This window comes from Kocuria palustris, from assembly GCF_007666205.1.
In the GTDB taxonomy this organism is placed as follows: domain Bacteria; phylum Actinomycetota; class Actinomycetes; order Actinomycetales; family Micrococcaceae; genus Kocuria; species Kocuria palustris_A.
Window position 1 is genome coordinate 1 of the sequence record NZ_VDOR01000004.1, and the last position, 57,671, is coordinate 57,671.

A 57,671-nucleotide genomic window follows, 5' to 3' on the forward strand; every position below is an offset into this window, starting at 1 on the left:
TGGGCTATCTGACACCATCAGAGAAGCTCGCAGAGTTCCTTGCGCTCACCGCTTGAATCCGCCATCTCGTTGACCTGATCGAGCATCTCCCGGTGCTGGCCGGTGACGGTCACGACGCACTCGAAGTCGGGAGAGGCCTGCAGCGCCTTCACGATCGGGGCCATCTTGATGGCCTCCGGACGGGTGCCGTAGATGGGCATGACGGTCAGCGGCATCGCTCACCCTTTCACTCGCCTGCTGGGGAACTCACAGGAGAGTCTCACACAGCTGTCCCCCATTCGGGCCGCGAGCTCGCGGTGTCGTGCACATGTCGGGGGGCCTCGACCCTGCGCCGGCAGGCTCCGCCGCGGGTCAGGCCCCGGGCGGCGGCATGTGCAGGCGGCGCCCGGGTCGGCGACATCATCCGACGCACCGTGACTGTGAGCACACACGGGAACAGTGATGGGCAATACAGTCTGAATCAGTGCGGTCCGCTCCCGGAGGGCGGACCGCATCGGACAGCTGAACGAGGAGGCGCCGTCAGGGCGCCGCAGGCTCGAGGAGATGCCGGGATGATGACGGATCGCAGCACTGCACCCGTGACCGTGCTGATGCGGATGGATGACACCGCAGGCCGGCCGATCGAGATCGAGCGCGATGTCCTGCGGCGGGCGTACATCGCCCTCCAGGGCCTGGGGCGGCAGATCTTCGCCCAGTGCCGCCCGGCCGAGCGCGTCGCCGCCGAATCGCTGAGCATGAGCTTCGTCGAGCCGGGCCCCGGAGAGGTCGTCTTCGAGCTCGAGATCGCCCAGGACAGGCCGCGTCGCTCCCCGGAGCACCGGCCAGACCGTACGCGAGGGGCCATCGTTCCGGTCTCGAGCCAGAACCGGGCCCTGCAGCTCACGGCGCAGACCCTCGTGGAGATCGTGCGCACCGTCTCGTTCCTCCTGGCCGCCCGGCAGACGGCCCGGGAGGTCCACGAGGACCACATCGACCTCATCGATGCGGACACCGGGCGGCGGACGCGGGTCTCTCCGCACGTGGATCGGGGGCTGCGGCAGGACCTGTTCACGCACGAGGTGCGCGAGTTCCTCTCCGGGCTCACGCGCGACGGCGTCGGTGCGGTCTCGCTGGCCATCGGCGGGCGGCTGCAGCGCAGCCAGATCCAGCATCCGGTGATCGCCACCGACCGATCCCTGGCCTTCGCGAGCGGGACGCCCCTGCCGCTGCCCCTGGACGCTCCTGCCGACCCGGACGCACGGGCGTCGCCGCCCGGCGCGGCCTGAGGGACGGGTGCGGCGTCGACTCAGAGCCTGGGGCCGGGCGGCTCCATGGGGGGATCGCCACGTCGACCCGGGCCCCGGGGACCGACGTCTCCCTGGAGCCGCCGAGCGGAGTCGCCGCGCTCCTGCCGGGTCATCAGGCCGCTGAGCGGATCCGCTCCCGTGTCCACGGACTCGAACAGGGGCACGACGCCCCGGTCCGAGATCGCCTCCCACAGCCCGCTCGGCACCTCGATGATGGATTCGCTGCGGCGCCGCTCCGAGTCCATGCCCCGGATCAGGGTGATCGTCCCGCTGTCCTGGGCGAAGACGTGCTTGAGGTCCTCCGCACCGGCCCGGGCATCGGGGCTGGCGCCCATGATGCGGAAGATCGACCACGGCACGCGCATCACGTAGCAGCCGTCCACGACCATCGGCACGAGTCCGGTGCCGTCCGGCATGGTCCCCAGGGTGACGGAGGACGAGGCGACGATCACGGGCAGCATCTCCACGCCCGAGAGCACCGTCTCGGCCGCATTGTGCAGGTGCTGCGTCGCGTCCTCGAGTCCTCGGGCGCCGCGCGGGGCCATCAGGCGGCGGCGCAGCGGGCGGGCGTCGCGCATGTCGGCCACCAGCTCGTAGTCCCCGGGTCCCGTGCGGGTCATCCGCACATGCACGGGGTCCGCCCCGTAGACATCGAAGCCGTCGTCCTCGAGGCCGTGGCGCACGAGCTTCTCGAATCCCCGGCGCACGAGCTCGGCCTGGGCCGAGGGGAGGTCGACCGGCGTGCCGGCCCGGGACAGGTGCAGTCCGGTGCGCTCGGTGGCTATCAGCGGCGCAGACATGGGGCCCGGCATCGATGACCTCATCTCGGTGGTGCAGGCGGAGACGTATGGGGGGGCTCACGCCGCGCCGTCGGCCCGGGGCGCGCAGGGGGTCGCGACCGGGCAGCGGCAGGCGACCACGGGTCGCAGCGGATCCCGTCGAAGCGGAGCGGAGATGAGCGTATGCCATGCGTCGCGGCCGGTGCGCTCGGAACTGCTCAGCCGCCTGATTATTCGCGAAGATTTCATGGGCGGGGCGCCGCCGGGGGCGTCCCGGCCGATCAGCGGGTGCGGCGCCGCCGCTCCCGGAGCGTGGAGACGATCCTGCGCACCCTCGGCGTGGCCGATGAGGCCGCGAGGTAGGCCGAGAGCGCTCCGACCGTCCCGGTGCCGGTGACCATCAGCGGGACCTGGAGGGGACGGAAGCGCCCCGGGTCGGAGGCGACCACGTGCGAGATCCCGTTGATGCTGGCCGCGATCACGGCGCCGGCGATCACCTGGTGCCCGATGCGCTCGCCGCGGTTGAGCAGGGGCTCGAGCTCGTCGGCGCGCAGGTGGACGTCGAACCCGCCGTTCTCCAGCACGGTGAAGACCCGCCGCAGGACGTCCGGGGCCTCCTGACCCAGCTGCGCGGCGTCCTGCAGGATGTCGCGCACCCGGGCCATGAGGGCGTCGGGGGACAGGCGACGGGCGACGAAGCGCCGGGCGTAGGGCCTGATCACCGCGATCAGGTCGAAATCGGGATCCAGCCCCTTGCCGATGGACTCGGCGGTGATGACCATCCGCAGGAATAGCGCCGACTCGCGGGGCAGGCGCAGCCGGTGGCGGCGCAGGCAGGCCACCAGATCGGAGAGCAGCGCGGTCATCCGCACCTCGGCCAGCGGCCGGTCGGCGTAGCTGCGGATCATGGACTCGACGTCGCGGTCCAGCGCGATCCGGTCCAGGTCCTCGGGGGCCCGGTCGGTGAGCTTGAGCAGCCCGGAGGTCGCGCGGCGGGCATTGCCCTGGGAGACCCCCACCAGCATGGTCACGAGCGCATCGCGGAACTCCTCGGACAGCGACCCGACCATGCCGAAGTCGATCATCGCGATCGAGCCGTCGGCGTGGACGAAGAGGTTGCCGGGATGCGGGTCGGCGTGGAAGAAGCCGTGCTCGAAGATCATCTGGCACAGGATCTCGGTCGCGGTCACGGCCAGCTCGTGGCGATCGACTCCGGCGGCCTCGAGGGCCTCGTGGTCGGTGATCTTCATGCCCGACATGCGCTCGGTCGTCAGCACGCGCGACGACGTCGCCTGCCAGACCACCGCGGGGACGATCAGCGACGGGTGCCCGGCGAAGCACTCGCGCATCCGCTCCGTGCTGCGCGCCTCCGCCAGGTAGTCGAGCTCATCGCGCATCGAGGCCGCGAACTGGTCCACGAGTCCGGTGAGGTCCTGCGAGCCCACGCCGGGCCAGTACCGCGTGAGCAGCACCGCCAGCTCCCGCAGGATCTCCAGATCGCGGTTGACGGCGTCGACGATCCCGGGGCGGCGGATCTTGACGACCACGTCCATGCCCTCGTACACGGCGGTGTGGGCCTGGCCGATCGAGCCGGTGGCCAGGGGGACCGGGTCGATGTGGCGCAGGATCTCCTCGGCCGCGGTGTCCGGCTCCTCGGCCAGCAGCTCGCGGATGCGCTCCGGTGGGATCGGCGGCGACGAGTCCTGCAGGCGCGCGAGCTCGCGGGCGTACTCCTGGGGCAGCAGATCCGGCCGGGTGGAGGCCAGCTGCCCGAGCTTCACGAAGGTCGGTCCGAGCTCCTCCAGGGCCAGCCGCAGGTGGACGGTCTGGGGGCGGACCTTGTCCGGGTCGACCAGCTTGACCCGCTCGAGCGGGGCCCGCCATTCGGGCTTGAGACCGGCCAGCACGAAGCCGAAGCCGTGCTGGGAGAGGACTTCCAGGATCTGGAAGAGGCGTTCGCGGCGAGAGAGCATGCGGGGCGGCGTCAGGATTCTCTGGTCGTGGCGGTCGGGGCCTGGTCCTGCGGCGCGATGACGGGGATGTCATCGCGGGTGGCGGGGCGGCCGCCCTCCAGGGCCTCGCCGCGCCGCCCGTCCTCCGAGGGAGCGTCGCCCACCGGGGCGCGCAGGACCGAGCGCAGGTAGAGGGCCATGGCCCCGGCCGCCGCCGCGGCGATCACGCACAGGGCGGTGACGAGGGGCTCGCGTCCCAGGAAGATCAGTCCGAGCACCAGCAGAGCGGCAGTCACCAGGAGCAGCCCGATGAACGTGCCGTCGACCCCCTTCCCACCGGTGCCGCGCCGGGCGGCCTGGGAGCGGGCGGGGCGCTGCGCGTCCGCCGAGGCGGTGCGGCCGGTGCGCTCCGACCGGGCCGGGGCCCCGGTGCGGGCAGGGTCCTCTCGCACGGCCTCGTCCCCCGGGATCGCGGTCCGGGTCGAGCCGGCGCGCCCGGAGTGCTGCGTGCTGCCGCTGGTGCGGCGGCGCCTGCGCACCGGACGGGTGCGCTCGAGCTCCGAGGGCACGTAGGCGTCCGGGACGCGATAGGACGGCGCCTCGGGCTCCAGCGGCAGGAACTCCCGCGGCAGCGTCTCGTACCACTCGTCGGGGATCATGTCGGGGCGGTCCGCCTGCACGGTCAGGGAGACCTCGAAGGCGGTGCCGCGGATGGTGCCCCAGGCGGCCGTGAGCAGATCGTGCTCGAAGGCGTGGCGGATCACCGGGATGAACTGCTCCGAGAGCTGGGTCGACAGCCGCCCGACGAGCTGCCGCTGGTGCAGCACCTCCACGATGTCCAGGTGCTCGCCGGCGGGGGTGCGGATCTGATTGACCTCGAGGGTCAGCATCAGCCGCCCCTCGCCGGTGCTCGGCAGGATCGAGTGGAGGTAGTCCGCGTGGTCCTGCTCGTCGAGGACCTTGATGGACGAGCCCTGGGGGAGCACGGTCGCGCGCTGCGGTGCCGAGTTCAGCGGGAAGAGCAGGTCCGGGGCCGAGAGGTCCAGGCGCAGATCGGCGTCGACCTCGGAGGCGTCGTCGGTCTCCACCGAGCGGGCCCGCAGGTGGGCCGTGGCCACGGCGTCGTACCCGGAGGCCACCACGCGGGTGATGGCCGGCCAGTAGCGCTCGGCGTCCTGCGGGCTGAGGTGGCCCACGCGCTGCCCGTCGATGCGCACCGTGATGGCGGTGGGATCCTGCGGGTTGTCCGGCTCCGGGACGAGCCGAGCGGGGCCGTCGTAGCTGCGCAGGACGCCGTGGGGGAGGTCGCCGAAGACGCGGGTGATCTCCGCGTCGTAGAAGTTCTCGGTCACGACCTGCAGAGATCCCCGATCGTTCAGGGCGTAGTCGGCCATGGTCTTCCTCTGCCTCCGGGGCTCGCTCTGGGCGCCGCCGTCCACTGCGGCCGGGGACGGTCGGTCGCCCGGTGAGCTCAGTCTGTCATGCGGGTGTCCCCGAACCGGGGATTGTCCGCCGGAGCCCGGGTCCGGCCCGCGCGCCCGGGGTCACATCGGAGCAGGCTGCCCCGGTCGGCTCAGGGCCGCGCGGCCGCCTGGGCGCGCAGCCGGCGATGGAGCTGGTCCCGGCATTCCAGGACGATGCGGCGCAGCGCCGGATCCGCGTCCGGGTGCTGCGCCAGCCAGTGGTCGGTGCGGCGCAGGGTCTCGTCGTCCTCGGGAGCGGCCCCGGGGCGCAGATCCGCATCGCCGGGGAACAGCCCGCGGACCAGGCGGGTGGCCATGCCGATCGAGCGCGTGGACCACTCGGCCTCGAGCAGCTCGAAGTATCGCTCCCGGTACGGGGCGAGCAGACCGGGGTCCCCGAGCTGGAAGCCCTCGATCGTGGCGCTGAGCAGGTCGTTGGTCAGCTCGTGGCCCAGGATCTCGTTCCAGGCCGCGTCCTTGGCCCACCGGGTCGGGCGCGCCGCATTCGTGCGGGCCCGGCCGATCTGCGAGATGCGCGACGCATCCCGGTCGGCCTCGCCCAGGATCGAGGACTCGACGGCGTGGTTCGTGGCCACGACCGCGGTCAGCAGGCCCCAGCGCAGCTCCGGGCCCAGCACCAGCCCGGGCAGCGCGACCTCGCCGCTGAGCAGGTCCTGCGCCAGCCCGTGCGCCGAGCCGTCCCGGCATCCGAGCCGGGCGTACACCGCGGCCAGGGTGCGCTGCCGGTCCGAGCCGGGGGCAGCCGCCTGCAGCTCCTCGACCACACGGGCCAGCAGACGGGTGCGGGCCTCGGGGCGGCGGCGCGCCGGGAGATAGGCCTCGATGCCGTCGGCTGCCTGGCGCAGGACGGTCTCGAACACGGTCTCGTCGGTCTCCCGGAACAGGTGCGCCAGGGCGGCCCGGGAGAAGTCCTCGGCGTCCAGGCGGGCCTGGCGCACGTCGGTCCACAGCGTGGACCACAGCACCGCGCGGGCCATCGGATCGGGGACCGACGACAGCCGGGCCAGGGCGTCGGCGCGGGAGGCGTCGTCGAGCACGATCTCCGCGTAGTCGAGGTCCCGGTCGTTGACGACCACGACCCCGTCCGCGCCGGCCAGCCCCGACAGCTCCTGCGGCGAGCGCCCCGTGAGCGTGATCTCGACGCTGCGCTGCGGCTGCTCGGAGGGCTCCTCGTCCTCGCCGGGCGCGCCCCACACGCTCACCGCGAGCTGATGATCGCGCTCGGAGGCCTCGTCATGGGCGGTGCCGGCCGGCGTGAGCACGGCGGACGTCAGGGCGCCTGTCCGCGGGTCGCGCTCCGTCTCCAGCTGCAGGACGGTCGCTCCCGTGGTCGTGAGCCAGTCCCGGGCCCAGGCGGCGGTGTCGCGCTCGGAGGCCTCGTCGAGCACGGCGAGGAAGTCCTCCAGGCGCGCCGAGCCGAAGGCGTGTCGGCGGAAGTGGATGCGGCACGCCTGCGTGAAGGCCTCGAGGCCGACGAAAGCCACGAGCTGCTTGAGCGCCGCGGCGCCCTTGGCGTAGGTGATGCCGTCGAAGTTCTGCTTGGCGGCTGCCACGTCCGGGACGTCTGCCACGATCGGATGCGTGGTGATCATGGCGTCCTGCTGGTAGGCCCAGGCCTTGCGGCGCACGGCGAACCCGGCCCAGGCCTCGGTGAACTCCGTGGCGCCGACCGAGGCGTGGGCGCCCATGAACTCGGCGAAGGACTCCTTGAGCCACAGGTCCTCCCACCAGCGGATCGCCACCAGGTCGCCGAACCACATGTGCGCCATCTCGTGCAGCAGCGTGTTGGCCCGGCCCGCGAGCTGCTGTCGGCTGGCGCCGTCCGGGAACAGGTAGTCCTCCGTGAAGGTCACCAGCCCGGGGTTCTCCATGGCCCCCAGGTTGTACTCCGGGACGAAGGCCTGCTCGTAGGTGTCGAACGGGTACGGCAGGTCGAAGAGATCGGTGTAGAAGTCCAGACCGCGGCGGGTGAGCGCGAAGATCTCCTCCGCATCCAGGTGCTGGGCCAGCGAGGCGCGGCACCACAGATGCAGCGGAAGGCACTGCGCTCGCCGCGGATCCGACGAGCTCCACGTCGATTCGGCCCCGACGTACGGACCCGCCAGCACCGAGGTCAGATAGGCCGGGATCGGCAGGGTGGGGGAGAACTCGTGGCGCGCCGCGTCCTCGGCGCCGCCGAGGCGGGGATCCTGCGCGGTCTCCGTCGTCGGGTCGCTGAGCGGACCGGCCAGCGAGGCGGCCGGCGCGGAGATCGGGGTGCCGTTCGAGCGCACGGCCCACTCCTGCGGGGCGCTGACCCGGAAGACCCATTCGGCGCGCAGATCGGGCTGATCGAAGCAGGGCATGACCCGGTGCGCGTCGGCCGGCTCGTACTGCGTGTAGAGGTAGACCTGCCCGTCCTGCGGATCGGTGTAGCGGTGCATGCCCTCCCCGGAGCGGGAGTAGAGGGCCTCGCCGCGCACGCGCACCCGGTTCAGCGGCTGCAGGTCCTCGAGCCGGAGGCGGTCGTCCGCGAAGGCCCGGTCGATCTGCTCGCGGGTCAGCGACCGGCCGTTGACCTCGACCTCGTGGACCTCGCCCGTGAAGTCCAGGAACGTCGCCGCCGGGTCGGCGGTCCCCGCGCCGGTCTGCGCAGCGTCCCCGGCGCCCCCGTCGTCGAGGGCGAAGCTCCAGCGCACCTCGACGGGGAAGGTGCGGCGGCCGGGATCAGGCGCCCCGGTCAGGTCCAGGTCGACCTCGCAGCGGTGCGGGCGCACGCGCCGGGTCCGGTCGACGGCTTCTTCACGGGTCAGGCTGGGAGTCGGCACGGACCCATCCTAGGGAGGTCCGCGCGCCGGGCGCCTCCCGGACGCGATCGCCCTGTCCGGGCCGCGTCATGGTGCCGTCCGGGGCGCGCCCGGCCGGGGCGGCGCGAGCGCGGGGGTCCCCGCGTATGTGACACTCGTCGCGGACCGCGGCCAGAGCCCGCTGTCCGATGGGCTCTTGATGGACAAGGAAGCGGTTCCCACGACTATGGCCAGACTCTTCTCCGCCTATCCCGACGATCTGTCGGGCCAGGCCGCCTTCGACGAGATGTTCTCCTCGTCGGAGACCGTGCGACCGCGGTACGAGCGGGTGCACGAGGTCCTGGACGGGCTCGATCTCGGCGAGGTGGTCAGCCGCGACGAGCTCATGGCGCGGTCGTTCCTGGACCGCGGCGTCACGTTCGACTACGCGGGGGAGGAGCGGCCCTTCCCGCTCGACATCGTGCCGCGGATCATCCCGCAGGAGGAGTGGGAGGTCGTCGAGCGCGGCGTGAAGCAGCGGGTCCGGGCCCTCGAGCACTTCCTCGAGGACGTCTACGGCGAGCAGAAGGTCATCGCCGACGGCATCGTGCCCCGGTCGCTGATCACCTCCTCATCGCACTTCCATCGCTGCGTCTGGGGCTTCAGCCCGGCGGGCGGGGTGCGCATCCACGTCGCGGGCATCGACCTGGTCCGCGACGACGCCGGCACCTTCCGCGTGCTCGAGGACAACGTGCGGGTGCCCTCCGGGGTCTCCTACGTCATCGAGAACCGCCGCGCCATGATGAAGGGCCTGCCGGAGGCCTTCGCCTCGACCCCGATCCTGGGGGTCGACTCGTACCCGCGCCAGCTGCTGCACGCGCTGCGCAACACGGCCCCGGAGCCCGGCGAGGACGCCGTCGTCGTCGTGCTGACCCCGGGCGTGTTCAACTCCGCGTACTTCGAGCACACCCTGCTGGCCGGGCTGATGGGCGTCGAGCTCGTCGAGGGCCGCGACCTGGTGGTGCGCGGCGACCGCGTCTACATGCGCACGACCGAGGGCGAGCAGCGAGTGGACGTGATCTACAAGCGCATCGACGACGCCTTCACCGACCCGCTGCAGCTGCGGCCCGACTCCGTGCTCGGCTGCCCCGGGCTGGTCAATGACGCGCGGCAGGGCAATGTCACGATCGCCAATGCGATCGGCAACGGGGTGGCCGACGACAAGCTCGTGTACTCCTACGTGCCCGATCTGATCCGGTACTACCTCGACGAGGAGCCGATCCTGCCCAATGTCGACACCTACCGGCTCGAGGAGGACGAGGCCCGAGAGCACGTCCTGTCCCACCTGGACGAGCTCGTGGTCAAGCCGGTCGACGGCTCGGGCGGCAAGGGCATCGTGATCGGCCCGCGCGCCACGCAGGAGGAGCTCGACGAGGTGCGCGCCAAGATCCTCGCCGATCCCCGAGGCTGGATCGCCCAGCCCCTCATGCAGCTGTCGACCGTGCCGACCTTCGACGGGGAGGGGTTCTCGCCCCGGCACGTCGACCTGCGCCCGTTCTGCGTGAACTCGGGCGAGGACATGCACGTGCTGCCCGGCGGGCTCACCCGCGTCGCCATGGAGAAGGGGTCGCTGATCGTGAACTCCTCGCAGGGCGGCGGCTCCAAGGACACCTGGGTCGTCGGCCGGCACCGCACGGACCAGAGCCCGGATCCGCGGCCCGCGGAGAAGGTGGCCCTCATGGAGGCCGGCGTCCCGGTGCACGGCGGCGACATCGATGAGACCACGCTGCGCCGCTCGCAGGAGCAGCAGCAGCAGACCGCATGCGTCGCCCGGCGGCATGCCGGCCCGGATGCGAGCCCGTCCGGCACGGGGGAGGGGGAGCGCTGATGCTCAGCCGCATCGCGGAGTCGCTGTTCTGGATCGGGCGCTACATGGAGCGCGCCGACGGCGTCGCCCGGATCCTCGAGGTGCACCTGGAGCGCATCACCCAGCTGCCGGAGCACGAGCAGGACCGGGAGGCCCGGCGGATCATGACCATCATGGGCGTCGAGCCGCAGGCCGAGGCCGGGGTCCGGCAGATGATCCACGAGCTGGCCTGGAACCAGGAGACCACCACCTCGATCGCCGGGTCCGTGCGCGCCGCGCGGGAGAACGCCCGCCGGGCCCGCGAGACCGTCTCCTCCGGGCTGTGGCAGGCGCTCAACGCCACGAACTACGGTCTCAGCGGCCACTCCCGGGACACGGTCGGGACCTTCGGGCTGTGCCGGTGGGCCTCCGAGCGGATCTCCATGACCCGGGGCCTGGCGGACATGACCATGTCCCACGACCAGTCCTGGCAGTTCCTCACGCTCGGGGTGACCCTCGAGCGCGCCGACATGACGGCCCGGCTGCTGTGGACCCGCGCGTCGTCGGGCGGCGTGTCCTCGGAGGCGACCTGGGCCGAGATCCTCGAGTGCGCCGGGGCCTACGAGGCCTTCCTGCGCTCGCGGGGAGGCTCCTTCAACGACGAGTCCGCCACGCGGTTCCTCATGCTCGACCGGCTGTTCCCGCGCACGATCATCTACTCGCTGCGGCGCGCCGACAAGGTGCTCGCCGACCTCGACCCGGGCGGTGGGCGCCTGGGCGTCACGAGCGAGGCGCGCCGGGCCGTCGGCAGGACCCTCATTGAGCTCGAGTACGACAGCGCGGAGGACATCGTCGGGGATCTGCCCCGGCGCCTCAACGACGTCCAGTCCGCCATCGGCCGCGCATCCCGGGCCGTGGGCGACAAGTACTTCAACCACGCCCAGGAGGCGTCCTGGTTCGGAGGTGTCCTGTGAGCAGGCTCACGATCGATCACATCACCCGATACACCTACCAGGGGACGGTCTCGCGATCGCACAACGAGGCGCGGATGACCCCGGTCAGCGACGACGAGCAGCAGGTGATCAGCGCCGAGCTGGCCGTGAAGCCGTCGTCGGCGTCGATCCACAACTACGTCGACTACTTCGGCACCCGCGTGGCGGACTTCGACGTCCCCAGCCCCCACACGGTGCTGGAGGTGCGCTCCTCGGCCACGGTCGACGTCGAGCGCGCCGCCGGCGGCCAGGACGTCGAGCACGTCTCGTGGGAGCAGCTGAGGGATCCGCAGCTGGCGGACACGAACGCCGAGTACGCGAAGCCGACCTCCCTGACGGCGGCCGGCGAGGAGCTCAGGGCCGTGGCCGCCGAGATCGCCGAGCGCGCCGAGACCCCCGAGGCCGCCGCCCGGGAGGTCCTGCGCCGGATCGCCGAGCACGTCTCGTACGAGGCCGGGGTCACCGGAGTGCACACCGATGCCGACGCCGTGTGGAGCGACGGCAAGGGCGTGTGCCAGGACCTCTCGCACGTGGCCATCGCGCTGCTGCGAGAGCTCGGCATCCCCGCCCGCTACGTCTCGGGATACATCCACCCGGACGAGGAGGCCGAGATCGGCCAGACCGTCGTGGGGGAGTCCCACGCCTGGCTCGAGTGGTGGGACGGCGACTGGCGCGCCTACGACCCCACCAACCACAAGATGCTCGACGACAGCCACGTGAAGGTCGGCCACGGCCGCGACTACCGCGACGTGCCGCCGCTCAAGGGCATGCTCACGGGCGGCTCGAGCACGGAGTCCCTCGACGTCTCCGTGGAGATCACCCGCCTGGCCTGACCGGGGCCGCCCACGACGACGGGCGCCGACCTCCGTGATCGGCGCCCGTCGTCATCCGCCCCGGGAACCGCGGCATCGGCCGCGGCCGGTGCCGCGGATCAGTGGAACGTGAAGTTCTTGGGCACGATCGTGATCCCGGACTCCGTGACCGTCAGGCCGCGCGAGCGGTCCTCCTGGGGATCCACGCCGACCCGGACGCCCTGCGGGATGACCACGTTCTTGTCCACGATGCAGCGCTCCACGATGGCGTCGTCGTGCACGGCCACGCTGTTGAGCAGGACGGATTCCGAGACGCGCGCGTGGTTGCCGACCGTGACGCGCGGGGACAGCACCGACTCCTGGACGCGGCCGCCGGCGACGATCACGCCCGAGGACAGGATGGAGTCCGTGGCGATGCCGCCCTCCTGGTACGGGCCGCGCACCAGCTTGGCCGGCGGGGCCGTGACCTGGTGGGTGTAGATCTTCCACTGCTCGTTGTAGAGGTTGAAGATCGGCAGCGGGCGCAGCAGGTCCATGTGCGAGTCGTAGTACGAGTCCAGGGTGCCGACGTCGCGCCAGTACTGACGGTCGCGGTCGGTCGAGCCGGGGACGTCGTTGAAGGTGAAGTCGTAGACGGCGGCCTCGCCGCGCTCGGAGAAGTACGGCATGATGTCGCCGCCCATGTCGTGCTTGGAGCCCTCTGTGGCGTCGTCCGCGTGCAGGGCCTCCACGAGGGCGTCCGTGGTGAAGATGTAGTTGCCCATCGAGGCCAGGAACTGGCCGGGGTCATCCGGCAGCGGCTCGGTGGAGTCGGGCTTCTCCACGAACTGCGAGATCTTCTGCGGGTCCTCCGCTTCCGTCTCGATCACGCCGAAGGACCTGACCAGCTCGAGCGGCTGGCGCACGCCGGCGACGGTGGCCTGGACGCCCTTCTGGATGTGGAAGTCCAGCATCTGGGAGAAGTCCATGCGGTAGACGTGGTCGGCCCCGACCACGACGACGTAGTCCGGGCGGGCGTCGTCGATCAGGTTCATGGACTGGAAGATCGCGTTCGCGGAGCCCAGGAACCAGTCCTTGCCGGAGCGCTGCTGCGCCGGGACCGAGGCGATGTAGTTGCCCAGCAGCGTGGACAGGCGCCAGGTCTCGGAGAGGTGGCGGTCCATCGAGTGGGACTTGTACTGGGTGAGGACGACGATCTGCAGGTAGCCGGAGTTCACCAGGTTCGACAGGGCGAAGTCGATGAGTCGGTACGAGCCGCCGAACGGGACGGCCGGCTTGGCCCGGTCCTCGGTCAGCGGCATCAGGCGCTTGCCCTCGCCGCCGGCCAGAACGATCGCAAGGACATTCGGTCGCGCCATGATGGAAGCCTCTCGGATGGGACGTCGTCGTCATCGGGGCGGAGCCCACGGGGAATGCGAGATGCACCTCACGTCTTCCCGAGGACACTCAACCCTGAATCGAGTCCATTGGGAAGCAGGCGCCGCAAGTTGTCCCGCGTGGCGTCCCGTCTGCGCGGATACCGCGGCAGCGGGGTGCCTGGGCACCCCCGCCGAGGGACTGTAGTGTCGATCACGTGCGCATCGACATCATCTCCAAAGAGTTCCCGCCCGCCGTCTACGGCGGCGCCGGCGTCCACGTGGCCGAGCTGTCCCGGGTCCTCGCGCCCCTGGTGGACCTGAGCGTCCGCTGCTTCGGGCAGCCCCGCGACCCCGACTTCCACGGCGCGTCGGTCACGGCGTATCCCGTGCCCGCCGAGCTCCAGGGCGCCAATGCCGCGCTCGAGACGCTCGGTACGGACCTGACGATGGTCGACGACATCGCCGGGGCCGACCTGGTGCACTCCCACACCTGGTACGCCAACTTCGCCGGGCACCTGGCCGGTCTCATGCACGGCATCCCGCACGTCGTCTCGGCCCACTCGCTCGAGCCCCTGCGCCCGTGGAAGGCCGAGCAGCTCGCCGGCGGGTACGCGCTGTCGTCGTTCGTGGAGAAGACCGCCTACCTGGGGGCCTCGGCGATCATCGCGGTGTCGGACGGCATGCGCCGCGACATCCTGCGCTCCTACCCGGAGGTCGATCCGCAGAAGGTGCACACCGTGCACAACGGCATCGACGTGGAGCAGTGGGTCCGGGACGAGTCCACCGACGTCCTGGAGGCCTACGGGATCGATCCGAACCGGCCCTCGGTCGCCTTCGTGGGCCGCGTGACCCGGCAGAAGGGCGTGCCGTTCCTGCTGCGGGCCATGAAGCAGCTCGACCCCTCCGTGCAGCTCGTGCTGTGCGCCGGTGCGGCCGACACCCCGGAGCTGGGTGCCGAGGTCAACGGCCTGATCGAGGAGCTCAAGGCCGATCGCGACGGGGTGGTCCTGATCGAGAAGATGCTGCCCCGCCGGGAGGTCGTCCAGATCCTGTCGCATGCCACCGCGTTCGCGTGCCCGTCGATCTACGAGCCGCTGGGCATCGTGAACCTCGAGGCCATGGCCTGCGGGGCCGCCGTGGTCGCCACCGCGACCGGCGGCATCCCCGAGGTCGTCGTGGACGGCGAGACCGGCCGGCTGGTCGAGATCGAGCAGGTCGACGACGGCTCGGGCACGCCGCTGGATCCGGAGAGGTTCGTCGCGGACTTCGCCGCCGCGCTCACCGACGTCCTCTCCGATCCCGAGCGCGCTCGCGAGATGGGATGCGCCGGGCGCCGCCGTGCCGAGGAGCACTTCGCCTGGGAGGCCATCGCCGAGCGCACGCTGGAGGTCTACCGCGCCGCGATCGATCGGGGCTGAGGCCTGCGGGCCTGCTCGCCTGCGAGCGGGCAGCGCCTGGTCGACCCGTCCGCGTGTGTGACCGGTTCCGAGCTGTGCTAAAGTTGTCCGCGTTGCTCAGCGACCCGGCCGGTTCCCGGCACGGCGCTGGAGTCACCCGCGCGGGTGGCGGAATAGGCAGACGCGCTAGCTTGAGGTGCTAGTCCTCGTATTAGAGGGTGGGGGTTCAAGTCCCCCTCCGCGCACAGTGGTTGCCCTTGTCAGAGAGGGTGGAGCGGCCCCGGTATCGATACCGGGGCCGTTTTCGTCGTCACGGCGAGTCAGGTTCAGCGGCGGCGGCGCCGGGCTAGGATCCAGACCATCCGTGTCCGTTCTCGCCCTCCGGAGTCCCCATGAAGCGCACCCTTCTGCCCGTGACCCTCGGCGTCCTGGCGTCTGCTCTGACCGCCTGTGGGGGAGGAGATGCCCCGGAGAGCCCCGAGTCCTCTCCCTCCGCGCCCGTCTCTGAGACGCAGACCCCCACCGCGTCGTCCTCCCCGACGCAGTCACCCGACGAGACCCCCGGCGAGACGCCCTCCGCACCGGCGGAACCGTCCGCACCGGTCGAGCAGACCGCGGCTCCGGCAGCGGAACCGGCAGCAGAGGCCGAAGCCCCCGCAGCCGAGCCAGCCCCGATTGATCCGGCCACCGACGTTCCTGCGGCTGGAACCGGCGCGGCCGCCGACGTCCCTGCGGCCGACGTCGACCCGCCCGCAGGTGATCCGGCGCCGAGCACCGATGGCGGCTACATCGTGGTCGAGGCCCGTGACGCGAATGGCAACCCCGTCGCCTGGACCGAGTACGACGCTGCTGGCAATGCGATTGCCGCAGCTGTCGGAGGCCCGCCTGAGGGTGCTGATGCAGGCGCAGATGCGACGGACCCCGGGCCGGGTTCGGCCGGGCCAGATGCGCCCGGCGCCGAGATCCCGGATGGGTACTTCGACGAGGAGGGATGCTGGGTGCCGGCCCCGGACGATCCCGACCAGGACGACTACTGCTGACTCCGACACCTGCGGCAGCAGCTCCCAGCAGGCCGGCAGCTGCGGTCCATCGGTCGTCGGTGAGCCCTCGCGGCTCCGTCCGGTCGCTTCGTCGACCACCCGGAAGGAATGACGCCCCGGCCTCGGCCTCGGCCGAGCAGAGCGATGGTGCGGCAGCGCAGGACGTCGCCGACGAGCCCGCTGCAGAAGGTGATGCCCTCGCCCTAGAGGGCACGGCCACTGGTTCTGCCTCCAGCAATTACGGTCCTGCCGGTACCTCGAGCACTGCAGATTTCGCAGGTTCATGGTCGGAAGAAGTCAGCGACGCCGAGTCGTCGGATATGTACGGGGTGACGATCCAGGACATGAGCGGCGCCGATGACGCGGAAGTTGGCTGCAGGATCCTGAAGGACGGTGAAGCCGTCGCTGAGGAGAAGGCCACGGGCGCATACTCGATTGTTACCTGCACCCAGCCACTCTTCTGAGTGGCCCTCGCACGACGGCTGGCGCCTTGCCGCTCAGTGGCGGGAGGGGGTCTGTTCGCAGGTGGGCTCCCATGCTCTGCTCGATGTGACGACGGCGTTCCGCTGGATCGCTCTTTCATGCGCAGGGTCCATGTACGGTGCACTGCTGGCGTCGAAGATTTCGGTGCAGATTTCGTCGAGAGGATTCCTCAGTGCTCAGAAAGATCCTGATCATCGGCCTCGCGTATTTCGGGGTGACCGTCGGAGCAGGATTCGGATCTGGGCAGGAGATACTCCAGTACTACGTCTCCTACGGGTGGTGGGGGCTGGCAGGCGCGGCCGTGAACCTGCTCATCATGCCGCTGACGGCGATGGCGATCCTGCAGTACGGCAGCTACTTCCGCGCCCAGTCCCACGGCAGGGTCTTCGACTCGATCACGTCGTCGTTCATGGCCAAGTTCATGGACTACGGGCTGTCCGCGGCGCAGTTCTGCATCGGATTCGTGATGCTTGCCGGCGCTGGCTCGAATCTGCATCAGCAGTTCGGCCTGCCGCTGTGGGTGGGCTCGGCGCTGATGGTCGTCCTGATGATCGGCGCAGGCATGTTCGACGCGGACCGGGTCGGCAACATCATCGGCATGATCACACCGGCGATGATCATCGTCATCCTGTGCGCGGCCGGATATTCCATCCTCACGTTCACAGGAACGCTGGGAGAGGTGCACAGCTTCGCTATCGAGAATGCGACGTCGACGCTGCCCAACTGGTTCCTGGCCACCGTCAACTACACCGGCCTGTCCATGTTCAGCGGCATCGCCATGGCGATCATCATCGGCGGGCAGAACTGGAGCCCGCAGGCGGCAGGCTGGGGAGGCTTTCTCGGCGGATCGACGTTCGGGATCCTGCTCGTGCTGATGTCGATCGGGCTGCTGCTGAGCATCGAGGACGTCTACACCTCTGACCTGCCGACGCTCGCGCTGGTCAACGAGATGAGCCCGGTGCTCGGGGTCTTCGCCGCGATCGCCACGTACCTGATGATCTTCAGCACCTCGCTGGGCGTCTTCTACTCGCTGGGCAAGCGGCTCGCGGCGCCCCGGCCGCAGCACTACCGGGCCATCTTCATCGCCGTGTCCCTGATCGGCTTCGCCCTGAGCTTCCTGCCGTTCACGGAGCTCGTGAACAGCGTGTTCCCCTGGCTGGGCTGGCTCGGCATCGTCTTCATCCTGGTCCTGCTGGGCAGCTGGCTGCTGAGCGGCCGCACGGACATCAGCCAGGAGAGCCTGCGTCGCGACCGGATCCGCGCACTGGTGCTCTACCGGCTGGATCCGCAGCGCCGCTGGACGCCGCGGCACGCGAACGCCCTGATCCAGGCCGTCGACGAGTCCAACCTCCGCGCCAGGAACCTCGGTGACTTCATGAACGAGGACGTGCACCGCGTGGCAGAGCAGACGGCGCCGATCGACGTCCAGAACCATGACGACGGCGAGCTCGGCGAGTATCTGGTGCGGCTCCAGGGCTCGGGGCAGGACAGGCAACAGGGCGCCGCGAGGCGGTCGTCCGGCCCGACGAGCTGAGCGGCAGACCCCGGGGCTCGGGAACGTCGAGGCCCAGAAGCAGATCTGAACAGGTCCTTGGCCGGGCCCTGGCCGAGCGCTGCAGTCGTCTCCGCTGCCTCTGACAAGCGCGGGGCGAGATGCACGGATCTTCACCGACGCCGATTCGCTCTGGTGCGCTGATATTCCCGGCCCTCGAGCGTGTGACGCCGTGTGGCTTCAGGCTGGGTGCGTCACCGCACGAGCACTACAGTCGCGGGTTCCTTCAACCCCGTGAGGAGGGGAGCCGCATCATGATTCTGACCGGCCTGGCCGTGGGGATCGCACTCGGCATCGTGCTGCAGCGCGGTCGCTTCTGCGTCACCGGGATGCTCCGGGACATCTTCCTGCAGCGATCGTGGCGCACGTTCGTGGCGCTGCTCGTCGTGATCTCCGTGCACGCGATCGGCATCGCCGCGCTCACGTCTCTGGGCGTGATCGCGCCGGAGGCGCCGAACTTCGCGCCCGTCGCGGTGATCGTCGGCGCCTTCGTCTTCGGCATGGGCATCATCCTGGCCGGCGGGTGCGCCTCGGGCACGTGGTACCGAGCAGCCGAAGGGCTGACCGGATCCTGGATCGCACTTGCGGCCTACGCGCTGTCAGCAGCCGCCATGATGACCGGTCCGCTGAGCGGCTTCAACGCGTGGATGGGCAGCTGGGAGACCGGCCTGACCACCATCCCGGCGGCCGTCGGCATCTCTCCCTGGTTCTTCGCGCTCTCCCTGGCGCTGGTCACCTTCGGGCTCGTGCGTCACTTCCAGCGCAAAGCGGCGGCCCTGCCGAAGCCGGCGGCGCTGAGCAGCCGCCCCTGGTGGAAGCGTCCGATCCCGTTCTACACGGCGGGTGCCCTCGTGGGGGTCATCGGCGTGATCGCCTGGCCCCTGTCCGCTGCCACGGGTCGCAACAGCGGTCTGGGCATCACGGCACCGAGCGCCGACGTGGCGGGATTCATCGTGACCGGGGCGGGGACCCACATCAACTGGGGCACGATGCTGGTCCTGGGCCTGTTCGCCGGTGCTTTCGTGGCGGCGAAGGCCTCGGGGGAGTTCCGCGTCCGCGTCCCGGATGCCACCACGCTGGTCCGTTCGGGCGGCGGCGGCACCATGATGGGCGTCGGCGCCGCCCTCGCCGGTGGCTGCACCGTGGGCAACGGCATGGTCCAGACCAGCCTGTTCAGCTTCCAGGGCTGGATCGCGCTCCTGTTCATGGCCCTGGGCGTCGGCTTCGCGGCGCGCATCTGGCTGAAGCCCAAGGAGGCGGAGGCCACGGCCAAGACCACGGCACCGGGCACCTACACGACGGCTGAGAGCCTGGACAACGTGCAGGCTCCCGAGGCCCCCAAGTCGCCGGCAGCAGTGGGAGCTCCTGCGGCGGCGGGGGCATCTGCTTCCGCCGGGCCGTCCCCCACGAGGACCACGGCTCCGGGGCCCAACCCGTTCGCAGCAGCCGTCCCGGGCGTCGTCGCTCTGGCCCCCTCTGGCGCACCGTCCCAGAAGCTCCGGGATCTGGGGGAGGGGTACTACGCCCTGGATTCACTGGGCGCGGTCTGCCCTTTCCCACTGATCGAGGCGAAGGATGTCATGACGACCCTGAACCCGGGGGACCACCTCGTCATCGACTTCGACTGCACGCAGGCCACGGAAGCCATCCCCCAGTGGGCTGCCGAGGACGGGCACACGGTCACGGACTTCACCGAGAAGGGGGAGGCCAGCTGGCAGATCACGCTGGAGAAGGCCTGATCTGACGGCGCGATGCGCAGACTGCCGCGACCACTCTGGCCGAACGGCCGCGAGGGGTGGCCCGTGCAGGTCATCGAGAGTTGATGACCTGCACGGGCCACCCCTCGCGCCGGGAGACTGGCAGCCGGCGTCAGCGCAGACTGATCCAGATCGTCTTGGTCTCGGTGTACTGCGCGAAGGCCTCCAGGCCGTTGTCCCGGCCGCCGAAGCCGGACTGCTTGTAGCCGCCGAAGGGCGTGGTGATGTCGCCCTCGGAGTAGCCGTTGACGGCCACCGTCCCGGCGCGCACGGACCGGGCCAGGCGCAGGGCCTCGTCGATGTCGCGGGACCACACGGTGGCCGCGAGTCCGTACTCGGAGTCGTTGGCGATGCGGATCGCGTCGTCCAGGTCCCGGAACGGCAGCACGACGACCACGGGGCCGAAGATCTCCTCGCGGGCGACCGCCATGTCCTCGGTGACATCGGTGAGCACCGTGGGCGGGTAGAACCAGCCGCCGGTCTCCGCCAGCACACGTTCGCCCCCGGTGCGCGCGGTCGCCCCGGCGGCCACGGCGTCGTCCACGTATCGGGCGACCCGCTCCACCGCGGCCTCCTCGATCAGCGGGCCGACGGTCGTCCCCGGGTCCTGCGGATCCCCGACCACGCCGGCCTCGGCGGCCTGGGCGAGGTGGCCGATGAACTCGTCGGCGATGCCCGCATCCACCAGGATCCGCGATCCGGCGGAGCAGTTCTGGCCCGTGTTGCCGAAGGCGGCCTCCGCGAGGTCCTCCGCGACGGCCTGCAGGCGGTCTGCGTTGTCGGCCGTGACGATCTGCGGGCTCTTGCCGCCCATCTCCAGCACGACGTTCTTGAGGTTGGAATCGGCCGAGTAGCGCAGGAACTCGCGGCCGATCTCGTTGGAGCCGGTGAAGCTGATGACATCGACGTCCATGTGCAGCCCCAGGGCCTTGCCGGCGACGTGCCCGAGGCCGGGGACGACGTTGAGCGCGCCCGCCGGGACCCCGGCCTGCGCGGCGAGCTCGGCGAAGCGCAGGGTGCTCAGGGTCGTGAGCTCCGGGGGCTTGACCACGACGGAGTTGCCCGCGGCCAGTGCCGGGCCCAGCTTCCAGGCCAGCATGGACAGCGGGAAGTTCCACGGCAGGACCGCGCCGACCACGCCGATCGGCTCGTGGACGACCATCCCGACGGCGCCGTCGCCGGCGGGAGTCGTGGTGCCGAACAGCTTGTCGGCCGCCTCGGCATACCACCGCAGCGTCGCGATCGTGTCCGGCAGGTCGAACTCGCGGCAGTCGGTGATGGGCTTGCCGGCATCGAGGGACTCGATCTGTGCCAGCTCCTCGGCATGCTCTTCGAGCAGTCCGACGAGGCGCAGCAGGATCCTGCCGCGCTCCGAAGGATGCAGGCGGCTCCAGGTGCCCGCCTCGAATGCTCGACGGGCGGCGGCGACGGCGGCATCCACGTCCTGCTCGCCGCAGGCCGCGATCTCGGCGAGGGCCTTCCCCGTGGCGGGGTCGTGGGTCGTGAAGGTCTCGGCCCCGGCCGCGGGGGCGAAGGACCCGTCGATGAAGGCCTCGGTGCGGATGGAGCTCGGCAGCGTGCTCGTCATGGCGGTCCTCTCGCGGGATGACGGCGGCCCCGGGGATCTCGTCGGGGCCGGGACAGGGACGACGCACCTGGAGGATGCGTCGTGGATCACAATCGTAATCTGTGATCACAGTGCCGACAAGGCGTGCTCGGCCGGCTCCGCGGCCGCCGCATGCGACCGGAGCAGTGCGGTGGACGGCATACCATCGAGGCCATGGCATTGAACAAGCTGCAGCCCAGCGTCCTGGTCGCGGATCAGGTCTTCGACGCCATCCACGACGGCATCATGAGCGGCGATCTGCCCGCGGGGCACCGGCTGCTGATCCGGGATCTGGCCGCCGAGCTGGGGACGAGCGTCATGCCCGTCCGGGAGGCGATCCGCCGTCTCGAGGAGGCCGGCCTGGCCGAGAAGTCGCCCTACAAGGGGGCCGTGGTCAAGGGCCTGACGCGCGATGACCTCCTGCAGATCTACGACGTCCGGCTCGTCCTGGAGGCTCAGGCCGCCCGCGCGGGTGCGGAGCGGATCGCCGATCAGTCCGTCGAGCTGATGCGCCGGCTCCATCGCGAGATGCTCGAGGCCCTCGAGGAGCAGCGGGTCGCGGACATGCTGGATCGGGACGAGGAGCTGCTCGCGGTGCTGTTCTCCGCGGCCGGCAACGAGGTGCTGCTCGAGATGATCCGGATGCTCTGGCGGCGCTGCCGTCCGTACAAGCTCGTCGGAGCGCGCAGGACGCTGGACGAGGGCGGCGCCGACCTCCTGTCGCGGTATCAGGACCAGCTCATCGACGCCGCCGCCCGGCGGGACGCGGACGCGGCAGCCCGCATCAGCGACGAGTCGCTGCTCAGCGCCGCGCAGCGCATCCGCGCCGCCCTCCCCGGGCCGGTCGCAGGCTCCTGAGGATCGCGGGGCCGGAGGCCCTGCTGCGTCGACGGCGCGGACCTGTCATCAGCGACTCCTGGTATCGGCTCCGCCTCTTGAACGATGTGATCTGCATCATATGATCGACTGATACATCAGTCGTCCGCGCAGCGGCAGACCACGTGATCGGAGCCGACATGTCGGAAGCATCCCCCGCAGAGAGCTCCCTCACGACCGTCGAACGGGGCGGCGCGCTGCGCGTGCTGACCTACGGCGACGCGATCCTGGCCTTCCTCATCGGGTCGGGATTCGCGACGGGGCAGGAGATCCTGCAGTACTTCACGGCCTACGGCTGGTGGGGCATCCTCGGCACGGGACTGCTGGTGCTCGTGCTCATCACCTTCGTGTCGGTCTCGTTCTTCACCGTGGGCCACCAGGAGCGGTTCGACCGGCCGTCGAAGATCTTCTCGTACTACTGCGGACCGCGCCTGGGCGCCTTCTTCGACTGGTTCTCGATCCTCTTCGTGTTCCTGAGCTTCACCGTGATGGTCTCGGGAGCCGGCGCCGTGTTCCAGGAGCACTACGGGCTCTCCCGCTACCTCGGCGGGATCGCCCTGGCCGTGGCGGTCGGGGTGACGGTGCTCTTCGGCCTGCGCAGCCTGGTGGACGTCATCGGCAAGATCGGCCCGCTGATCGTGGTCGTGGCCGTCCTGCTGGGGATCATCGGGGTGGTCCGCAGCCCGGGCGGCCTGGCTCACGGTGCGCAGATCCTCCCGCAGCTGGACGTCACGCAGGCGTCGTCGAACTGGTTCCTGGCCGGGCTGTCCTACGTGGGCTTCTGCATGCTCTGGCTCGCGGCCTTCCTCACGGCGCTCGGCGCAGGGGCGGCCAGCAGGTCCGAGGCGCGCAGCGGCGCCGTCCTCGGCAGCGTGTGCTTCGCACTGGCGTGCATGATCGTGGGGCTGGGGCTGCTCGCCAACATCGAGCTGGTCGCGGGGACCGAGATCCCCATGCTGGTGCTGGCCGGGGAGGTCCACCCGGTGCTCGCCTCGGGCATCTCGGTGATGATCCTGGCGGGCATCTACACCACGGCGATCCCTCTGCTGTGGACGGTGTCCTCGCGCTTCTGCGCGGACGGCACGCCGCGGTTCAAGCAGCTGACGCTCGCACTGGCCGCCCTGGGGACCCTCGTCGGCCTCGTGCTGCCGTTCTCGAAGATGGTCAACCTCGTCTACGTGATCAACGGCTACGTGGGGATCGTGCTGCTGGTCATGATGATCGTGACCCCGCTCGTGCGCCGAGTGCGCCGCGGCTCCCGCGGCTGACCGGTCGGCCCTGCTCTCCGTCGGTCCGGGGTCACGGGGGCGGAGCTAGATCACTCGGCGGATGGCTTCGTCGAAGTGGTTGATGTGCTCGAGCGACAGCCGGGCGGCGCGCTCGGCCTCGCCGGAGAGGACCGCCTCCAGCAGACCGGTGTGCTCGCGCACGTGGCCGGTGAGCTCGGGCAGCCGGTGGGCGACCGTGCACCAGATGCGCGTCACGAGGTTGTCCAGGCGGACCAGGGACTCCTCGAGGTGGTGATTGCCCGCCGCGCGGTAGATCAGGCGGTGGACCGCCATGTCCTGGGCCATGACGTCGTGGAAGGGCGTGTCCTCCGCGAGTCCCTCCACCGCGCTCCGGGCGAGGTCGAGGGTCGTGCGCAGCTCGTCATCGCCCGGGGCCGCCCGGGCCGCTGCCGCGGCCGCGGCGGGCTCCAGGAGCCGACGGACCTCCGAGGCCGAGGCCAGCTCGGCGATCTCCACCGGTGTGGCGAACGTTCCGCGCCGAGGGTAGGTCTTCACGAGGTGATCGGCCTCGAGCCGCTTGAGCGCTTCGCGCACCGGTGTGCGCCCGAGCCCGAGCTGCTCCATGAGCTGCGCCTCGCGGATCGGCTCCCCGGGCGCGATGTCGAGCACGATCAGCTGATCGCGCAGGGTCCGGTAGGCCCATTCGGCGCGGGTGGGCTCAGAGGGCGCGGGGTTCGATGGCATGGGGATCCTCGGTGGGGCGGGCACTGATCCGTTGACGCCGTGTGATCCGGATCATAGAGTGGCGGCACTCTGATATATCAGACGTCTGCTGCGCGCCCCGCCGATTCCCGACGCGGCGCGCGAGCTGCCGGCATCATCGCAGAACGGAGCCCGCCGATGGCCGACCTGCTGCCCGAGCACCCCGAGTTCCTGTGGCGCGATCCCGAGCCGAAGCCGTCGTACGACGTCGTGATCGTCGGCGGCGGCGGCCACGGGCTGGCCACGGCCTACTACCTGGCCTCCCGGCACGGCATCGCGAATGTGGCGGTGCTCGAGAAGGGCTGGCTGGCCGGCGGCAACATGGCCCGCAACACGACGATCATCCGCTCCAACTACCTGTGGGACGAGTCCGCGGCGATGTACGAGCACTCCCTCCGGCTGTGGGAGGGCCTGCCGGAGGAGCTCGACTACGACTTCCTGTTCTCCCAGCGCGGCGTGCTGAATCTGGCCCACACGCTGGGCGACGTCCGCGAGTCCATGCGCCGGGTCAACGCCAACCGCCTCAACGGCATCGACGCAGAGTGGGTCTCCCCGGAGCAGGTCGAGGAGCTCTGCCCGATCATCAATATCGACGACGACCTGCGCTACCCGGTCATGGGGGCGACGTACCAGCCGCGCGCCGGCATCGCCAAGCACGATCACGTCGCGTGGGCCTTCGCCCGCAAGTGCGACGAGCTGGGCGTCGACATCATCCAGAACTGCCGGGTGACGGGGTTCCGCAAGGGCGGCGAGCGCGTGACGGCAGTGGAGACCGACCGCGGCACGATCCATGCCGACCGGGTGGCCCTGTGCGGGGCGGGGCACTCCTCGGAGCTCGCGGAGATGGCGGGGTTCCGCCTGCCCATCCAGTCCCACCCGCTGCAGGCCCTCGTCTCGGAGCTGCACGAGCCTGTCCATCCGACCGTCGTGATGTCGAACCACGTGCACGTCTACGTCTCCCAGGCGCACAAGGGGGAGCTGGTCATGGGAGCCGGGGTGGACGCCTACAACGGCTTCGGCCAGCGCGGGGCCTTCCACGTGATCGAGGAGCAGATGGCGGCCGCCGTCGAGCTGTTCCCCATCTTCAGCCGCGCGCACGTGCTGCGCACCTGGGGCGGGATCGTCGACGTGACCCTGGACGCCTCGCCGATCGTGTCCAAGACCCCCGTCGAGCACCTGTACGTCAACTGCGGGTGGGGCACCGGCGGCTTCAAGGGCACGCCCGGAGCGGGATTCGCGCTCGCGCACACCATCGCCCACGACGAGCCCCACGAGCTCAACCGACCGTTCTCGCTCGAGCGCTTCGAGACCGGCGTGCTCATCGACGAGCACGGCGCCGCAGCCGTCGCGCACTGACCCGCCCACGTCCCCCGTCACCCCGCACGCTCTCCAGGAGGCCCACCGTGCTGCTGATCGAGTGCCCCTACTGCGGTCCCCGCGAGGAGACCGAGTACGCGTACGGCCGCGAGGCCCACGTCCCGTATCCCGAGGACCCGTTCCAGCTGGATGACCGCCAGTGGGCCGAGTACCTCTTCTACCGCAGCAACACCCGCGGCGCTCTGGCCGAGCGGTGGGTGCACACCGCGGGGTGCCGCCGCTGGTTCAACGTCGTGCGCGACACCGAGACCTACGAGATCCGCGCCGTCTACCCGATCGGCGCCGACCGGCCCGTCGAAGGAGGCGCCCGATGAGCGTCCAGCCCCGCCGGCTCCCGGCCGACCGCGTTCCCGCGCCGGCCCTGGATCGGGATGCGCCGCTGAGGTTCTCGATCGACGGCCGCGAGCTGACCGGCTGCGCCGGGGACACCCTGGCCTCCGCGCTGCTGGCCCACGGCGAGATCGCGTGCGGCGATTCCATGTATCTGGGCCGCCCGCGCGGCATCCTCAGCGCCGGGGTCGAGGAGCCCAATGCGCTGGTGCGGATCGCCGCGCGCCGGCCCGAGGACGTCGCGGAGTCCATGCTCCCCGCGACCGCGGTCGAGCTGACGGACGGCCTGGAGGCCGCCTGGCTCAGCGGGCTCGGCCGGCTCGACCCGGACAGGGACGAGGCCCACTACGACCACATGAACATCCACGCCGACGTCGTGGTCGTCGGCGCGGGACCGTCCGGGCTGGCGGCGGCCCGCGAGGCCGCCCGCTCCGAGGCGCGCGTGGTGCTGATCGACGAGCGCTCGCGGCTCGGCGGGTCCCTGCTCTCCGAGCGCGACGTCGAGATCGACGGGATGCCGGCCCACGAGTGGATCGACCGGACCAGAGCCGAGCTCGACGCCGCCGCCGAGACGCTCGTGCTGGAGCGCACCACGGCCTTCGGCTGCTACGACGGCAACTACGTCACCGCCCTGCAGCGGCGCACGGATCACCTGGCCGAGGACCCGGGGCCGGGGGTCTCGCGCGAGCGCACCTGGCACATCCGCGCCCGCCAGGTCGTGCTGGCCACCGGAGCTCACGAGCGGCCCGTCGTCTTCGCCGACAACGACCGCCCGGGCATCATGCTGGGCTCGGCGGTGCGCGCGTACCTCAACCGGTGGGCCGTCGCCGTCGGCGAGCGACCGGTCGTCCTCGCGACCGACGACTCGGCCTACGACCTGGTCGCCGACCTGACGGCGGCCGGACTGCCGGTGGCCGGCATCGTGGACTCCCGCACGCGGCTCGGCGACCGCCCGGCCGAGGTCGCCGCTGCCGCGGGGGTCGAGGTCCGCACCGGCAGCGCGGTCATCGGCACCTCCGGCGATGGCCCGGGCGGGCGGCTCAGCGCCGTGACCGTCAGCGCGATCGACGACGAGGGCCGCCCCGTGGGTGCGACCGAGATCCTGGAGACCGATCTGCTGGCCGTGGCCGGGGGCTGGAGCCCGGTGGTGCACCTGCACAGCCAGCGCCAGGGGAAGCTGAGCTGGGATGCGCAGCTGGCCGGGTTCGTCCCGTCGTCGCCCGTGGAGGACCAGCAGGTGATCGGGATGCTCGCGGGCACCCGCGATCTGGCCGGCTGCCTGAGCGCCGGGGCGGCCGCGGGCGCCGAGGCCGCACGGCGGAGCGGATTCCCGGTGCAGCCCCGGGACGTGCAGGCGGAGGCCCGCGTCTGCGATCCCGCTCGCCCGCTGTGGCTGGTCCCGTCCTCCGCAGGAGCCGACGACGACTGGCGGCGCCACTTCGTGGACCTGCAGCGCGACCAGACCGCGGCGGACATCCTGCGCGCCACGGGCGCGGGCATGCGATCGGTCGAGCACATCAAGCGCTACACGTCGATCTCCACCGCGAACGACCAGGGCAAGACGAGCGCGGTCACCGCGATCGGCGTGATCTCCGCGGTCCTGCAGGACCCGGACATCGGCGGGATCGGCACCACGACCTACCGCGCGCCGTACACGCCGGTGGCCTTCGCCGCGCTGGCGGGGCGCCGGCGCGGCCCGATGCTCGACGCCGCCCGCGTGACCTCGATCCATCCCTGGCACGTCGAGCACGGGGCGGAGTTCGAGGACGTGGGGCAGTGGAAGCGGCCCTGGTACTACCCGCAGCCCGGCGAGGACATGGACGCGGCGGTGCTGCGCGAGTGCGCGGCGGTGCGCGAGTCCGTCGGGTTCATGGATGCGACCACCCTGGGGAAGATCGAGATCCGCGGCGCGGATGCGGGGGAGTTCCTCAACCGCATCTACACCAATGCCTTCAAGAAGCTGGCCCCGGGCAAGGGCCGCTACGGCGTCATGTGCCACCCGGACGGGATGGTCTTCGACGACGGCGTGACGCTGCGCCTCGACGAGCAGCGCTACCTCATGACCACGACGACGGGCGGCGCAGCCGACGTGCTGAACTGGCTCGAGGAGTGGTCGCAGACCGAGTGGCCGGAGCTGGACGTGGTGTTCACCTCCGTCACGGAGCAGTTCACCACCATCGCCGTCGCCGGGCCCAGATCGCGCGAGGTGATCGCCCGGATGGCCCCGGACCTCGACGTCTCCCAGGAGGCCTTCGCGTTCATGGAGTTCCGCGACACCGCCCTGGCCTCGGGGATCCCCGCGCGTATCTGCCGCATCTCCTTCTCCGGCGAGCTCGCCTTCGAGATCAACGTCTCCGGCTGGTACGGCCTGAGGGTCTGGGAGGACGTCGCCCGGGCCGGAGCGGAGTTCGGGATCACCCCCTACGGAACCGAGACCATGCACGTGCTGCGGGCCGAGAAGGCCTTCCCGATCATCGGACAGGACACGGACGGCACCGTGACCCCGCAGGACCTGGGGATGTCCTGGGCCGTGTCGAAGAAGAAGGACTTCATCGGCAACCGCTCGTTCTACCGGCAGGACACCGCCCGCGAGGACCGGAAGCACCTGGTCGCGGTCCTGCCCGTCGATCCGACGACGAGGATCCCGGAGGGCGCCCAGCTCGTCGAGGCCGGGACCCCCATCACGCCCGAGGAGGGGCCTGTGCCGATGATCGGGCACGTCACCTCGGCCTATCGCAGCGCCGCACTGGGGCGCACGTTCGGGCTGGCCCTGGTGGCGAACGGCCGCAGCCGCATCGGCGAGACCCTCCGGGCCCCGCTCGTCGATCGGACGATCGACGTCGTCGTGGCCGAGCCCGTCCTCTACGACCCCGAAGGGAAGCGCCGAGATGGCTGAGACCGCCGACATCGACATCGCGGGCCTGCGCCGCAGCCCGCTGCAGGGCCTGGAGCCGGAGATGGCCGCGGCCGCCGTGTCGGGCGAGCGCGGGGTCGCCCTCCGGGAGGTGCCGTTCCAGACGCTGATCGCCCTGCGGGTGACGCCCGGCAGCGAGGCCGCCGCGGCCGTGGAGTCCGAGCTCGGCGTCGGGCTGCCGGGCGGCTGCGGCGAGGTCACGGGATCGCTCGAGGAGACCTCGGTCCTGTGGAACGGGCCCGATGACTTCACGGTCGTCCGCCCCGATGCCATGGCCGCGGGCGGGCCGCCGCCGGAGGAGCGGACCGCTCGGCTGGCGCAGATCCTGGTCGATCGCCAGGCCCGCGGCCAGGCCGTCGACGTCTCGGCGAACCGCACCACGATCGAGGTCTCCGGGCCGTCGGCGCGCACCGTGCTGGACAAGGGCTGCCGCATGGACCTGCATCCGCGGGCGTTCCCGGTGGGACATGCCGTGTCCACCAACCTCGGGGTCGTCCAGGTCCTCCTGTGGCGCACGGGGGAGCACACCTGGCGGATCATGCCGCGGTCGTCCTTCGCGGAGCACACCGCACGGTGGATCATGGACGGCATGGCCGAGTTCGCGGCGGATCCGGTGGCCTGAGGCTGCTCGGCGCGGCAGGCGCGCGGCAGCGGGTCCAGGCCCCTTCCCGCTCCGACGGCGGACCGGCATCCCGGCGACGGAGCAGAGGAGGCCCCGATGACACGCAGCCTGGACATGGAGTGGCTCGACGACCTGGGCCCGGAGCCCGGGCAGCCGCCCGAGGATCCGTCGGGCCCGTCCCTCGACGCGGCGCGCGCGGTGCTCAGCGAGTCGGCCGTGCAGTGGGGCGTCCAGGAGGCCCGCCGGATCGCCGAGGAGGTGGTCGCAGAGCTCAGCGGCGACGTCGCCGCCAGCCACGCGGCCGAGACCGGGCTCGAGACCGCCGCGTGCATCGCCTCGATGCTGACCACGCTCCGATGCCTGCGCTCCGGGGACGACGTCGCATCGACCCCGGATGAGGCGATGCGCCACGTCCGCGCGGCCTTCCATCGGGGGGCCGAGCTCTCGGCCGTCCTGCGGCTCGTGTGGGCGCACCACTCCAAGGTCCAGCAGCGGCTGCTGCGGGAGCTGCAGGCCCACGGACGGCCGGAGATGGACGGTGCGGCCCTCGAGCAGCTCCACGGCTGGATCAGCGGCATCCTCGACGCCTACGTCTCCGAGATGGTGGCCGGCTTCGAGCAGGAGCGGCTCAACTGGGAGGGCGGATCCCCCGCTCGGCGGCGCGAGCTGATCGAGGCCCTCGTCGCCGGCGAGCCGCTGCCCGCGGACGCCGAGCAGCGCCTGGGCATGCGCCTGGGCGGCCACCACGCCGCGATCGCGATCGAGACCGCCGATGCGGTCCCCGACGACGACCGGGCCGGGAGGATGCGAGCCCTCGGGCCGCGGGTCTCGGCGCGGCTGGGGGCTGCCGGAGGCTTCGTCCAGGCGATGGACACCGGGGTCCTGCTGTGCTGGACCTTCTCCTCGGCACCGCCCGACGACATCGTGGCGCAGGCGGGGGAGGCTGTGCGCGAGCTGGAGCAGCGGGAGCGCATGATCCTGTGCGCGGGACCCGTGGGGCGGGGACCCGAGGGGCTGCGCGCTGCGATGCGCGGCGCCCTGGAGGTGCGCGACGTGGTCCGGCATCCGGCCTTCCGCTCGGACGAGGGGAGCAGGCGGGTCGAGCTGCTGCGTCACGACGAGATCGCCGTCGTGGGCCTCCTGCTGCAGGATCCCCGGCGGCTGCGCCGCTTCGTGCACGAGACGCTGGGTGCGCTCGCGGCCGACTCGGCCAGGAGCGCCGACGTCCGGGCCACGCTGCTCCGGTACCTGCTCGCCGGCGGCAGCCGGAAGGCGGCCGCCGAGGCGCTGCACATCGCGCCGAACACCGTGGCCTACCGAGTGCAGAAGGCCGAGCGGCTGCTGGGCCGGCCGGCCCAGCAGGACCCGCTGCCCACGCTGCTGGCGCTGCAGGCCGCGCAGATCCTGCCCGGGCTGCTGCCGGAGGCCGTGGACGGCCCCTGAGCCCGGACGGGAGCGCAGAATTCCGCCTTTGGTGCCCGAGCGCAGATCAGCCTCCGATATCGGGCGGCGGGAGGCAAGAATCCCGGCCGTCTCGGCCCCGAGACTGGTGCGACAGCGCGTCCGTATGGCGCGCGTCACCATCAGGATCGGAGGGCGACGATGTCCGGAACGCAGCAGCCCGGCGCACCCGGGAGCGGATCCCCGTCGGAGGCGGCGCTCCGGCAGGCCGTCGAGGAGCTCGTCGAGCTGCTCGGCGAGGAGGCGGTGCTGCGCGACGACGCGCAGATCGAGGAGTTCCGGGACCCGTACGCTCCGAGCGACCAGCTCGGGGCCGCGCCGTCGTGCGTCGTGCAGCCGGAGAGCACGGAGCAGGTCCAGGGGGTCGTGCGCATCGCCGCGGTCCATGACATCCCGCTGTGGACCTCCTCGACGGGCCGCAACTACGGCTACGGCGGCTCGGCTCCGGTGATCGACGGGTCCGTCGTGGTGAGCCTCCGGCGGATGAACCGGATCCTGGAGATCGACGACACGGCCGGCGTCGCCCTGGTCGAGCCCGGCGTGCGGTTCTTCGATCTGTACGAGGCCCTGCGCGCCGGAGGCCATCGGCTGTGGGTCTCCGTGCCGGATCTCGGCTGGGGATCCGTGACCGGCAACGCTCTGGAGCACGGCTACGGCTACACGGTCAACGGCGACAACGCCTCGGCGATCTGCGGCATGGAGGTCGTGCTGGCCGATGGCCAGATCGTGCGCACCGGTCTGGGCGCGGTCCCGGACAGCCCGATGTGGAACCGGCACAAGCGAGGATTCGGCCCGTCGCTGGACTCGCTGTTCATGCAGTCGAACTACGGGATCGTGACGAAGGTCGGCGTGTGGCTCATGCCGCAGCCCGAGTCGTTCACGACCGGCTCGATCATCTGCTCGGACCGCAGCGGCCTCGCGGCGATGATCGATGCCCTGCAGCCGCTCGTGCTGGACGGGACCATCCAGGGGCTGCCGCTCATCACGTCCTCGCCCGAGCCCCCGGAGGGCCGCCGCGCCGATCCGTGGGACGACACCTCCGGCGGGTCCAAGGCCCTGCGGCTGTCGGCCACGCTCCCGCCGGGACGCTTCAACGCGCGGATCGCCTTCTACGGCGCCCCGGAGATCAACGACGCGCGCGAAGCCGTGGTCCGCCGGGCCGTCGATGGGATCCCGGGTCTGACCGTCGAGCTGCGGACCTATCCCGGGGACGTCGCGGCGGAGAACGTCCAGCCGCTCGACCTGGTGCCGGCGGGGATCCCGAACATGTTCCTGCTCGACATGATGCACCAGCACTTCGGCACGAATCTGGGCCACATCGACTTCTCGCCGGTGCTGCCCTTCGACGGGCAGGCCGCCGAGCAGCACGAGGCCGCCGCCCAGGAGATCCTCGCCGAGGAGGGGCTGGTGGCCGGATTCGGCTGGATCGCGACCCCGCGCTCCCTGGTAGGGGCGTGCATGGTCTTCTACGACACCGCCGATGCGCAGGAGGCCGCCGCGGCCCGGCGGGCGGTGCGGCGGCTGATCGAGTGGGCCGCACGGCGCGGCTGGAGCGAGTACCGCGCGCACCCCTCCCTGATCGACGACGTCGTGGCCCACCACTCGTACAACGACCACGCGCAGCACCGGCTCTACGACCGGCTCAAGGATGCGCTCGACCCGGCGGGAATCCTCTCACCCGGCAATCACGGCATCTGGGGCAGCGCCGCCCGGCGCTGACCCGGCCTGCACCCTCCGACGACACGACCACACCCCTGAGGCAAGGAGAGCATCATGTGGGAGACCGACAACAAGTTCCTCAACGGCCCGTTCACCCCGTGGCACGAGGAGACCGAGGCCTTCGACCTGGAGGTCATCGGCACGATCCCGGCGGACCTGGACGGCGCGCTGTTCCGCACCGGGTCCAATCCGCGCTTCAAGCCGCGCAATGCGGAGCGCTACCACTGGTTCGAGGGCGACGGCATGGTCTACGCCGTGTACCTGCGCGATGGGAAGGCCGCCTACCGCAACCGGTACGTCATGACCGACGCGCTGAAGGTCGAGATGGAGGCCGGGGAGGCGATCTACTCCGGCTTCGTCAACGGCGGCACCCCGGGCGCGCTGCCGGAGGGCGCCCCGCCCATGAAGAACGTCCCGAACACGAACGTCGGGGTCCTGGCAGATCGGCTGCTCGTGTTCTTCGAGGGCGGGCTCCCGCACCAGATGGATCCGCAGTCGCTCGAGACGCGCGGCACCTACGACTTCCGCGGCGACGTCACGCGCACCTGCACGGCGCACTACAAGATCGACCCGGACACCGGAAACATGCTGTTCTTCTCCTACGTCGGCAGCGAGATCACCTGGTTCGAGGCCGACCGCCACGGCCGGGTCCTGGACAGCTTCACGTTCACCACGAGCGCCCCGTCGATGTTCCACGATTTCGCCGTGACGAAGAACCACGCGATCTTCTTCGTCACCCCGGGGCTGTTCCTGGCACCGAACATCGGGCAGGGCAAGCCGGGCCTGGTCTGGGACCCGTCCGCGACCCAGCACGGCGTCGAGATCGTCACGATGCACCGCCGGACCCATGAGGTGAACACATACCGCGTGGACGAGACCTTCTTCCCGACCCACTTCTTCAACGCCTACGAGAAGGGATCGGAGATCGTCATCGACGCCCCGCGCATCGAGGAGCGCTTCGGAACGCCGGCGGATCGGATCAACCGGCCCGTCGACTCGCACGAGTGGTTCATGGACGCCATCCCGTGGCGCTGGACGATCGACACCGCTGCGCGACGGGTCACCCACAGCCCCATCAGCCACACTGCCGGGGAGTTCCCGGCGATCAACCCGAACCTGGTGGGCCAGGAGCACTCCTACGGCTACTTCGTCACCACCCGCGGGGCGAGCCCGGACACCATGAGCGACGGACTGGCCAAGACCGACCTGCGGCGTGGGACCGTGACCGTCATCGAGGGCCTGGACGACCTCACGAACCCGTCCGAGCCGATCTTCGTGCCGCGGGAGGGCGGCGCGGAGGACGAGGGCTACCTCCTGACCATCTGGTGGAACCGCCAGAGCGAGCTCTCCGAGATGTGCATCCACGACACGGAGGACTTCACGCAGACCCCGCTGGCGCGCATCAAGCTGCCCGGCCGCGTCCCCTTCGGCTTCCACGGGTCCTGGTCCGGACGGGACCGCATCGAGGAGTCGCTGGCGGTCCTCGCCGGCGAGCCGCAGGCCTGACGCGGGCACAGCCCCGGAACCCCCACAGCACATCGAACAGGAGCATCACATGACCACCCCAGCACAGGATCCGTCGGCGACCTTCGCCGGCAAGCCCATCGGCCTGCAGTGCATCGGCGGCGCATGGCGCGACGGCAGCTCGGGACGGGCCCGGGAGATCATCAACCCGTACGACGACTCCGTCGTGGCCACGATCGTCCAGGCCGACGCCGCGGATCTCGACGAGGCCTGCACCGCTGCGGAAGCGGCGCAGGCCGAGTGGGCCTCGCGCGCGCCCTCCGAGCGGGCCGCGGTGCTGCGCCGGGCGGCGGAGCTGCTGGAGCAGCGCCGCGAGGAGATCGCCGAGTGGCTGATCCGCGAGTCCGGCTCGACCCGGATCAAGGCCGGGATCGAGATCTCCCTGGCGGCGGGCATCACGACCGAGGCGGCCTCGTTCCCCTCGCGGGTCCACGGGACCATCCATCCTTCGAACACCCCGAACCGGGAGATGCGGGTCTACCGGGAGCCGGTGGGCGTGGTCGGCGTCATCAGCCCCTGGAACTTCCCGCTGCATCTGTCCCAGCGCTCGGTCGCCCCGGCCCTGGCTGTGGGCAATGCGGTGGTGATCAAGCCGGCCAGCGACACTCCCATCACGGGCGGGCTGCTGCTGGCCCGGATCTTCGAGGAGGCCGGGCTGCCGAAGGGCGTCCTGTCGGTCGTCGTCGGCTCCGGATCGGAGATCGGCGATGCGTTCGTGACCCATCGCGTGCCCCGGCTGATCTCCTTCACCGGCTCGACCCCGGTCGGGCAGAACGTGGGGCGCAATGCGGTCAGCGGGGACCACCTGAAGAAGGTCTCCCTCGAGCTCGGCGGCAACGCGCCTCTGGTGGTCCTGGACGATGCGGACATCCCTGCCGCGGTGGAGGCCGCGGTGACCGGGTCGTTCCTGCACTCGGGTCAGATCTGCATGGCCGTGAACCGGATCATCGTCCAGGACGAGGTGCACGACGAGTTCGTCGGCCGCTTCGTCGAGGCCGCCCGCGGCGTCGCCTACGGCGATCCCTCGGACGAGGCCACCCTGGTCGGGCCGGTGGTCAACGACTCGCAGCTGGAGGGTCTGCGGGCCAAGATCGACGGTGCGCTCAAGGCCGGCGCCGAGCAGGCGGTCGGCGGGCAGATCCAGGGCCGGGTCGTGCCGCCGCACGTGTTCACGGGCGTGAGCGCGGAGATGGAGATCGCTCGTGAGGAGATCTTCGGGCCGCTGGTCGGGGTGCTGCGCGCTCGGGACGAGGAGCACGCTCTCGAGCTGGCCAATGATCACGAGTTCGGTCTGTCCTCGGCGGTGTTCACGCAGGATCTGGATCGGGGCGTGCGCTTCGCGCGGCGGCTGAAGGCGGGCATGAGCTTCGTCAACGAGATGACGGTCCAGGACGAGGCGCATGTGGCCTTCGGCGGCGAGCGCAATTCGGGTCTGGGCCGCTTCAACGGCGAGTGGGCCATCGAGGAGTTCACGACCGCGCACACGGTCGGCGTCACCCGGCTCTGAGCCGCGAGGCATGCAGCGGCCCTCCGCACCTGCAGGTGCGGAGGGCCGCTGCATGTCCGTCGAGCCCGGGGTGCCGGGGCTGCTCCGTTGACGCGCCCCGACAGGGGCCTGTGACGGCGCCGGCCCCTCGGCAGCACCGCGGCGCTGCCGAGGGGCCGGCGGAGGACCGAGCCGCTGGGGTCAGTTGCTCGTGTCGGGGTCGCGGTCCTGGTCGTCGGTCATGGCGCCGACGCCCTCGTCGGCCGGCTCCTGGGCCTCGGACATCTCCTGGATGTTGCGGGCCTCCTCGACGGCGTCGTCGGCGCCGCCGGTCAGGGCCGGATCGGAATCCTGATTGCGAGGTGACATGGGTGCTCTCCTTGCCTCGAGACGAAGTCCTGCCGTGCGTGCTCAGCGTACTCGCGCGGGCCCGTGAATGGTGGGCTGGGACACCCTCACCACGCCCGCGCCGCGCCGCCCCCGCCGCGAACGGTCTCGGCGGCCGCCACCAGCCCGCGGGGCTCCCGCGCGATGCCCGAGGCGTTGCCGATCCAGTCGTCGGCCTCGCGCGGGGCGAGCTGGTGCCCGAGCCCCCGGAGCCCGGCGCCGGCGGGGGAGGCGTCGAGCCCGAGATCGGTCTCCTCGCCGTCGGAGGAGTTGCGGGAGCTGAGTCGGGCGGCGGCGATCGCTTCGACCAGCGGCAGACCGCGCTCGAAGCAGCCGGCGATGATCTGCGCCACGGAGGTGATGATCGTGGCGCCGCCCGGCGTCCCCACGCTCAGGCGCAGGCCGGCGGCGTCGGTCAGGATCGTGGGGGCCATGGATGAGCGCGGCCGCTTACCCGGGCCGGGCAGATTGGGATCGGGCACCCCGGGCGTGACGGGCACGAAGTCGAAGTCCGTGAGCTCGTTGTTCAGCAGGAACCCGTGACCGGGAACCGTGATCCCCGAGCCGCCGGTCTGCTCGATCGTCAGCGTGTACGACACGGCATTGCCCCAGCGGTCGACCACGTTGAGGTGCGTCGTGGACATGCCCTCGTACGGCTCGGGCTGAGCGGCGCCCATGGCCGCGGGCTGCGCGTAGTCCCCGTCGGGAACGCCGAAGGGGACCGGACGGGGCTGGGACGACGACGGCCGCAGCAGACGAGCGCGCTCGGCTGCGAAGCCCGCGCCGAGCAGCTCGGCGTAGGGCACCTCCGGGACATCGCCGACCCAGCGGTTGCGATCGGCGAAGGCCGTCGCACAGGCCTCAGAGAAGCGATGCAGGTAATCGGTCTCGCCCAGCTGCGCCAGGCCGATGCCGGTGCTGAGCTCGTACTGCTCGAGCAGGTTCAGGATCTCGCCCACGGCCGCGCCGCCGGAGCTCGAACCGGCCATGCCGAACACGGTCATCCCGCGGTACGCGCTCACGGTCGGAGCTCGCAGGATCGGAGCGTAGGAGGCGAGGTCGGCGGCTGTCATGGGGCTGCCCCCGACCTCGTGGCCGGGCGCGGTCGTGGGGCGGTTCGCCTCGGCCAGCAGGGCGGCTCCTACGGATCCCCGGTAGAAGACGTCCGTGCCGTGCTGCCGCAGCAGTCGGTACACGTCGGCGAGGTCGGGGTTGACGAAGGTGCTTCCCACGGGAGGGGCCTCCCCGTCGCGCAGGAACACCCGGGCGGTCTCCGGGAAGCGGGAGAAGCGCTCGGCATTCTCGGCGGTCTGGTCGTGGAAGTTCTGATCCACGACGAAGCCCGCCAGAGCGAGCTGCTCGGCGGGCAGCAGGAGGGACGCGAGCGGGAGCGTGCCGAAGCGCTGGGCGGCCAGGGCCCACGTGGCGGGGGTGCCGGGGACGCCGATCGAGAGCCCGGAGCTCACGACGGCGTCGAAGTCGAGCTCCGCACCCGCCCCGTCCGTGAACTGGGCCTCCGTGAAGCTCATGGGCGCGGTCTCGCGGCCGTCGATCGTGTGCACCAGCCCCGTGGCGGCCTCGCGGAAGACCAGGTAGCCGCCTCCGCCGATGCCGCACGAGTACGGCTCGGTGACCCCGAGCGCGGCGGCCACGGCGATCGCGGCATCCACTGCGTTGCCGCCCTGCTGCAGGATCCTCAGCCCGATCTCGCTGGCATAGGGGTCGACGCTGGCGACGGCCGCCGTGGTCCCGACCGCCTCGTTCGCCTTCGGCGGCTCCGGAACCGGGCCGCCCACCGGGGACGCCGGGGCGGGACCACCCGGGCCGGGCGCGGCCGCGATGGCCTGGCCCGCGCCGAGCGCGCCGGCGCCGAGCGCCGCCCCGGCCGCGAGGGCCGCTCGTCGGGTGACTCGTCCGATGCTGTCCTGCGCCATGTCCGCCTCCGCTGCTCGTGCACTCGTCGAGTGTGACGCATGACACGGTACGCCTGGTCGCCGAGCCTCGGTATCGTCAGCGGCGGCGGTCCTGCCGCGCCAGCAGCAGGGCGCAGATCAGTCCCAGGGCGATCCACAGCCCCGTCAGGCCGAGCACGCCGGCCCATCCCGCGCTGCTCCAGATGCGAGTGGACAGCGTCCCGGAGACCGAGCTGCCCGCGTAGTAGAAGATCAGGTACAGGCTCGAGGCCCTCGCGGTGTCCATCCCGCTGCGGTGCGCTCCGTCCACGGCCCATCCGCTGCACACGGAGTGCGCGGCGAAGAACGCGAAGGTCAGCAGCCCGAGCCCGGCCAGGACCGGCAGCACGGCATCGGGCGTCGTCAGCGCGGCGCCCGCGGCCATCCCGCCCATGCCCGCGGCGACGGCCAGGGGTCGGCCGGCCCGCTCCGCGAGCCGGCGGGAGAAGGCGGGAGCGAGCAGCCCCGCGGGATAGGCCAGGTAGAGCACGGCGGCCTGCTCCGGGGTCATCGAGAACGGCTCGGCCTCCAGGCGCAGCGAGACCGCGTTGTAGAGGCCCACGAACACGGCCATGGCGGCGAAGCCCAGTCCGCACACCAGGGCGATCCTGCCGCTGCGCAGGAGCCCGAACGTCCCGGTGACGATGTCGCCGACCGAGAACGGGGAGCGCGACGGGCGGTCCCCGGGAAGCAGGAGCACGACGGCGGCTCCCACGAGGATCGAGAACATCCCCAGCACGAGCGTCACGAGCTGCCAGCCCCCGAGCCCGGCCAGCGGCCCGGGCAGCAGCCGGCCGGCGGCTCCGCCCAGTCCCGTGCCCATGATGTAGACGGCATTGGCCTTGGCGTGGGCGGAGGAGGCCACCTTCTCGCGCAGGTAGGCCAGGGCGATCGCCGGCAGGCCGGCCAGGGCGACGCCGGCGGCCGCGCGCAGGACGAGGAAGGTCTCCCAGCTCGGGGCGACGGCGCAGACGGCGCTGAGCGCCCCCGAGACGATGAGCGAGCCGGCCATCACCCAGATGCGCCCCAGGTGATCCGCCAGGGGCCCGGCCATGAGCAGGCCGAGGATCATGGCCGTCGTCGTGGCGGACAGTGCGGTGCCCGTGGCGCCCTCGTCCACGCCGAACGCGCCCGCGAGCTCGGGCAGCAGCGGCTGCACGAAGTAGATCAGCGCGAAGTTCGCCAGACCGCCCAGGGACAGCACGGCCAGCACGCGCCGATAGCCGGCCGATCCCGCGGGGAAGCCCTCCTCGGGGCGGCTCACCGACATCCGATCATTCGCCTCCATTGTGACGCCGCGCCGTCATGCGGCGGCGCATCCATATTCCGAGCCGGAAGAGTCGGGGCGGCCCGGCAACTCCCTGTGCCGAGTGTGACGCAGTGCATGGACGGGCATAAGGTGACCCTCAGGCACTCGCGCGGGCGCGCTCATCGACGGAGCCGCCCGGCACGCACAGCACCGTACGCCCTCGCGACGAGATCAGGATGGCCCGCACCATGACCGAACGCCCCGCCGGAGCAGGATCCGACAGCACCGCGCAGGACCATGCGCTGGCCACGGCCCGCCGCCAGGTCGCGCTGGTGCGGGACGAGAAGCGCAGCCTGGATCGTCAGCTGGCCACCGCCGGCGAGCAGAACCGGAAGCTGCGCACGGCGCTCGAGGCGGCCCGCGGTCAGATCGAGCAGCTCAAGAAGTTCCTGGCCAACGAGGTCGAGGTGCCGCTGTCGATCGCCACGCTCGTGCGGGTGATCCCGCCGAGCAGCACGGTCGGCTCGGCCACCCTGACGGCCGATGTCCAGGTGTCCGGGCGCCTCGTGCGCTGCCCGGTCTCGCCGCTGATCACCACCGCGGGGCAGCTCGAGCCCGGGCGCCAGGTGCTCATGAACGAGAACTCGACCGTCGTGGCGGTGCTCGGCTACGAGCAGGCCGGCGACCTGGGCGTGGTCCAGGAGGTGCTGGACGCCACGCGCCTGGTCGTGGGCGGGCGCACCGGCGACGACCGCGTCCTGCGCATGTCGGGAGCGCTGCGCAAGCGCAGGCCCCGGCCCGGGCAGATGGTCTCGATCGACTCCCGCAACGGCATGGCCCTGGAGATCGTCGAGCGACAGGACATGGAGCAGCTCGTGCTGGAGGAGGTGCCCGACATCCGCTACACGGACATCGGCGGCCTCGGCCCGCAGATCGAGGCCATCCAGGACGCCGTCGAGCTGCCCTTCCTGCATCCCGAGCTCTACCGCCAGCACCAGCTCACCCCGCCCAAGGGCATCCTGCTCTACGGCCCTCCCGGCAACGGCAAGACCATGATCGCCAAGGCCGTGGCCCGCTCCCTGGCCGAGCGCGCCGCCGAGCAGTCCGGGCGCTCGGAGGCCAAGGGCTACTTCCTGAACATCAAGGGGCCCGAGCTGCTCGACAAGTACGTGGGGGAGACGGAGCGCCAGATCCGGCAGATCTTCTCCCGCGCGCGCGAGCAGGCGGCCGCCGGCGTGCCGGTCGTCGTGTTCTTCGACGAGATGGAGTCGCTGTTCCGCACGCGCGGCTCGGGCGTCTCCTCGGACGTCGAGACCACGATCGTCCCGCAGCTGCTCACGGAGATGGACGGCGTCGAGCAGCTCGACAACGTCATCATCGTGGGCGCCACCAACCGCGAGGACATGATCGACCCCGCTGTGCTGCGCCCCGGGCGCCTGGACGCCAAGATCCGGATCGACCGCCCCACGGCCGAGGGGGCCCGCGAGATCTTCGGGCTCTACCTGACGCCGAACCTGCCGCTGCGCCAGGAGGAGATCATCGACGCCGGCTCGCGCGAGGCCGCCCTGGAGCAGCTCATCGAGGTCGGCGTGAGCACCATGTACGCCCAGGACGACTCGACGCGGTTCCTGGAGATCTCGTACAAGGACGGCTCCCGCGAGACCCTCTGGTTCTCCGACTTCACCTCCGGCGCGGTGATCCGCAACGTCGTGGACCGGGCCAAGAAGATGGCGATCAAGGACCTGCTCACGCACCAGGTCCGGGGCCTGTCCCAGGAGCACCTGCGCCGGGCGGTGGCCGAGGAGTTCCTGGAGCAGCAGGACCTGCCCGACACCTCGGACCCCGACGAGTGGGCCCGCATCTCGGGGCGCCGCAAGGACACCATCGCGGACCTGCGCTTCGTGCTGCACCGCGGCTCCCGCGCCACGGCGGGCTCCGCCGGGGCCGCCGAGGCGGAAGGGGGCCGGGCATGAGCGTGCGCCGCATCATGGGCGCGGAGACCGAGTTCGGGGTCCTGGCCCCCGGTCGGCCGCAGGCCAACTCGACCGTGCTGTCCACCCGCGCCGTGACCGCCTACGCGGCTCTCGTGGCCCGCGAGCTCGGGGCTCGGGGAGACGGCGCCGTGGACTTCGACTACAGCTCCGAGACCCCGCTGCGCGATGCCCGCGGCTTCGAGATGGACCGCGCCCAGGCCCACCCCACGCAGCTGACCGACTCCGCGCCCGTGCTCACGAGCGAGGAGATCGCGGCCGAGGCCCTGACCGAGGCCGGGATGTGGGGGGAGCACACGGCGCAGGTCGTGATGAACACGGTCCTGCCCAACGGCGCGCGGCTCTACGTGGATCACTCGCACCCCGAGTACTCCTCGCCCGAGGTCATGACCCCGCGCGAGGCCGCGCTCTACGACCTGGCCGGCGATCGCGTGGGCGCGGCCGTCGTCGCGGCCCTGCAGGCCACGGCGGAGGCCTCCGACCTGCAGCCGGTGCACCTCTACAAGAACAACACCGACGGCAAGTCGTCGTCCTACGGCGCGCACGAGAACTACACCGTTCCGCGCGACATCGACGACGACGCCCTGACGGCCGCGCTGCTGCCGTTCTTCGCGTCCCGCCAGGTGATCTGCGGAGCCGGGCGCGTGGGGATCGGGCCGAGCAGCGAGGTCGCCGGGTTCCAGCTCAGCCAGCGCGCGGACTTCTTCGAGCGGATGGTGGGCCTGGAGACCACGGTGCGCCGGCCCATGGTCAACACCCGCGACGAGCCCCATGCCGACGATCTCAAGTACCGGCGCCTGCACGTGATCATCGGCGACGCCAACCTGGCCCACTGGTCCCAGGTCCTCAAGTTCGGCACCACCTCGCTCGTGCTGCGCCTCGTGGAGCAGGGCCGGCAGCCGCGGATCGAGCTCAACGAGCCGGTCGTCGCCCTCCACACGATCAGCCACGACCCGACCCTGCAGGTCACAGTGGGTCAGCGCGACGGGGCCCCGCTGACGGGTCTGCAGATCCAGCGCCGCTACCTCGAGGCCGCAGAGGCCATGGAGACCGCCGGGGGAGCGACCCCCGACGAGGACACCGCCGAGATCCTGAGCATGTGGCGCGAGGCCCTCGACACCCTCGAGACCGACCCCATGGCCATGGCAGACCGCCTGGACTGGGTCGCCAAGCTGCAGCTGCTCGAGGGCTATCGCGAACGCGGGGGGCTGTCGTGGGACGATGCCAAGCTGGCGATGATCGACGTCCAGTACCACGACATCCGCCCCGAGAAGGGGCTCAGCCGCAAGCTCGAGGCCGCCGGGCGGCTGCGCTGGCTCTTCGACGAGGAGCAGATCGCCGCCGCCATGTGGACCCCTCCGGCCGACACCCGGGCGGACTTCCGCGGCCGCGTGGTCGCCCGGTTCCCGGATCAGGTCGTCGCCGCCGGCTGGGACACGGTCGCCCTCGAGCTGCCAGGCCTGCGGCGAGGGGCGCGGATCGCCATGCCGGAGCCGGCCGAGCTGACCCGGCGCCAGACCGAGCACTGGTGGGCCGCCCAGGACGTCGAGGCGTTCGTCGAGCGGATCCGGCAGGACCGGCCGGATCTGGTGGAGATCTCGGCCCGCATCGGCTGAGGCCGGCGGCGCATCAGCCGCATCGCATCGACAGATCGAGAGAAGGAGCAAGGACATGGCACAGGAGCGCATCCAGCCGAACAGCCCGCAGCGACGCGACGAGGAGGCCGAGCCCGCGGGACCGGCTCCCGCTCCGGGCGGCGGCGGTCCGTCGGCGGCGGCCCAGGCCCAGAGCAGCCAGGCCGACGACATCCTGGCCGACATCGATTCGGTGCTCGAGGCCAATGCCGAGGAGTTCGTGAAGGGCTTCGTGCAGAAGGGCGGTCAGTGACCCGATGGATCAGCGGATCATCGGCGTCGAGACCGAGTTCGGGATCATCCACACTCCGCGCCGCGACGCCGGGCCCGGTGAGCCCGCGCGGACGCTGAGCCCGGACGACGCGGCCCGGCTGCTCTTCCACCCCATCGTGGACTGGGGCCGGTCCTCCAACCTGTTCCTGCCCAACGGGGCGCGACTCTACTTGGACGTCGGCGCCCATCCGGAGTACGCCACCGCGGAATGCGCGACCCTTCAGGACGTGGTCGCGCAGGACCGCGCCGGCGAGCTCATCGTCGACCGGATGCGCCGTGCGCTGGAGGCCAGGCTGGCCGAGGACGGGACCGGCGGGTCGGTCTACCTCTTCAAGACCAATGTGGACAGCTCGGGGAACTCGTTCGGCTCCCACGAGAACTACATGATCGGCCGCGGCACACGCTTCGCGCGGCTCGTCTCGACCCTGATCCCGTTCCTGGTCACCCGCCAGCTCTACTCCGGGACGGGCCGCATCCATCCCGAGGGCCCGGCCGTGTTCGGGGAGGGCCGCAGCTTCGGCGCCGGAACCGGGGAGCCCTCGTTCTCGTTCTCGCAGCGCGCCGACCACATCTGGGAGGACGCGTCGTCGTCGACCACCCGGGCGCGCCCGCTGATCAACACGCGCGACGAGCCGCACGGCGACTCGGAGCGCTTCCGGCGGCTGCACGTCATCGTGGGCGATTCCACGATGTCGACCGCGACCACGGCGCTGCGCCTGGGCGTCACCGATCTCATGCTGCGGATGATCGAGTCCGGGCACCCCATGGCGGACCGGACGCTGAACTCGCCGGCCCTGGCCCTGCGGCAGATCTCGCACGATCCGACAGGCACCTTCCAGGTGGCCATGCGCGACGGCCGGACCCGCTCGGCGCTGGATCTGCAGCGCGAGTACTGGGAGGAGGCCTCCCGGTTCGTGCAGGCCAACGGCGCCCACCACGACCGCGTGGACTGGCTGCTCGATCTCTGGGCCCGCAGCCTCGAGGCCGTGGAGCGCCAGGACGCGACGGGCATCGACACGGAGATCGACTGGGCGATCAAGAAGAAGCTCATCGACTCCTGGTGCGAGCGCAATGGCGCGGACTACAGCCACCCGCGCGTCGCGCAGCTCGATCTGATGTACCACGACATCGCCGCCGGCCGCGGCCTGTTCCGCATGCTCGAGCAGCGCGGGATGGCCGCCCGGCTGCCCGGCTTCGAGGACGCGGATGCAGAGGCAGCGGTCGACGAGCCCCCGGCCACCCGCGCGGCGCTGCGCGGCGCACTGGTCCGGGCCGGCATGGAGGCCGGAGTCCACTTCACCGCCGACTGGGTGAACATGAAGGTCAACGGGCCGACGCAGCGCGCGATCGCGCTGCGCGATCCGTTCGCCACGCAGGACGAGGCGGCCGAGGAGCTGCTCGCCGCCCTGCGCGCCGAGCGCACCGCCGATGTCTCCCCGTCGCCCCTGCCCGCGGTCTGACGCGGCGGCGGCAGCTGGAAGGGGCTCGAAGGCCCGACGAGGACGCCGCAGGGCCCCGGACCGCGAGGCGGTCCGGGGCCCTGCGGCCCGCCCGGCGCGATGCGCGGGCGAGCGGCTGTCAGGCGGCGAGCTGGAGGGCGTCGCCGGCCGCGGCGCGGCAGACGGTGTGAGCGCATTCGACGGCCTCCTGGAAGCTGCCGAAGCTGCGTCGGGCCAGGAGCGCTCCATCGTGGCGGCGGACCGTCATGGTCCACTTGGGACGACGACGCAGCCCGGCCAGGAAACCGGTGCGGATCGAGACGACCGGCAGCGACGCGGTCGAGCGGGGCTCGGGCTGGGTGGGGCGCACGGCGGATCTCCTGTGCTGACCGGCCTGGGGGAGGGCACGGCCTCGGGGGAGGCATCGGCGGGAGGCCGACGCGGCAGGGGGCAGTCGTGCGGTCATCGGTCCCCGCGGTCGGACAGAGACCCCCGGGGCGACGGCGCGCAGGCCGAACCTCAGGCTAGCCGTCCCCCTATTCGGTGACAAGCATGACTTGTCATCGGAAGCGATGCCTTTCGGGCACTCAGCCCGGCCGCCCGTGCCTCCGGGCACCGGGCCGTGCTCGGCGCGTCCCGGCTGGACAGGCCGCCGCGGTCGTCCGACGATGACAGGACCACCGCCACTCGACCCCAGGAGCTTCGCTTGAGCACTCCGCAGCCATCGCAGCAGGCCACCGCCCACGACGAGGTCGTCGAGATCTGCCGGAACCTCATCCGCATCGACACCTCGAACTTCGGCCGGGGCGAGTCCAAGGGGGAGCGCCGCGCCGCCGAGTACGTGGCCGGTCTCCTCGAGGAGGTCGGCATCTCGGCCACGATGCTCGAATCCGCTCCGGGCCGCACGAGCGTCTTCGGGCGGATCGAGGGCACCGACCCCTCGGCCGACGCCCTGCTGGTCCACGGCCATCTGGACGTCGTGCCGGCGGTCGCCGCCGACTGGAGCGTCGATCCCTTCGCCGCCGAGATCCGCGACGGCATGATCTGGGGCCGCGGCGCCGTCGACATGAAGGACATGGACGCCATGATCCTCTCGGTCGTGCGGCACATGGTGCGCACGGGCCAGAAGCCCAAGCGCGACATCCTGCTCGGCTTCTTCGCCGACGAGGAGGCCGGGATGATCTACGGCTCCAAGTGGGTCGCTCAGCACCATCCCGAGCTCTTCGACGGCGTGAGCGACGCGATCTCCGAGGTCGGCGGGTACTCCGCGACCGTCGGCGGGCAGCGCGCCTACCTGCTGCAGACGGCGGAGAAGGGCCTGATGTGGATGCGCCTGTTCGCCGACGGCACCGCCGGGCACGGCTCGCAGGTCAACGACGACAACCCCGTCACGCGGCTCTCGCGCGCCATGGCGAACATCGGCGAGCACACCTGGCCGATCGAGCTGACGAAGACCACCCGGCAGTTCCTGGACGCCGTCACGGAGCTGACCGGGGTCGAGTTCGACCCGCAGAACCCGCAGCGGCTGCTCGACGAGCTCGGCTCGGTCGCCCGCTTCGTGGGGGCCACGCTGCAGAACACGACCAATCCCTCGATGCTCAGCTCCGGGTACAAGGTCAACGTCATCCCGGGCACCGCGGAGGCCGGGCTGGACGCGCGGTTCCTGCCCGAGCAGCGCGAGATCGTGCTCGAGAAGCTGCGCGAGCTGGCCGGCGACGGCGTGCGCTTCGAGTTCGAGGCCGACGACATCGGCCTGGAGGTCCCGTTCTCGGGCAGCGTCGTGGACGCCATGGTGGCCTCGCTCAAGAAGCACGACCCGGAGGCCGTGGTCCTGCCCTACATGCTCTCGGCCGGCACGGACAACAAGTCCCTGCACCCGCTGGGGATCACGGGCTACGGCTTCGTGCCGCTGCGCCTGCCGGAGGAGCTGGACTTCCCGGCGATGTTCCACGGCGTCGACGAGCGCGTGCCGATCGAGTCCCTCGAGTTCGGGGCCGACGTCCTGCACTCGCTGCTCACCGGGTACTGATCCGGCGGCGGGCCGCGCCGGGCTGCGCTCCGGGGGGGCTGGTCCTAGAGGGTGCGCTCGACGCGCATCACGCGGCGGCGCAGCCAGTGCTTGCGGGCCCCGCCGTAGAGGTGGACCACGCGATGCAGCTCCCACTTGCCGTACTCGGCGTGCTCCATGAGGCGGGCGCGGGCATCGGAGATCCGCTCACCGGGAGCGACCGTGAGCAGCAGGTACTCGTAGCGCGGATCCATGAAGTCCTCGGAGTGCGGATCGCGGCGGATGGAACTCTGGACGACTTGCTCTCTCATCGCTCCCATTCTGCCCCCGCGACCGGTACCGTCGACCCCATGAGCACCGATCCGCGCGTCGCACTCCAGTCCCTCGTCTCCGCCCTCGAAGAGCACCTGGCCGCGCTGTCGAACCGCCGCGGGGAGGACGACCCCTCGGTGGACAACGCCTATGTCGCGATCGCCGACGCGTTCGACGCCTACGAGGAGGCCCTCTACGAGAGCTTCGACGAGGTCACGCCCCTGTCGGTCTTCGCCGACGACGAGGACGATGAGGACGACGACGACTTCGAGGACGAGGACGACGAGGAGTTCGAGGAGTTCGACGACGACTCCGAGGACCAGGACGACGAGGGATCGGACGATCCGCAGGCGGGGTCAGGACCCCGGCGCTGATCACCGGGAGACGATCCTCCCGCTGCCCCGCATCGTCCCCGGTGAGCCCGCTCACCGGGGACGATGCCCTCCCGGGGATCGTCGGTCCAACTGTGCTCCGACTCGCATTCGCGGGGCCGGTCGCACCGCGGCGCGTGCTCTAGGGTGATCCCCGTGAATTGGCTTGAATCGATCATCCTCGGCCTGGTGCAGGGCCTGACGGAGTTCCTCCCCGTGTCCTCGTCCGCCCATCTGCGCATCGTGGGCGAGTTCCTGCCCGGGTCCGCGGACCCCGGTGCCGCGTTCACCGCGATCACGCAGCTGGGCACCGAGACGGCTGTCGTCATCTACTTCTGGCGCGACATCGTCCGGATCATCAAGCACTGGGCCCTGTCGCTCGTGGGGAAGATGGACCGCTCGGATCCCGACGCCCGCATGGGCTGGCTGATCATCGTCGGCTCCCTGCCGATCGGCATCCTGGGCCTGCTGTTCGAGGACCAGATCGACACGACCCTGCGCAGCCTGTGGATCACCGCCACCATGCTGATCGTCTTCGGAGTGATCCTGGGCATCGCCGATCACGTCGGCAAGCAGGTGCGCGAGCTCGACCAGCTCAACGTCAAGCACGGCGTCCTCTACGGCTTCGCCCAGGCCCTGGCCCTGATCCCGGGCGTCTCGCGCTCGGGCGGCACGATCACCGCCGGCCTGCTGATGGGCTACAAGCGCGAGGCCGCGGCCCGCTACGCGTTCCTGCTGGCCATCCCCGCCGTGTTCGCCTCCGGGCTCTACAAGCTGGTCTCCGAGATCGCGGACCCGACGCCGCAGCCGTACTCGATGGGCCAGACCGCTGTGGCGACGATCGTCGCCTTCGTGATCGCCTACGTGATCATCGGCTGGTTCATGAACTACATCTCGAGCCGCTCGTACTCGCTGTTCGTCTGGTACCGGATCGGCCTGGGCATCCTGGTCTTCATCCTGCTCGGCACCGGCGTGATCAATGCGGTCCCGGAGGCCTCGGGCGCGGTCTGACCCGAGCGCGTCCTCCTGCGGGCCGGGCCCCGGCGCATGCCGGGTCCCGGCCCGCCTGCGTCCGCCGTGGGCGATCGGGGCCGCTGCGACGGGGCCCGTCGTCGTCCGTCCGTGGGAGGATGTGCCCCGGTCGGCCCCTGGCCGCCGCCGTCCCGACAGCCCGTCCTCAGAGGTGACAATGCAGTCCTGGTCCGCACGCACCGTCCCGGAGCTCCCCGGCGAGGCCGCTCCGCCCTCCGTGTTCGACTCGCGGACCGGGCGGATCGAGCAGCTGCCGCGCCAGGAGCGGGCCTCGCTCTACGTCTGCGGCATCACCCCCTACGACGCGACCCACCTGGGCCACGCGAGCACCTACGTCGCCTTCGACCTGCTGCACCGAGCGTGGCTCGACGCCGGGATGCCGGTGGACTACGTCCAGAACGTCACCGACGTCGACGACCCCCTGCTCGAGCGCGCCGAGCGCGACGGCGTGGACTGGAGGCAGCTGGCCGCCTCGCAGACCGACCTCTTCCGCGAGGACATGGCGGCCCTCAACGTCCTGCCCCCGCAGCACTACGTCGGCGCCACCGAGACGGTCGACTGGGTCGTCGAGGCCGTCGAGGGCCTGCTGGAGCGCGGCCTGGCCTACCGCGTGCCGGGATCCGACGGCGAGCCCGACGGCGACGTCTACTTCGACGTCCGGGCCGTCGCGGGCGCAGGGGAGGACATCCGCCCCGTGGTGGAGCCGGCGGCCGAGGGCGAGACCTCGGGGGCGCCCGGCCCGTGGAGCCTGGGCCAGATCTCCGGGATGAGCCGCGACGAGATGCTCGAGGTCTTCGGCGAGCGCGGCGGCGATCCGCAGCGCCCCGGCAAGCGCGACATCTTCGACCCCCTGCTGTGGCGCGTCGAGCGCCCGGGCGAGCCCGCCTGGGACGGCGGCTCGCTGGGCTCGGGCCGGCCCGGGTGGCACATCGAGTGCTCGCTGATCTCCCTGCGGCTGCTGCCGGCGCCGTTCACGGTCCAGGGCGGCGGCTCCGACCTGGTGTTCCCGCACCACGAGATGGGCGCGGGGCACAGCTGGGCCCTGTCCGCCCGCCCCATGGCCCGCCACTTCGTGCACACCGGCATGGTGGGGCTCGACGGCCGGAAGATGTCCAAGTCGCTGGGCAACCTGGAGCTCGTCTCCCGGCTGCGCGAGCGCGGCGTCGAGCCGGCCGCGATCCGCCTGGGCATCCTCGATCAGCACTACCGGGACGACTGGTCCTGGAGCCAGGACGTGCTCGTGCGGGCCGAGGCGCGCCTGGCGCGCTGGCGGATGGCCGCCGAGACGGCCGCCGAGGGCTCGTTCGAGGATGCCCTGGAGGCCGTGCGCACCGCCCTGGCCGCGGACCTGGACACCCCGAGGGCCATCGAGGCGATCGACGTGTGGGCCGAGGGCGTGCTCGTCGGCGGCGAGCAGAAGGGCTCGGGCGATCCCCTGGCGGCCCGGGCCATCGAGGCCCGCCTGGGCATCGTGCTCTGAGCCTCCGGCGCCGGCCCGGCCGCCCCCGCCTCGCGAGGCCGAGGCCCGGGGCGGCCGCGCGGCCGGTCAGCTCTGGTCGCGGCGCCGCAGGAAGCGCTCGAACTCCTGCGCGATCGCATCTCCGGTGGCCTCGGGCAGATCGACGGTGTCCTTGGCCTCCTCGAGCTTGGTGACGTAGGCCGCGATCTCGGGGTCGTCCTCCGCCAGATCGTCGACGCCGCGCTCCCATGCCTCGGCATCCTCGACCAGCGCCTGCATGGGCACCGTGAGCGTCAGCAGGTCCTCGAGGCGCCGCAGCAGCGCGAGCTGGGCCTTGGGGGAGGGGGACTGCGCGACGTAGTGCGGCACCGCCGCCCACAGGCTCAGGGACGGGATGCCCGAGACGGACGCCAGATGCGCCAGAACGCCGACCATGCCCGTGGGGCCGTCGTAGTCGGAGCCGGTGACGTCGAGCTCGTGCTGCAGCTCCTCGGTCTCCGAGGTCATCGTGATCGGGATGGGCCGGGTATGGGGCACGTCGGCCAGCAGGGCGCCGATCATGACCACGAAGTCGACCTCGAGCCGGGCTGCGTGCTCGAGGATCTCCGCGGCGAATCCGCTCCAGCGGTACGACGGCTCCCAGCCGTGCAGCAGGATCAGGTCCAGATTGGTGCCGGGCACCGACGCGCGCAGCATCCGCGTGGTCGGCCACACGATCCGGGACTCCCCGGAGGCGGCGCGGACGATGCGCGGGCGCGAGTACTGGTAGTCGTAGTACTCGTCGGGGCTGACCTCGAAGTCCTCGACCGCGCCGAAGGCCTCGGCCAGCAGCTTCACGGCATCGGTGGCCGCGTCGCCGGCGTCGTTCCATCCCTCGAAGGCGCCGATCAGCACGCGGACGCGCTCGCCCGACCCGCTCTCCTGCACGATGCCGAACGGTCCCGCCTCGGGCTGGGGGAAGGTCTCGTCGAATCCAGTCACACGGCCACTGTACGCGCGGGGCGACCGGCGGGAGCCAGCCCGCAGACGCCGCTCGCCGAGGGCGCACAGCCGACGCCGGCGGTCGGGGCGAGGCGCGCACCCCGAGGGCATGCAGGCGCAGTCGCTAGGATCCGACCATGCCGTCGACGAGCCCCGCCCCCGCGACCGACTCCTCCGCCTGCCCGCCTCCCGCCTCCGCGACCCCCGCGCCGTCGACGGCCGACCGGCCCGATGCCGTCCTGTGGGACATGGACGGGACCCTGGTGGACACGGAGCCGCACTGGTTCGCCGCCGAGACGGAGCTCATGCACGAGCACGGCCTGCCGTGGACGGACGAGGACTCCCTGGCCGTCGTGGGCGGCGATCTCGAGGAGACGGGCCGCATCATGGTCCGGGCCGGCATCCCGCTGAGCGTGCGCGAGGTCGTCGACGCGCTGTGCGAGCGCGTGGCCCAGGGCGTGCGCCGCGAGCTCGAGCTGCGACCGGGCGCCCTCGAGCTGCTCGTGGCCCTGCGCCGCGAGGGGATCCCGACCGCGCTGGTGACGAACTCGGAGTCGGTCGTGGCGCAGGTCGTCGTCGAGAAGCTCACCGCGATCGCCGCCGCCGGGGGTCACCCGGGGACCAGGTGGGACGGCCCGCTCTTCGACCTGGTGGTGACCGGGGGCGCCGGCCTGCCGGTCAAGCCGGACCCCGCCCCGTACACCGCCGCCGCCCGCAGGCTCGCGGCGCTGGCGGCGGAGGCGGGGGGAACGGGGCCCGAGCCGAGCATCGCCCGCATGGTCGCGATCGAGGACTCCCGGACCGGGATCGCCTCCGCGCGCGCCTCCGGAGCCTTCGTGCTGGGGGTGCCGAACCTCATCGGCATCTCGGACGCCGGGCTCGACCGCGAGGCCGCCTCCCTGACCGAGCTCACCCCCGCGATGCTCGGCTCCTGGATCCGCGAACGCGGCCGGAGCCGCGCATGAGGGGGCCCGTCCGTCCGGCGTCGGAGGCCGCCGCCGCGCACCCGGCCGGTCGGCGCCCCGCCCCCCGGGGATCGCTGCCGCTGGGGCGGATCGGCGGGATGCCCGTCCACCTGCAGGCGTCGTGGCTGGTCATCGGCGCGCTGGTCGTGGTCCTCTACGGCCCCGTCCTGCGGCGATCCATGCCGGAGCTCGGCGCCTGGGCCTATCTGGTCGCCCTGGGGTTCTGCGTCCTGCTCGCGCTGTCCGTGCTGCTGCACGAGCTCGCTCACGCGGGGACGGCCCGGCTCTTCGGGTGGCCCGTCGACCGGATCGTGCTCTCGATCATGGGCGGGCACACCTCGTTCGGGCGCACCCGCCCCGGCTGGGGCGCCTCGACCGTCGTGTCGCTCGTCGGCCCGCTCGTGAACCTCGGGATCGCCGGGCTGGGCTTCGCCGCCCTGCCGCTGATCGCCGGCGGCGCCGATGCGCTCGGCGGACGCATCCTGTGGATGCTCGTGTCGCTGAGCGCGGCCGCCAATCTGCTCATCGGGGTCTTCAACCTGCTGCCCGGTCTGCCGCTCGACGGGGGGCGGGTCCTCGAGGGCCTGGTCTGGGGGCTGACGGGCCGGGAGCGCACGGGCATCGCCGCGGCCGCATGGGCCGGTCGGCTCTGCGCGGTCGTCCTGGTGACGGCGGTGCTGCTGCTCGGCCTGTGGCGATCCCCGCTGACCCTGGTGATCACCGGCTTCCTGGTGTGGATGCTGGTCGCCGGCGCCGCCCAGGGGCTGCGACGAGCCCGGGCCGCCGCCGCGATGGAGGGAACCAGCGCCGCCGGACTGGGCTCGCCCGCCGTGGGGATCCCCGCGGCGCTGAGCCTGGGCGACGTCGAGCGCACGGCCGCGCAGCTCGAACCGGGGACCTCGGTCGTGGGGCTGGACGAGCAGGGCCGCGCCGTCGGCGTGCTGGACGGGTCGCGGCTGCGCGCCATCCCCGAGGCCGAGCGAGCCCGCTCCCCGCTGAGCCGCGCGCTGCTGCCCGTGGCCCCGGCCGCCGTGCTGCCGGAGTCCCTGGGCGGCCACGACCTGCTCGAGACCGCCGCCCGCGCCGACAGCCCGGTGATGGTCGTCGTGGACGCCGACGGCGCCGTGACCGGGACCCTCTCGGCCGCCAGCATCAACGGGCTGCTCGCGCGAGCCGGGCTGATCCGCGCCGACGGCACACCGCGCTGAGCCGCTGCCTGCGACGGGCAGCGGCCCGCGGCGCCGGTCGAGCCGCGCACGGCGCCTCGACCGGGTGATGCGACAATGGCCGACGCCGATCGCGGCCGCAGGCGACCGCCTGCCGCGCGGGCATCGTCGCCGCGCGCCGCACCCGGCGCCCACTCCGCGCACGGGACCCCGTGCGCCCGCTCCCGTCGGAAGGCAGCCCATGACCGAGGCCAGCACCCCTGAGACCGTCCATGACCCCGCGCGCGAGCGCATCGGCCCGGCCGGTGCGGTGAACCGGCGCGGTCCGATGCGCGAGGGCGAGCGCATCCAGATCATGGACGATCGCGGCAAGCTGACCACGATCACACTGACCTCCGGCCAGGAGTACCAGACCCACAAGGGCGTCCTGCCGCACGATCTGCTGATCGGGCAGCCCGAGGGGACCGTGGTCGAGAACTCGGTCGGGATCAGCTATCAGGCCCTGCGCCCCCTGATGAAGGACTTCGTGCTCTCGATGCCGCGCGGCGCGGCTGTCGTCTACCCCAAGGACGCGGGGCAGATCGTGACCATGGCCGACATCTTCCCCGGCGCGCGGGTGGTCGAGGCCGGCGTGGGCTCCGGCGCCCTGTCGCTCGCGCTGCTGCGCGCGATCGGCGACGAGGGCTCGCTGCGCTCCTTCGAGCGCCGCGAGGACTTCGCCGAGGTGGCCCGGGGCAACATCGAGACGTTCTTCGGCGGGCCCCACCCGGCCTGGACGCTGAGCATCGGCGACCTCGCCGAGCAGCTGGGCGAGGTCGAGCAGCCCGGCAGCGTGGACCGCGCCGTGCTCGACATGCTCGCGCCGTGGGAGTGCCTCGACGCCGTGGCCGGCGTGCTCGCCCCGGGCGGGGTCGTGATCTGCTACGTGGCCACCGTGACCCAGCTCTCGCGGGTGGCCGAGGCCCTGCGTGCCGACGGGCGCTTCACCGAGCCCGACGCCCACGAGACGATGGTCCGCGGCTGGCACGTCGAGGGCCTGGCGGTGCGCCCCGATCACCGGATGGTCGCCCACACCGGGTTCCTGATCACCGCGCGCCGGCTGGCCGACGGGGCCCGGCGCCTGGCGCCCAAGCGGCGCGCCTCCAAGTCCGAGTACACCCAGGAGGACCTGCAGGCCTGGACGCCGCTGTCGCTGGGGGAGCGGGAGGTCACGGACAAGAAGGCCCGCCGCGCCGGCCGCGATGCCCGGCACCTGGCCGAGCGCGCCGCCCAGGCCGATGCCGGCGCCCGCGAGCAGGCCTCCTCGGAGGCTCGGACCGACGACTGAGTCCGGCCCGCCTGTGCCCCGCAGCCGCGGGCGCCGTCCTGCCGCGGAGCACAGGCGGCATCCAGACCCGGCCGATACCCTGTCCGGCGACCCCAGGCCCTCCGCCGATCCCGGAGGGCTCACCGAGATGCCGCGTCTGCCAGCGGCCTGGAGGAACACGTGCGCAAGTCTCTGCTCACCACCGGAACCGCTCTGTCCGCCGCCCTGGTGCTGGCCGGCTGCGGCGGCTCCGGCGGACTGCGATCCGTCGAGATCACCAACGACGACCGGGGCAGCGGCGAAGCGCCCGAGATCGACTTCCAGACGCCCGTGCAGGTCGAGGAGAACGAGACCAAGGTGCTCGAGGAGGGCGACGGGGAGGACGTCGAGCCCGGCGACACCCTCATGGTCCAGATGTCGATCAGCAGCGGCGCCGACAAGTCGTCGCTGGGGGAGTCCTACTCCCAGGGGGCCGGCCAGGTACTGGCCTTCGACGACTCCCTGAAGGAGCGCGTGCCGGAGCTCTACGAGGCCATGGACGAGATGAAGGTCGGCGGCATCGTGGCCTACTCCTCGCCCGCCACGGCCGGGGCCAGCGGCGACCAGGACGACTCCTCGACCGCGGTCGAGGTCTACGAGATCGTCGACGAGGTCCCCAGCGAGATCGAGGGCGAGATGCAGGACTCGCCCGAGGGGCTGCCGGCCGTGACGGAGACCGACGACGGCACCCCGGAGATCCAGGAGCCGGAGGGGGACGCCCCGGGCGAGGTCCGCTCGGAGTACCTCATCGAGGGCGACGGCGAGGAGGTCGCCGCGGGCGACACCGTCGTGGCCGACTACGTCGGCGCGCGCTGGGAGGACGGCGAGGTCTTCGACTCGTCCTACGAGAACGGCTCTCCCGCGGCGCTGCCGCTGGACACCATGATCCCCGGCTGGACCGAGGCGCTCGAGGGCAAGAAGGCCGGCTCGCGCGTGATCATGTCGGTGCCCGCGGAGAAGGCCTACGGCACGCAGGAGGAGCTCGGCGAGGACTCCCAGTACCCGGCCGGCGATCTGGTCTTCGTCGTGGATCTGCTGGGCGCCTACGAGACCCCCGAGCCCGAGCCCCTTCCGGAGCCCACGGCCTCGGTCGTGAACGAGGGCGACGGCGAGGAGGTCGAGGAGGGCGACACGCTCCTGGTGCGCACCGGCCCGGTCTCCGACGGCGAGCCCCAGGGGGAGCAGCTGCAGGTCATGCGCGTGGACGAGGACCTGAAGGAGCAGGACGAGTTCGTCCACGGCCAGCTCGCCGATGCGCGGGTCGGCACCTCGGTGGACATCACCTCGAGCGCCGACGACGGCACCGGCCAGGTCCAGGAGACCACCGCGCGCTACACCGTCGAGCAGATCCTGCCGGATTCCCCCCAGGGCCCGATGCAGCCCAGCCCCGAGGGCCTGCCGCAGGTCACCGAGTGCCCGGACGGCGCTCCCGAGATCGCGGCCCCCCAGGGCGAGGCCCCCGACGAGGTCGTCTCCGAGCCGCTCATCGAGGGCGACGGCGAGGAGGTCGCCGCCGGGGACACCGTGGCCGTCGACTACGTCGGCGTGCGGTGGGAGGACGGCGAGGTCTTCGACTCCTCCTACGACCGCGGCGCGCCCACGTCCTTCCCGCTCGACGGCGTGATCCCCGGCTGGTCCGAGGGCCTCGAGGGCCAGAAGGTCGGCTCCCGCGTCATCATCTCCGTGCCCGCCGATCAGGCCTACGGGACCCAGGAGGAGATCGACGAGCAGGGCGGCGACCGCCCGGCCGGCGATCTGCTCTTCGTCGTGGACGTCCTCGCCGCGACCGACACCCCCGAGCAGGCGGCCCCGGCCATGCCCGGGGCCGAGGCGCCCGCCGAGGGCTCCGACGCCCCGGCGGAGGGCGGCGCGGCGCCGGCCGAGCCCCAGGATCCGGGTCAGGACCCGGCCCAGGACTCCGCCGAGGGCTGAGCGGCCGGTCTGCGCCCTCCGGCGCCGACTATCCTGGTGCCTCGAGCCGCGCCCCGAGCGCGCCGGCGGCACCGCACCGATGCCGTCCCGCAGCAGCACGGATCCCGTCCGCGGGATCCCCATCCGATCCCCCAGGAGGAATCGTGTCCTTCGGACAGCGCAATCTCGACCGCACCAAGCCCGAGGTGGACTTCCCCGAGGGCGATGCCCCCGCCGAGCTCGTGAAGGTCGACCTGGTCGAGGGCAAGGGCGCGGTGGCCGAGCCCGGCCGCCGGGTCTCGTGCCACTACGTGGGCGTGGCCCACTCGACGGGCGAGGAGTTCGACGCCTCCTGGAACCGCGGACAGCCGCTGGACTTCACGGTCGGCGTCGGCCAGGTCATCGAGGGCTGGGACCAGGGCCTGCTCGGCATGCGCGTGGGCGGGCGCCGTCGCCTCGAGATCCCGTCGTCCATGGCCTACGGCGAGCGCGGCGCCGGCGGCGCCATCGGCCCGAACGAGGCCCTGATCTTCGTCGTCGACCTCGTCGACGTGCGCTGACCCCACGGTGCCTGCCGACCAGCGCCGACGCGCGACGGAGCGTCGGCTGAACCTCATGCTCGCGCTGCTGTACCGCGAACGGGGCTACACCCGCGCGGAGCTGCGCGAGGTCGTGCCCGACTACCAGGAGGCCACGACCGACGGCGGCTTCGAGCGGATGTTCGAGCGCGACAAGCAGGAGCTGCGCGCCCTGGGCTTCCCGATCGAGGAGGTGCCGGAGTCGCTGCTCTTCGAGGACGATGCGACCTTCCGGTACCGGATCCCGCGCGGCTCGTTCACCCTGCCCCCGCTGCGCTTCACGGCGGAGGAGACCGCCGTGCTCGGCCTGGCCGCCAACGCCTGGACCGAGGCCTCGCTGGGCACGGTGGCCCGGCGCGCGCTGCGCAAGCTCGAGCCCGTCCTGGAGGCCTCGGCCGTCCAGGACGAGCCGGCGCCCATGATCCAGCCGACCGTGACCGTCCAGGAGCCTGCGTTCGCCCCGCTCATGGAGGCCGTCCTGCGCCACCGCCAGGTGCGCTTCGACTACCTGGCGGCCTCCACGGACGAGCAGACCCGACGCCGGCTCGAGCCGTGGGGCGTGGGCTCGCGGTTCGGCTCGTGGTACGTCACGGGCTGGGATCTCGATCGCCGGGCCGAGCGCACGTTCCGGCTCTCGCGCATCGTCTCGGAGGTCCGTGCCACCGCGCACACGTTCGACCCGCCGGCCGGGTTCTCCATGAACGACCGGCTCGACGCCCTCGAGGCCGCCCCGGCCCTGGGGTGCGTGAGCGTGGACATCGCCCCCGGCCGCGGCCAGATGCTGCGGCGCATGGCCTCCGCAGAGTCGCTCGGCGCCGGCAGCGGCGGGCGGGACCGGCTGCTCGTGCCCGTCACGGAGCCCGAGCGCGTGGCCGAGGAGGTCGCCGCCGTGGGCCCCGACGCCTTCATGCCCCCCGCTCAGGACGCCGACCTCCCCGAGGCGGACCCGCTGGACGTCGAGCTCGAGGCGATGGACCCGATCGAGGCGCTGCTGCAGCCGGAGCGGCCGGAGCCGGGCCTGCAGACGCGCGTGCGCTCGAGCGTGCTGCGCCGGCTGCGAGGGGCCGCCGAGTTCCAGCAGCGGCTGCGCGGCGTCCGGGTCGACTGGGACCAGCCCTCCCGCCGCTCCCGCCGCACCTCGACGTCGTCCTCGGAGCACCTGTCCCGCCTGCTGGAGATCGTGCGCTTCGTCTACGGCCACCAGGGCGC

Annotated in this window: 46 protein-coding genes, 1 tRNA gene and 1 pseudogene (1 of these 48 running past the window's edge); 34 read left to right on the forward strand and 14 right to left on the reverse strand. The window is 71.8% G+C overall.

Going from position 1 to position 57,671, the window contains the following annotated elements:
- Positions 1–62 precede the first annotated feature (62 nt).
- A pseudogene (locus tag FSY66_RS05885) lies at positions 63–215 on the reverse strand (non-hydrolyzing UDP-N-acetylglucosamine 2-epimerase); the annotation flags it as partial.
- 336 nt (positions 216–551) lie between these two features.
- On the opposite strand from FSY66_RS05885, the gene FSY66_RS05890 reads away from it, so the two are divergent.
- Positions 552–1,265 carry a hypothetical protein gene (locus FSY66_RS05890; RefSeq protein ID WP_144792226.1) on the forward strand — a complete coding sequence of 238 codons (714 nt, stop codon included), beginning with the start codon at positions 552–554 and terminating at the stop codon, positions 1,263–1,265.
- A gap of 20 nt (positions 1,266–1,285) precedes the next feature.
- Here the strand turns inward: FSY66_RS05890 and FSY66_RS05895 are convergent, their stop codons facing one another.
- The 4 genes from FSY66_RS05895 to pepN form a co-directional block, all read right to left on the reverse strand.
- Positions 1,286–2,086 (reverse strand): hypothetical protein, encoded by an 801-nt coding sequence (locus FSY66_RS05895; RefSeq protein WP_144792228.1) that lies wholly within the window; start codon positions 2,084–2,086, stop codon positions 1,286–1,288.
- Positions 2,087–2,346: 260 nt separating this feature from the next.
- Entirely contained in the window at positions 2,347–4,038 is a 1,692-nt protein-coding gene (locus FSY66_RS05900) for an ABC1 kinase family protein (protein ID WP_144792229.1), read from the reverse strand.
- Positions 4,039–4,049: 11 nt separating this feature from the next.
- A complete protein-coding gene (locus FSY66_RS05905) occupies positions 4,050–5,411 on the reverse strand; it encodes a hypothetical protein (RefSeq protein ID WP_144792231.1) in 1,362 nt (453 codons plus the stop codon).
- A gap of 179 nt (positions 5,412–5,590) precedes the next feature.
- Positions 5,591–8,308, reverse strand: a complete 2,718-nt coding sequence (pepN, locus tag FSY66_RS05910; protein WP_144792232.1) for an aminopeptidase N — start codon at positions 8,306–8,308, stop codon at positions 5,591–5,593.
- Positions 8,309–8,513: 205 nt separating this feature from the next.
- Between pepN and FSY66_RS05915 the strand changes: the two genes are divergently transcribed.
- From FSY66_RS05915 to FSY66_RS05925, 3 genes are read left to right on the forward strand one after another with little or no spacing between them, the layout of a single operon-like run.
- Positions 8,514–10,154 carry a circularly permuted type 2 ATP-grasp protein gene (locus FSY66_RS05915; RefSeq protein ID WP_144792234.1) on the forward strand — a complete coding sequence of 547 codons (1,641 nt, stop codon included), beginning with the start codon at positions 8,514–8,516 and terminating at the stop codon, positions 10,152–10,154.
- Complete coding sequence (locus tag FSY66_RS05920) at positions 10,154–11,086, forward strand: alpha-E domain-containing protein (protein ID WP_144792235.1); 933 nt, start codon at positions 10,154–10,156, stop codon at positions 11,084–11,086. The genes FSY66_RS05915 and FSY66_RS05920 overlap by 1 nt, the downstream gene beginning before the upstream one ends.
- A complete protein-coding gene (locus tag FSY66_RS05925; RefSeq protein WP_144792237.1) occupies positions 11,083–11,937 on the forward strand; it encodes a transglutaminase family protein in 855 nt (284 codons plus the stop codon). Before FSY66_RS05920 ends, FSY66_RS05925 begins: the two co-directional genes overlap by 4 nt.
- A gap of 98 nt (positions 11,938–12,035) precedes the next feature.
- Here FSY66_RS05925 and glgC read toward each other — a convergent pair whose 3' ends face one another.
- Complete coding sequence (glgC, locus tag FSY66_RS05930; protein ID WP_144792239.1) at positions 12,036–13,274, reverse strand: glucose-1-phosphate adenylyltransferase; 1,239 nt, start codon at positions 13,272–13,274, stop codon at positions 12,036–12,038.
- Between the two features lie 215 nt (positions 13,275–13,489).
- Here glgC and glgA point away from each other — a divergent pair, with 215 nt between their 5' ends.
- The 6 genes from glgA (at position 13,490) to FSY66_RS13020 (ending at position 19,485) form a co-directional block, all read left to right on the forward strand.
- The gene (gene glgA / locus FSY66_RS05935) at positions 13,490–14,692 is read left to right on the forward strand and encodes a glycogen synthase (protein ID WP_144792240.1); all 1,203 of its coding nucleotides are present in this window, start codon (positions 13,490–13,492) and stop codon (positions 14,690–14,692) included.
- Positions 14,693–14,830: 138 nt separating this feature from the next.
- Positions 14,831–14,916: transfer RNA gene (locus tag FSY66_RS05940), tRNA-Leu, on the forward strand.
- A 147-nt stretch (positions 14,917–15,063) separates the two neighbouring features.
- Positions 15,064–15,711, forward strand: coding sequence for a hypothetical protein (locus tag FSY66_RS05945; protein ID WP_144792242.1), 648 nt, complete (start codon positions 15,064–15,066; stop codon positions 15,709–15,711).
- A gap of 329 nt (positions 15,712–16,040) precedes the next feature.
- Positions 16,041–16,175: a hypothetical protein gene (locus FSY66_RS12830; RefSeq protein ID WP_260853513.1), complete on the forward strand. Its 135-nt coding sequence runs from the start codon at positions 16,041–16,043 to the stop codon at positions 16,173–16,175.
- Between the two features lie 191 nt (positions 16,176–16,366).
- Positions 16,367–17,728 carry a YkvI family membrane protein gene (locus FSY66_RS05950; protein ID WP_144792246.1) on the forward strand — a complete coding sequence of 454 codons (1,362 nt, stop codon included), beginning with the start codon at positions 16,367–16,369 and terminating at the stop codon, positions 17,726–17,728.
- A 272-nt stretch (positions 17,729–18,000) separates the two neighbouring features.
- Positions 18,001–19,485 (forward strand): YeeE/YedE thiosulfate transporter family protein, encoded by a 1,485-nt coding sequence (locus tag FSY66_RS13020; protein ID WP_144792249.1) that lies wholly within the window; start codon positions 18,001–18,003, stop codon positions 19,483–19,485.
- A 130-nt stretch (positions 19,486–19,615) separates the two neighbouring features.
- Here FSY66_RS13020 and FSY66_RS05960 read toward each other — a convergent pair whose 3' ends face one another.
- Positions 19,616–21,091 carry an aldehyde dehydrogenase gene (locus FSY66_RS05960; RefSeq protein ID WP_144792251.1) on the reverse strand — a complete coding sequence of 492 codons (1,476 nt, stop codon included), beginning with the start codon at positions 21,089–21,091 and terminating at the stop codon, positions 19,616–19,618.
- A gap of 192 nt (positions 21,092–21,283) precedes the next feature.
- Here FSY66_RS05960 and FSY66_RS05965 point away from each other — a divergent pair, with 192 nt between their 5' ends.
- Both FSY66_RS05965 and FSY66_RS05970 read left to right on the forward strand, forming a co-directional pair.
- Entirely contained in the window at positions 21,284–21,967 is a 684-nt protein-coding gene (locus FSY66_RS05965) for a GntR family transcriptional regulator (protein WP_144792253.1), read from the forward strand.
- Between the two features lie 158 nt (positions 21,968–22,125).
- Positions 22,126–23,253: a YkvI family membrane protein gene (locus FSY66_RS05970; RefSeq protein ID WP_144792255.1), complete on the forward strand. Its 1,128-nt coding sequence runs from the start codon at positions 22,126–22,128 to the stop codon at positions 23,251–23,253.
- A gap of 45 nt (positions 23,254–23,298) precedes the next feature.
- On the opposite strand, the gene FSY66_RS05975 is transcribed toward FSY66_RS05970, so the two are convergent.
- Positions 23,299–23,958 carry a GntR family transcriptional regulator gene (locus FSY66_RS05975; protein WP_144792257.1) on the reverse strand — a complete coding sequence of 220 codons (660 nt, stop codon included), beginning with the start codon at positions 23,956–23,958 and terminating at the stop codon, positions 23,299–23,301.
- A 156-nt stretch (positions 23,959–24,114) separates the two neighbouring features.
- Between FSY66_RS05975 and FSY66_RS05980 the strand changes: the two genes are divergently transcribed.
- From FSY66_RS05980 to FSY66_RS06015, 8 genes are all read left to right on the forward strand, one after another.
- The gene (locus FSY66_RS05980; protein WP_144792259.1) at positions 24,115–25,332 is read left to right on the forward strand and encodes a sarcosine oxidase subunit beta family protein; all 1,218 of its coding nucleotides are present in this window, start codon (positions 24,115–24,117) and stop codon (positions 25,330–25,332) included.
- Between the two features lie 47 nt (positions 25,333–25,379).
- Entirely contained in the window at positions 25,380–25,667 is a 288-nt protein-coding gene (locus FSY66_RS05985) for a sarcosine oxidase subunit delta (protein WP_144792261.1), read from the forward strand.
- Positions 25,664–28,579: a 2Fe-2S iron-sulfur cluster-binding protein gene (locus FSY66_RS05990; RefSeq protein ID WP_144792263.1), complete on the forward strand. Its 2,916-nt coding sequence runs from the start codon at positions 25,664–25,666 to the stop codon at positions 28,577–28,579. Before FSY66_RS05985 ends, FSY66_RS05990 begins: the two co-directional genes overlap by 4 nt.
- Entirely contained in the window at positions 28,572–29,219 is a 648-nt protein-coding gene (locus FSY66_RS05995) for a sarcosine oxidase subunit gamma (RefSeq protein ID WP_144792265.1), read from the forward strand. The genes FSY66_RS05990 and FSY66_RS05995 overlap by 8 nt, the downstream gene beginning before the upstream one ends.
- 96 nt (positions 29,220–29,315) lie before the next feature.
- Positions 29,316–30,662 (forward strand): PucR family transcriptional regulator, encoded by a 1,347-nt coding sequence (locus tag FSY66_RS06000; RefSeq protein WP_144792267.1) that lies wholly within the window; start codon positions 29,316–29,318, stop codon positions 30,660–30,662.
- Positions 30,663–30,821: 159 nt separating this feature from the next.
- Positions 30,822–32,399, forward strand: a complete 1,578-nt coding sequence (locus FSY66_RS06005; protein ID WP_144792269.1) for an FAD-binding oxidoreductase — start codon at positions 30,822–30,824, stop codon at positions 32,397–32,399.
- A gap of 54 nt (positions 32,400–32,453) precedes the next feature.
- Positions 32,454–33,905 (forward strand): carotenoid oxygenase family protein, encoded by a 1,452-nt coding sequence (locus FSY66_RS06010; protein WP_222115515.1) that lies wholly within the window; start codon positions 32,454–32,456, stop codon positions 33,903–33,905.
- A gap of 49 nt (positions 33,906–33,954) precedes the next feature.
- Complete coding sequence (locus FSY66_RS06015) at positions 33,955–35,430, forward strand: aldehyde dehydrogenase family protein (RefSeq protein WP_144792273.1); 1,476 nt, start codon at positions 33,955–33,957, stop codon at positions 35,428–35,430.
- A gap of 180 nt (positions 35,431–35,610) precedes the next feature.
- On the opposite strand, the gene FSY66_RS12545 is transcribed toward FSY66_RS06015, so the two are convergent.
- The 3 genes from FSY66_RS12545 to FSY66_RS06025 all read right to left on the reverse strand — a co-directional run bounded on the left by FSY66_RS12545 (position 35,611) and on the right by FSY66_RS06025 (position 39,018).
- On the reverse strand, positions 35,611–35,778 hold the full coding sequence (locus FSY66_RS12545; RefSeq protein ID WP_186304456.1) for a hypothetical protein: 168 nt from the start codon (positions 35,776–35,778) through the stop codon (positions 35,611–35,613).
- Positions 35,779–35,864: 86 nt separating this feature from the next.
- Complete coding sequence (ggt, locus tag FSY66_RS06020; RefSeq protein ID WP_144792275.1) at positions 35,865–37,730, reverse strand: gamma-glutamyltransferase; 1,866 nt, start codon at positions 37,728–37,730, stop codon at positions 35,865–35,867.
- A 76-nt stretch (positions 37,731–37,806) separates the two neighbouring features.
- Positions 37,807–39,018: an MFS transporter gene (locus tag FSY66_RS06025; RefSeq protein WP_144792279.1), complete on the reverse strand. Its 1,212-nt coding sequence runs from the start codon at positions 39,016–39,018 to the stop codon at positions 37,807–37,809.
- A 227-nt stretch (positions 39,019–39,245) separates the two neighbouring features.
- On the opposite strand from FSY66_RS06025, the gene arc reads away from it, so the two are divergent.
- The 4 genes from arc to pafA are packed head-to-tail and all read left to right on the forward strand — an operon-like array spanning position 39,246 to position 44,355.
- A complete protein-coding gene (gene arc / locus FSY66_RS06030; protein ID WP_144792281.1) occupies positions 39,246–40,970 on the forward strand; it encodes a proteasome ATPase in 1,725 nt (574 codons plus the stop codon).
- Positions 40,967–42,604 carry a depupylase/deamidase Dop gene (gene dop, locus FSY66_RS06035; protein WP_144792283.1) on the forward strand — a complete coding sequence of 546 codons (1,638 nt, stop codon included), beginning with the start codon at positions 40,967–40,969 and terminating at the stop codon, positions 42,602–42,604. Before arc ends, dop begins: the two co-directional genes overlap by 4 nt.
- Before the next feature lie 55 nt (positions 42,605–42,659).
- Positions 42,660–42,875 carry a ubiquitin-like protein Pup gene (locus FSY66_RS06040; protein WP_144792285.1) on the forward strand — a complete coding sequence of 72 codons (216 nt, stop codon included), beginning with the start codon at positions 42,660–42,662 and terminating at the stop codon, positions 42,873–42,875.
- Between the two features lie 4 nt (positions 42,876–42,879).
- The gene (gene pafA, locus FSY66_RS06045) at positions 42,880–44,355 is read left to right on the forward strand and encodes a Pup--protein ligase (protein ID WP_144792287.1); all 1,476 of its coding nucleotides are present in this window, start codon (positions 42,880–42,882) and stop codon (positions 44,353–44,355) included.
- Positions 44,356–44,473: 118 nt separating this feature from the next.
- Here pafA and FSY66_RS06050 read toward each other — a convergent pair whose 3' ends face one another.
- On the reverse strand, positions 44,474–44,704 hold the full coding sequence (locus FSY66_RS06050; RefSeq protein WP_144792289.1) for a hypothetical protein: 231 nt from the start codon (positions 44,702–44,704) through the stop codon (positions 44,474–44,476).
- A 336-nt stretch (positions 44,705–45,040) separates the two neighbouring features.
- Between FSY66_RS06050 and FSY66_RS06055 the strand changes: the two genes are divergently transcribed.
- The gene (locus FSY66_RS06055; RefSeq protein ID WP_144792291.1) at positions 45,041–46,363 is read left to right on the forward strand and encodes a M20/M25/M40 family metallo-hydrolase; all 1,323 of its coding nucleotides are present in this window, start codon (positions 45,041–45,043) and stop codon (positions 46,361–46,363) included.
- A 44-nt stretch (positions 46,364–46,407) separates the two neighbouring features.
- Here the strand turns inward: FSY66_RS06055 and FSY66_RS06060 are convergent, their stop codons facing one another.
- Positions 46,408–46,653 (reverse strand): DUF5703 family protein, encoded by a 246-nt coding sequence (locus FSY66_RS06060; RefSeq protein ID WP_144792293.1) that lies wholly within the window; start codon positions 46,651–46,653, stop codon positions 46,408–46,410.
- A 39-nt stretch (positions 46,654–46,692) separates the two neighbouring features.
- Here FSY66_RS06060 and FSY66_RS12550 point away from each other — a divergent pair, with 39 nt between their 5' ends.
- The 3 genes from FSY66_RS12550 to mshC all read left to right on the forward strand — a co-directional run bounded on the left by FSY66_RS12550 (position 46,693) and on the right by mshC (position 49,537).
- Positions 46,693–47,028, forward strand: coding sequence for a hypothetical protein (locus FSY66_RS12550; protein WP_186304457.1), 336 nt, complete (start codon positions 46,693–46,695; stop codon positions 47,026–47,028).
- A gap of 153 nt (positions 47,029–47,181) precedes the next feature.
- Positions 47,182–48,036: an undecaprenyl-diphosphate phosphatase gene (locus FSY66_RS06070; RefSeq protein WP_144792297.1), complete on the forward strand. Its 855-nt coding sequence runs from the start codon at positions 47,182–47,184 to the stop codon at positions 48,034–48,036.
- 178 nt (positions 48,037–48,214) lie between these two features.
- A complete protein-coding gene (gene mshC, locus FSY66_RS06075; protein ID WP_144792299.1) occupies positions 48,215–49,537 on the forward strand; it encodes a cysteine--1-D-myo-inosityl 2-amino-2-deoxy-alpha-D-glucopyranoside ligase in 1,323 nt (440 codons plus the stop codon).
- Positions 49,538–49,603: 66 nt separating this feature from the next.
- On the opposite strand, the gene FSY66_RS06080 is transcribed toward mshC, so the two are convergent.
- Entirely contained in the window at positions 49,604–50,497 is an 894-nt protein-coding gene (locus FSY66_RS06080) for a PAC2 family protein (protein ID WP_144792301.1), read from the reverse strand.
- Between the two features lie 137 nt (positions 50,498–50,634).
- Here FSY66_RS06080 and FSY66_RS06085 point away from each other — a divergent pair, with 137 nt between their 5' ends.
- The 6 genes from FSY66_RS06085 to FSY66_RS06115 all read left to right on the forward strand — a co-directional run.
- Positions 50,635–51,462 (forward strand): HAD family hydrolase, encoded by an 828-nt coding sequence (locus FSY66_RS06085; protein WP_144792303.1) that lies wholly within the window; start codon positions 50,635–50,637, stop codon positions 51,460–51,462.
- Entirely contained in the window at positions 51,459–52,670 is a 1,212-nt protein-coding gene (locus FSY66_RS06090; protein WP_144792305.1) for a site-2 protease family protein, read from the forward strand. The genes FSY66_RS06085 and FSY66_RS06090 overlap by 4 nt, the downstream gene beginning before the upstream one ends.
- Before the next feature lie 199 nt (positions 52,671–52,869).
- Entirely contained in the window at positions 52,870–53,955 is a 1,086-nt protein-coding gene (locus FSY66_RS06095) for a tRNA (adenine-N1)-methyltransferase (protein WP_144792307.1), read from the forward strand.
- 159 nt (positions 53,956–54,114) lie between these two features.
- Entirely contained in the window at positions 54,115–55,905 is a 1,791-nt protein-coding gene (locus tag FSY66_RS12845; protein WP_260853516.1) for an FKBP-type peptidyl-prolyl cis-trans isomerase, read from the forward strand.
- Positions 55,906–56,048: 143 nt separating this feature from the next.
- The gene (locus tag FSY66_RS06110; protein WP_144792309.1) at positions 56,049–56,444 is read left to right on the forward strand and encodes an FKBP-type peptidyl-prolyl cis-trans isomerase; all 396 of its coding nucleotides are present in this window, start codon (positions 56,049–56,051) and stop codon (positions 56,442–56,444) included.
- Positions 56,445–56,451: 7 nt separating this feature from the next.
- Positions 56,452–57,671, forward strand: the 5' portion of a protein-coding gene (locus FSY66_RS06115; RefSeq protein ID WP_260853517.1) for a WYL domain-containing transcriptional regulator. It continues 1,096 nt past the right edge of the window; the window shows 1,220 of its 2,316 coding nt (coding positions 1–1,220); its start codon is at positions 56,452–56,454; its stop codon lies beyond the right edge, outside the window.

Bases quoted from the DNA above. Each gene is read 5' to 3' on its own strand.
- FSY66_RS05890 (WP_144792226.1), top strand. From the start codon at position 552: ATGATGACGGATCGCAGCACTGCACCCGTGACCGTGCTGATGCGGATG.
- FSY66_RS05895 (WP_144792228.1), bottom strand. From the start codon at position 2,086: ATGTCTGCGCCGCTGATAGCCACCGAGCGCACCGGACTGCACCTGTCC.
- FSY66_RS05900 (WP_144792229.1), bottom strand. From the start codon at position 4,038: ATGCTCTCTCGCCGCGAACGCCTCTTCCAGATCCTGGAAGTCCTCTCC.
- FSY66_RS05905 (WP_144792231.1), bottom strand. From the start codon at position 5,411: ATGGCCGACTACGCCCTGAACGATCGGGGATCTCTGCAGGTCGTGACC.
- FSY66_RS05915 (WP_144792234.1), top strand. From the start codon at position 8,514: ATGGCCAGACTCTTCTCCGCCTATCCCGACGATCTGTCGGGCCAGGCC.
- FSY66_RS05920 (WP_144792235.1), top strand. From the start codon at position 10,154: ATGCTCAGCCGCATCGCGGAGTCGCTGTTCTGGATCGGGCGCTACATG.
- glgC (WP_144792239.1), bottom strand. From the start codon at position 13,274: ATGGCGCGACCGAATGTCCTTGCGATCGTTCTGGCCGGCGGCGAGGGC.
- FSY66_RS05945 (WP_144792242.1), top strand. From the start codon at position 15,064: ATGAAGCGCACCCTTCTGCCCGTGACCCTCGGCGTCCTGGCGTCTGCT.
- FSY66_RS13020 (WP_144792249.1), top strand. From the start codon at position 18,001: ATGATTCTGACCGGCCTGGCCGTGGGGATCGCACTCGGCATCGTGCTG.
- FSY66_RS05960 (WP_144792251.1), bottom strand. From the start codon at position 21,091: ATGACGAGCACGCTGCCGAGCTCCATCCGCACCGAGGCCTTCATCGAC.
- FSY66_RS05965 (WP_144792253.1), top strand. From the start codon at position 21,284: ATGGCATTGAACAAGCTGCAGCCCAGCGTCCTGGTCGCGGATCAGGTC.
- FSY66_RS05970 (WP_144792255.1), top strand. From the start codon at position 22,126: ATGTCGGAAGCATCCCCCGCAGAGAGCTCCCTCACGACCGTCGAACGG.
- FSY66_RS05975 (WP_144792257.1), bottom strand. From the start codon at position 23,958: ATGCCATCGAACCCCGCGCCCTCTGAGCCCACCCGCGCCGAATGGGCC.
- FSY66_RS05980 (WP_144792259.1), top strand. From the start codon at position 24,115: ATGGCCGACCTGCTGCCCGAGCACCCCGAGTTCCTGTGGCGCGATCCC.
- FSY66_RS05990 (WP_144792263.1), top strand. From the start codon at position 25,664: ATGAGCGTCCAGCCCCGCCGGCTCCCGGCCGACCGCGTTCCCGCGCCG.
- FSY66_RS05995 (WP_144792265.1), top strand. From the start codon at position 28,572: ATGGCTGAGACCGCCGACATCGACATCGCGGGCCTGCGCCGCAGCCCG.
- FSY66_RS06000 (WP_144792267.1), top strand. From the start codon at position 29,316: ATGACACGCAGCCTGGACATGGAGTGGCTCGACGACCTGGGCCCGGAG.
- FSY66_RS06005 (WP_144792269.1), top strand. From the start codon at position 30,822: ATGTCCGGAACGCAGCAGCCCGGCGCACCCGGGAGCGGATCCCCGTCG.
- FSY66_RS06010 (WP_222115515.1), top strand. From the start codon at position 32,454: ATGTGGGAGACCGACAACAAGTTCCTCAACGGCCCGTTCACCCCGTGG.
- FSY66_RS06015 (WP_144792273.1), top strand. From the start codon at position 33,955: ATGACCACCCCAGCACAGGATCCGTCGGCGACCTTCGCCGGCAAGCCC.
- FSY66_RS12545 (WP_186304456.1), bottom strand. From the start codon at position 35,778: ATGTCACCTCGCAATCAGGATTCCGATCCGGCCCTGACCGGCGGCGCC.
- ggt (WP_144792275.1), bottom strand. From the start codon at position 37,730: ATGGCGCAGGACAGCATCGGACGAGTCACCCGACGAGCGGCCCTCGCG.
- FSY66_RS06025 (WP_144792279.1), bottom strand. From the start codon at position 39,018: ATGTCGGTGAGCCGCCCCGAGGAGGGCTTCCCCGCGGGATCGGCCGGC.
- arc (WP_144792281.1), top strand. From the start codon at position 39,246: ATGACCGAACGCCCCGCCGGAGCAGGATCCGACAGCACCGCGCAGGAC.
- dop (WP_144792283.1), top strand. From the start codon at position 40,967: ATGAGCGTGCGCCGCATCATGGGCGCGGAGACCGAGTTCGGGGTCCTG.
- FSY66_RS06040 (WP_144792285.1), top strand. From the start codon at position 42,660: ATGGCACAGGAGCGCATCCAGCCGAACAGCCCGCAGCGACGCGACGAG.
- pafA (WP_144792287.1), top strand. From the start codon at position 42,880: ATGGATCAGCGGATCATCGGCGTCGAGACCGAGTTCGGGATCATCCAC.
- FSY66_RS06060 (WP_144792293.1), bottom strand. From the start codon at position 46,653: ATGAGAGAGCAAGTCGTCCAGAGTTCCATCCGCCGCGATCCGCACTCC.
- FSY66_RS12550 (WP_186304457.1), top strand. From the start codon at position 46,693: ATGAGCACCGATCCGCGCGTCGCACTCCAGTCCCTCGTCTCCGCCCTC.
- mshC (WP_144792299.1), top strand. From the start codon at position 48,215: ATGCAGTCCTGGTCCGCACGCACCGTCCCGGAGCTCCCCGGCGAGGCC.
- FSY66_RS06085 (WP_144792303.1), top strand. From the start codon at position 50,635: ATGCCGTCGACGAGCCCCGCCCCCGCGACCGACTCCTCCGCCTGCCCG.
- FSY66_RS06090 (WP_144792305.1), top strand. From the start codon at position 51,459: ATGAGGGGGCCCGTCCGTCCGGCGTCGGAGGCCGCCGCCGCGCACCCG.
- FSY66_RS06095 (WP_144792307.1), top strand. From the start codon at position 52,870: ATGACCGAGGCCAGCACCCCTGAGACCGTCCATGACCCCGCGCGCGAG.